This window comes from Rhizobium sp. SG2393 (assembly GCF_042610495.1).
GTDB lineage: Bacteria > Pseudomonadota > Alphaproteobacteria > Rhizobiales > Rhizobiaceae > RU20A.
In genome coordinates this window covers 508,209-565,324 of record NZ_JBHGAP010000001.1, presented here as the reverse complement: position 1 = coordinate 565,324, position 57,116 = coordinate 508,209, and the positions used below count along the sequence as shown (strand labels likewise).

Genomic DNA, 57,116 nt, shown 5'->3' with positions numbered 1-57,116 from the left:
TCTGGGCTTCTTCCAGCTTCTTGCGGGCGTCCTCGGCCTTCTTCTGCATTTCTTCCTGCAGGAGGCGCTGGCGCTCTTCGAGCTGCGACTGCTCGATCGGGTCGCCGTCGAAGGCGCCGGTGAAACCAGAAAGCGTGAACTTGATCGGGTTGGGCGCGCGCTGGAAGTTCACGGAGGTGAAGACCACCTCGTTGCCCTTCTTGAGCGAGGCGATCGTCGCGTCGTTCAGCGGCACTTCAGCCACGCACTTGTCGGGCATGCAGATGGCGTAGTCGAGCTTCAGAGCCTTGCCGCCATCGATCTGCATCTGGACGCCCGGCGGGATCAGGCGAGCGGAGGGAACCGAGACCTGCAGGGCCTTGCGGTTGACCTTGCCGGAAACGGTGATGAGGCCGACAGCCGTGATGAGCTGGCCATTGTTGGCCGTCATCAGGTTCTGGACGATGCAGACGTCGTTGTCTTCCTGCTTGGTGCAGACCTTGAACCAGCCCTGCGGCGGACGGCCGGCGGCCTGCTGGGCCGAAGCGACGGTCGGCAGCGAAGCGGCGGCAACTGCCAGAGAGAGCACCGGCAGGGCCACGCGCTTGGTGATGTTTTTCGTGAACGACATGGTTCGATCTGTCTCCTGAATTCCGTTCTGGAACGAAGCGATGGGCGCGCCAGGGGCGCGCCTCGCCCTCCCGTAGGCCGACAGTTTCCCTGTTGGCCAAATGAGGCAAATGCATGACCCCCGTTTCGCCAAACCTGTTACATCGCGGCGTGCCCATAATCCAGTCTTTCGTGACGAATTTCGTCCGGATGCGCGCGCCCGCCGCAGAAAGACCATGGGTGACTGATTGGAATTGCCCCGTCGCCGGATCGTGCTAACGTCGCGCGACTCAATTGCAATCCAGTCCACGGAGGATGACGTGCGCGCCCTTTTCCTCGGCCTCGCACTGGTCACGGCAAAGCTTCTTGTCGCTGCACCCGTCATGGCAGACCCCGTCCATGCCATCGCCATGCACGGCCAACCCGCCCTGCCCGCCGATTTCAAGGCCTTCCCCTACGTCAATCCGGCCGTCAAGAAGGGCGGCAAGATCGCTTATGGCGTCGTCGGCACCTTCGACAACCTCAACCCCTTCATCCTGAAAAGCATGCGCACCACGGCGCGCGGCATGCTGGATCCGGAATTCGGCAATCTCGTCTATGATTCGCTGATGCAGCGCTCGCGCGACGAGGCCTTCTCTCTGTACGGCCTTCTTGCCGAAACCGTCGAATGGGACGAGGACCGGACCTACATTCAGTTCAACCTGAACCCCAAGGCGAAGTGGGCCGATGGCCAGCCGGTGACGCCGGAAGACGTGATCTTCACCTTCGAACTCTTCCGCGACAAGGGCCGCGTGCCCTTCTCCAGCCGCCTCGACAAGGTGGCGAAGATGGAGAAAGTCGGCGAGCGCAGCGTGCGTTTCACCTTCAACGAAAAGGCTGACCGGGAATTTCCGCTGCTAATCGCGATGACGCCGATCCTGCCGAAGCACGCCATCGATCCCGCGACCTTCGACCAGACGACGCTGAAGTTCCCGGTGGGCTCAGGCCCCTACAAGGTGGCCTCGGTGACACCTGGCGAACGCATCGTCTATGAGCGCCGCGACGATTACTGGGCAAAGGACCTGCCGTCCAAGGTCGGCTTCGACAATTACGACCAGATCTCGGTCGAGTATTTCCTGCAGGACAGCACGCTTTTCGAAGCCTTCAAGAAGGGCGAAGTGGACGTTTATTCCGAAGGAAGCCCGGTGCGCTGGAAGCGCAGCTACGATTTTCCGGCCGTGATAAGCGGCGACGTGGTCAAGGATACGTTCACGCCGAAGACGCCCTCGGGCATGCTGGGCTTCGTCTTCAACCTGCGGCGGCCGATCTTCGACAATCTGAAACTGCGCCAGGGCCTGACGCTCGTCTTCGACTTCGAATGGGTCAACAAGAACCTTTTCGAAAACGCCTATACGCGCACCCAGAGCTATTGGCAGAACTCCAAGCTCTCTTATCTCGACGCGCCGGCGGACGACCGCGAACTGGCGCTGCTGGGTGATGCGAAGAACCGTATCCTGCCCGGCGTGCTCGACGGAACCTATCGCCTGCCCGTGACCGATGCGTCGGGGCGCGACCGCAATGTCCTGCGTGAGGCGATGACGCTGTTTCGCGAAGCCGGCTATACGGTGAAGGACGGCAAGATGGTGGATGCCAAGGGCACGCCGCTCGCCTTCGAGGTGATGACCCAGAACGAGGGGCAGGAGAAGATGGCGCTGGCCTACCAGCGGTCGCTCGCGGCACTCGGCATCAGCCTGTCTGTCCGCACCGTTGACGATGCGCAGTACCAGCAGCGCAGCCAGACCTTCGACTACGACATGATCATCAAGTCGTTCTCCTCGTCGCTCTCGCCCGGCGTGGAGCAGCAGCAGCGCTGGGGCTCGGCCTCGCGTGACCGTTCCGGCGTCGATTCCTTCGCCGGCGTTGCCGATCCGGACGTGGACAAGCTCGTCAACAATCTCCTCAACGCCCGCAGCGAAGACGATTTCGTCGCCGCCGTGCGTGCCCATGACCGGATGCTGGTCTCCAACTTTTACGTCGTGCCGCTCTACCACGTGGCCGAACAGTGGGTGGCGCGGCGCAAGTACATCGATCGCCCACAGGCCGTGCCGCTCTATGGCTACCAGCTTCAGACCTGGTGGGACGCGCGGGCGCAGAAGTAACGGCTGCGGCCGGCCCGGACGGGCCGCCCGCCTCATCGAAAGGAACAGCATGAAGCCGATCGTGACCGTGGACGTCGTGTCCGACGTCGTTTGCCCCTGGTGCTATCTCGGCAAGGCGCGTCTCGATCAGGCCGTTCGCGCTGTGGCTAACGATGTCGACGTCATCGTGCGCTGGCGTCCTTTCCAACTCAATCCTGATTTGCCGGCCGAAGGTGTCGACCACAAGAGCCATCTTGCCGCCAAGCTTGGCGGTCAGGCGGCTGTGGATCGGGCGCATGAGATGCTTCGGGGCCTCGGCCGCGAGGCCGGTATCGACTATCGGTTCGAGAAGGTCGCAATCGAGCCCAACACGCTCGATGCCCATCGCCTGCTACACTGGGCGGCGACAGGCGGGCCGGAGCAGCAAAACGCCGTGGCAACCGCTCTTTTCAAGGCGAATTTCGAAGAAGGACGCAATGTCGGCGACGAGGAGACGCTGCTCTCCATTGCCGAGGGTGCCGGCATGGAACGCATCGTCGTCAGCCGCCTTCTCGATAGCGACGCCGACAGCGAGACCGTCAAAGGCGAAATCGACGCCGCCCGCCAGATGGGCGTCAGCGGCGTCCCCTGCTTCATCCTGCAGGGCAAATATGCCGTGATGGGCGCACAGAGCGTCGAGACGCTGGAAGATGCGATCCGGCAGGTGGGTCAGGAAGTTGCGGCGGTGTGAAGGGTCGCTCGCGCCAACATTGTTTTGGCGAGAGGCTATCAGAATCCATCGTTCTCCCGGGAGACCGTCGGTAAAGCAAGAGTGTCTTCACGCGGGTATTTAGCCGGCTACGTCAATGTGCGATCATGTCGGCGGGTTGCCCTGATTTTCTTTGGCCTTGTTCAAATTGAACCCTGCGTTCCGATTTTTTGCGGGCAATCGATTTTTATTGGCTTCGCGAGGCTTCTCGCTCGGCCAGGAGAATCGACTGCGCCTGATCCTTCTTCTTCGAGCCGACAGACGAGCCGAAATGGAATGCGACGACGGTCGCGAAGGCGGTTGCAAGACTGCCAAGTGCAATGTTGAAGACCTGATTGTCTGCGCCAGGAGCATTCGGGCGGAACAGCAGAACGAAGACCAAAGCGATGAAGCTGACTGGGATGAGGATCGATAGAGCCGGGGCGACCCAGTCAAAGCGACCATTGCCAGTCACTGTTTTGATGTAGGCAGCCCGTGCTTCCGAAAGGTCACCTAAAGTCCCGCTATCACTTGCCGGCTCTTGCGATGTGTTTCCAGGAGCCGGTCCGGCTGCACTGCCCTCTGACTTGACGCTCGGCTGAGGAATCACCGTCTTCAACAGGATTCTTGTTCCGATTTCAGTTTTGACGGTGTCTCGCAGAAGAGGATCCGAGGCCAGTAGTTCTGTCGCTTTCTGGACGTCGCTGAGCCCTGTTGCGCTCATCAGATAGGCCACCAATTCCTTGGCAATGGCATCACCATCCGGGCGCTTGAGCGCGCCGTCCACATCAGGATGAATACTCTTCGCAAGTTCAAGCCACGGATCCATGCTGCGTCCCCCATCTGGATGCAGGCAGCATGGAATCACACCCTATAGGTTGTAAATCATAATTAATACAACCTTAATTCACTGCCCCACCAGCCCCGCCAGTTGCGTCATCACCACGGCCGCGCCCTGCAGGCGCTTTTCCGGGGTCGGGTAGTCGCGGGCAAAGAAGATGCTGTGGTCGGGGCGGATTTTCGCCAGCGTGCCCTGCTTGGCGATGTAGCCGACGAGGCCTGCGGGGTTCGGGAATTCGCGGTTGCGCAGCTGGATGACGATGCCCTTCGGGCCGGCGTCGAGCTTTTCGACATTGGCGGTGCGGCAGAGCGACTTGATGTAGACGATCTTGAGGAGATGCTGCACCTCGATCGGCAGCGGGCCGAAGCGGTCGATGAGTTCGGCGCCGAAGGCATCGATTTCCTTGAGGTCGGTGATTTCCCCAAGACGACGGTAAAGGGCGAGGCGCAGGTGGAGATCCGGCACGTATTCGTCCGGGATCATCACCGGCGTTCCGACCGAGATCTGCGGCGACCAGCCGCTGTCGCGCACCTCTTCGGTGCCCTTGAGTTCGGCGACCGCTTCTTCCAGCATCTGCTGATAAAGCTCGAAACCGACTTCCTTGATATGACCGGACTGTTCGTCGCCGAGCAGGTTGCCGGCGCCGCGAATGTCGAGGTCGTGGCTGGCGAGCTGGAAGCCGGCGCCGAGCGTATCCAGCGACTGCAAGACCTTGAGCCGGCGGTCGGCCGTCGTGGTCAGCGTGCGGTTGGCGGGCAGCGTGAAAAGCGCGAAGGCGCGCACCTTGGAGCGACCGACCCGGCCGCGTAGCTGGTAGAGCTGGGCCAGGCCGAACATATCGGCGCGGTGCACGATCAGCGTGTTGGCGGTGGGCACGTCGAGGCCCGATTCGACGATGGTGGTCGATAGCAGCACGTCGTACTGGCCCTCGTAGAAGGCGTTCATGATGTCTTCAAGCTCGGTCGCGGCCATCTGGCCGTGGGCGACGGCGACCTTCAGTTCCGGCGCGGTGGCGCGCAGGAAATCATGAATTTCCGAGAGATCGGCAAGACGCGGGCAGACATAGAAGCTCTGGCCGCCGCGATAATGTTCCCGCATCAACGTCTCGCGGATCACCAGCGGATCGAACGGCGAGATAAAGGTGCGCACCGCCATGCGATCGACCGGCGGGGTAGTGATGAGCGAGAGTTCGCGCACGCCCGTCAGCGCCAGTTGCAGCGTGCGGGGGATCGGCGTTGCCGAAAGCGTCAGCACATGCACGTCGGATTTCAGCTCCTTCAGCCGCTCCTTGTGCTTCACGCCGAAATGCTGCTCCTCGTCGATGATGAGCAGGCCGAGATTGGCGAATTTGACGGAGGCGCCGAGCAGGGCGTGGGTGCCGACGACGATGTCGGTCTTGCCCTCCTCCACCTCGCGCTTGACCAGCGACAGCTCCTTGCCGCCGACGAGGCGGGAGGCCTGCTGGACGCGGATGGGCAGGCCGCGGAAGCGCTCGGAGAAGGTCTTGAAATGCTGGCGCGCGAGCAGCGTGGTGGGCACCACCACGGCCACCTGCACGCCGTTCATGGCGGCGAGGAAGGCGGCGCGCAGCGCCACTTCCGTCTTGCCGAAGCCGACGTCGCCGCAGATCAGGCGGTCCATCGGCCGGCCGGCGCCGAGATCCTCGCGCACGGCCTCGATGGCGTTCATCTGGTCGTCCGTCTCGTCGTAGGGGAAGCGGGCGGCGAATTCGTCGTAGAGCCCGTCGGGCGCAACCAGCGCCGGGGCATGGCGCGTGGCGCGCTCGGCGGCGATGCGGATCAGGCCGCCGGCCATATCCAGGAGGCGCTTCTTGAGCTTGGCCTTGCGGGCCTGCCAGGCGACGCCGCCGAGCTTGTCCAGCACCGCATCGCTGCCCTCAGAGCCATAGCGCGACAGAAGCTCGATGTTCTCGACCGGCAGGAAGAGCTTGGCGTCGTCGGCATAGCGCAGTTCGAGACAGGCATGCGGGGCGCCCGCCGCCTCGATGGTGCGCAGTCCCACGAAGCGGCCGATGCCGTGCTCGGCATGCACGACGATGGAGCCTTCCTCAAGCCCGGCCACTTCCGCGATGAAATCCGACCCGCGGCGGCGGCGCTTGGAGCGGCGCACCATGCGGTCGCCGAGAATATCCTGTTCGCCGACGACGACGAGGTTGCCGGTCTCGAAGCCGGCTTCGAGGCTCAAGACGGCGGCTGCCGCTTCGCCCGGATTCAGGGTGTCGATCTCCTTCAGCGCCGTGATGGTGCGGACATTGCCAAGGCCGTGCTCGGCGAGCACCTGCAGCAGGCGATCCAGCGAGCCTTCGCTCCAGCCGGAAACCAGCACCTTGTCGCCCTTCGAGCGGCGGTCGGCGATATACTTGACCGCGAGTTCGAACACATTGGCGCGCTCGCCTTCCGCGACCGCTTCCGTCGTGCTCTTTGCCCAGCGCACGCCGATGCGCGCTTCGATCTCGACGACGGAGCGGTTGTCTGCCGCCTGTTCGAGGAAAGGCGACAGGCGGATGGCGTTGCGGGCGGCAAGTTCGCCGGCAAAGGCATCCGCATCGAGATAGAGCTGGTCCGGCGGCACCGGCTTGTAGGGCGTCGCCTGCGCGCTTTCGCCCTTGGTCGGCTTTGCGGCGTCGCGGCGTGCCTCGTAGTAGTCGGCGATCAGCTTGCCGCGCTCGCCGGCGGCCTCGCGCACCGTGTGGTCCGTAACGATGCGGAAACCGTCGAGATAATCAAAGACGGTTTCAAGTTCGCCGTAGAAGAGCGGCAGCCAGTGCTCCATGCCGGCGTAACGGCGGCCCTCGGAAACGGCCTGGTAAAGCGCGTCGTCGCGGGTCGCGGCGCCGAAAAGCGCAAGGTAATTGGTGCGGAAGCGGCTGATCGTTTCCTTGGTCAGCGACACCTCGCTGACCGGGTTGAGATCGATGCTCTTCAGCTGGCCCGTGGTGCGCTGCGTGGCGGAGTCGAAGGAGCGGATCGTCTCCAGCGTGTCGCCGAAGAAATCGAGGCGCACCGGCTCGGCCATGCCGGCGATAAAGACATCGAGAATGCCGCCACGCACGGCATATTCGCCGACATCGCGCACGGTCGCGACGCGTTCGAAGCCGTTATGCTCAAGGCGGGCGACGATATCGTCCATGCGCACGGTCTGGCCGGGCTTTGCCGAAAAGCCGAGGATTTTCATGATGCTGCGGGGCGGCATGCGCTGCAGCGCGGCATTGACGGTCACGAGCACGATCGCTGGATGGGGCCTTTCGGCGTGGGCGATGAGATTGCCGATGGCGGTCAGGCGGCGGGCGGAAGTATCGGCGCTCGGAGACACCCGGTCATAGGGCAGGCAGTCCCAGCCGGGCAGCGTCAGCACCGGAATATCGGGCGCGGCAAAGGCCAGCATCTGTTCCAGGTCCGCCACCCGCTGGCCGTCCGAGAGGACATAGGCGAGCGGTCCGGATGCACGCGCGAGATCCGCGATCAGCAGCGGCTCCAGCCCGGCCGGCGCCGGGCAGATGGTGACTTCGCGGGCGCTGGTCGCGACCTTGCGGGCGTCGAATCCGGGAATTTTCATAGATTATCGGTCTTCCGGCTGGCTTTCGACGGGATAGGGAAAATCGGGCTTGTAGGCGGCGATGCGCGCGAAGAGCGCGGTGTCGAAGACCTGCGGCAGCGGCTTTTCGCCGGTGATCCACTTGACGAGGTCGTTATCCTCCTCGGCCATGATCCGCTCCAGCTCATCAAGCTCGGCATCGTCCAGACCGGTCAGCTCTGTTTCGGCAAAGGTGCCGAGGATCAGGTCCATCTCGCGGATACCGCGATGCCAGGCGCGGAAGAGAATGCGGCGGCGGCGCGGATCGAGGTCGGCGCTGGTGCGGGTGATGCCGGTCATTGCTTGGTCCTTCATCCCTTGCCGTGCGGGCGGTGCGGCCGGAAAATGTCCCGCCTCGCCCGCCCGTCTTCTGTCGGGCTGGCCGGTCTATAAACGCTGGAAAGGCGGTTGTCAGCCATGCACGAGCCTTGCCAAAGCCCTATTCCTCGGTTCTTGTCGCGGCCATGCGCCCTGCCATCCTCGATCCCCTGTTTGCCGCGCTCGACAGCCTGCCGGGCATCGGTCCGAAGGTCGGTCCGCTCTATGCCAAACTGCTCGGCCGCGAATCGATTACGGACTGCCGCGTCATCGATCTTCTCTTCCACGCGCCGCACGGGCTGATCGACCGGCGCAAGCAGCCCGGCATTGCCGACGCGCCGCAGGGCTCGATCGTCACGATCACGGGCCGCGTCGATCGCCACCAGCCGCCGCCGCGCGGCAAGTCCTCGGTGCCCTACCGCGTCTTCCTGCACGACGAGACGGGGGAACTGGCGCTGACCTTCTTCCGGGTCAAGGGCGACTGGCTGTCTAAGGCCTTGCCGGTGGACGATGTGGTGACCGTCTCCGGCAAGGTGGACTGGTTCAACGGCCGCGCCTCCATGGTGCATCCCGATCACATGGTCAAAGCCTCCGAAGCGGCCTCCTTGCCGCTGGTGGAGCCGGTCTATGGCCTGACGGCGGGGCTCTCTCCGAAGACGCTGAAGAAGACCATCGACGCCGCCGTGGAACGCATTCCCGAGATCCCGGAATGGTTGGACGGGCCTCTGACGGCGCGAGAGGGCTTTCCCGCGCTGAAGGACAGTTTCGAGCGGCTGCACACGCCGCGCGACGAACTGGACATCGACCCGCGCTCGCCTTCCCGGCGACGGCTGGCCTATGACGAGTTCCTGGCCGGGCAATTGTCGCTGGCGCTGGTGCGGCAGAAGCTGCGCAAGGTGGCGGGCATGCCGGTGCGCGGCGACGGACGGTTGCGCCAGAAGGTGCTCTCCGCCCTGCCCTTTTCGCTGACCGGCAGCCAGACGACGGCCGTTGCCGAGATCCTGGCCGACATGGCGGGCGACCAGCGCATGCTGCGCCTCGTGCAGGGCGATGTCGGTTCCGGCAAGACGGTGGTGGCGCTGATGGCGATGCTGGCGGCGGTGGAGGCCGGCGGGCAGGCCGTGCTGATGGCGCCGACGGAAATCCTGGCGCGGCAGCACCACGCAACACTTTCCGGCATGGCGCGCGTGGCCGGCCTTGAGGTCGAGTTGCTTACGGGCCGGATGAAAGGCAAGGAGCGCGAGGCGGCGCTGGAGCGGATCGCCTCCGGCGACAGCGCCATCATCGTCGGCACCCATGCGCTGTTCCAGGATGCGGTCTCCTATCGCAATCTGGTGCTGGCGGTGGTGGACGAGCAGCATCGCTTCGGCGTGCACCAGCGCCTGAGGCTCACCTCGAAGGGCATCTCGCCGCACATGCTGGTGATGACCGCGACACCCATTCCCCGCACGCTGGTGCTCGCCGCCTTCGGCGACATGGATGTCTCCAAGCTCACGGAAAAGCCTGCCGGGCGCAAACCGATCAAGACCGTCATCGTGTCCAACGAGCGCACCGGCGAAATCGTCGACCGGTTGCGGGCGGCCCTTGCCGAGGGGCGCAAGGCCTACTGGATCTGCCCGCTGGTGGAGGAAACCGAGGAAAGCGACCTCATGTCGGTGGACGAGCGCTTCGCCACGCTGAAGCAGGTGTTCGGCGCCGATGTCGGCCTCGTCCACGGCCAGATGCCGGGGCCGGACAAGGATGCGGCAATGCTTGCCTTCAAATCCGGCGAGACGCGCATTCTGGTCGCGACCACCGTGGTCGAGGTGGGCGTGGACGTACCGGATGCGACGATCATGGTCATCGAGCACGCCGAACGCTTCGGCCTTGCCCAGCTTCACCAGTTGCGCGGACGCGTGGGGCGCGGCAGTGACGCCTCCACCTGCATCCTGCTCTACAAGGGGCCGCTCGGCGAAACCTCGCGGGCGCGGCTCAGCGTCATGCGCGATACGGAGGATGGTTTCGTGATCGCGGAGGAAGATCTGAAGCTGCGCGGCGAAGGGGAGCTTCTCGGCACCCGCCAGTCCGGGACGCCCGGCTTCCGCATCGCGAACCTTGAGGCGCATGGCGATCTTCTCGAGATCGCGCGCAAGGATGCGGCTTATGTGCTCGAAACCGATCCGGACCTGACGGGGCCGCGCGGCACGAACCTGCGCACGCTGCTCTATTTCCACCGGCGCGACGAGGCGATCCGGTTTCTCAGGGCTGGCTGAACCGGCGAAGGGCTGCCGGCCACGCAAACGTGATTTCCAGCCATTCCCGTTCGGCCGCATCCTCCTGGTGTTCGAGCAAACAGGAGGAATGGCATGAAGCAGATTCTCATCCTTGCCGCCGCGGTCGTCGGCCTGTCAGCGCCCGCGGCCCTTGCCGATTGCGCCGGCCATGTCAGCGCGAAACTGCCGGTCGATACGGAAACGAAAACGGCCAGCATCATCCTGCCGGAGACGGCGAAGGCGCCACAGAGCGCCATGACCGATCCAACGCGTCTGCCGCCGACGGGCGAGACGAAGACGGCGCAGTGATCTTTCGCGGGCCGCTGCGGCGGTCCGCCCTTTTCCAAGCCCCCGGCTCGACAGTGCTTGTTTTCAGGCGCCCGCCGCAGCCGGCTCTTGCGTGACGGCGGCCGGTGCGGGCCGCTTGTGTTCCGGCGTGACCAGACCGCCGGAGATCAGCAGCTTGGCGGCATCTTCCGCGCTCATGTCGAGCATGACGATCTTTTCCCGGGGAACGAACAACAGGAAGCCGGCGGTCGGCACCGGCGTCGGCGGCAGGAAGACCGTGACCATGTCCAGCCCGCGCTCGTCGAATTTTGCCTTGATCTCGCCCTTCACGTCTGTCGCGATGAAGACCAGCGTCCAGCTGCCAGGCATCGGATACTCGATCAGGCCCGCCTTCTTGAAAGAAGTGGACTGGTCCTGCAGCACCGTCTGGAAGATCTGCTTCAGGCCCTTGTAGATGGAGCGGACCAGCGGCGTGCGGTTCAGAAGCGATTCGCCGAGGCCGACGATCGAGCGTCCCACGATATTCGCCGTCAGGAAGCCGATCAGCGTGATGACGATGACGGCGACAACGAGGCCGAAGCCAGGAACGGCGACGGGCAGGTAGTTGTCGGGATTATAGAACGTCGGCAGGTACGGCTTCACCCAGCCATCGGCCCAGTCGATGAAGGAAATCACCAGCCAGGCGGTGATGGCGATCGGCGCGCAGATGATGAGGCCCGTGAAAAAGTAGTTCCTGAGCCGCGTTGCCAGAAAGCCGCGTACGCGATGTTCAGCCATGTTCGTGTGTCTCAGCGCCGCTTGGTTCGCGACACCCTCAAGAGGATGTCACCCGGCCAGGGGTCAATCTTCGGCTCCGCCCGTGAAGGCCGGATGATAGCCGACAATGCCGGAAGCCGGACGACCCGACAAGGTCAGGACCGAAAAATATTGCGGCGCAACACCGGGCATGCCGACGCCGGCATCGCTGACGAAACCGAAGCGCCCGTAATAGGCCGGGTCGCCCATGACGACGATGCCATCCGTGCCTCGCTGGCGGGCAAGGGCAAGCCCTGCCTCCACCAGACGACGACCGACGCCCTGACGCTGGTGCTCGATCGCTACCGCCAGCGGACCGAGGCCGAGATAGTCCCCATCCGCTTCCGACAGCGTCACGGGCGAGAAGGCGATATGGCCGGCGATCTCGCCGGCTGCGTCGATCGCCACGAGCGAAATTGTCAGCGCTCCTGCGGCACGCAAGCCGTCGACAATCGCCGGCTCGCTGCCATCGCTGTGCGGGTGCCCGTCGAAGGCCGCGGCAATCAACGAGCGGATGGCGGCCTCGTCTTGCGGCTCTTCCGGGCGGACGATCACTCGACCGTGACCGATTTCGCGAGGTTGCGCGGCTGGTCCACGTCGGTCCCCATGAAAACGGCGGTGTGGTAGGCGAGAAGCTGGATCGGCAGCGAGAAGATCATCGGCGCGACGATCTCGTCCACGTTCGGCAGCACGATCGTCGCCATGGTCGGCAGGGTCGAGGCGGCGGCACCCTTCTCGTCGGTGATGAAGATGATGCGCCCGCCGCGGGCGGCGACTTCCTGCATGTTCGAGACGGTCTTTTCGAAGAAGCGGTCATGCGGCGCGATGACGATGACCGGCATGTTCTCGTCGATCAACGCGATCGGCCCGTGCTTCAGCTCGCCGGCAGCATAGCCTTCGGCGTGGATGTAGGAGATTTCCTTGAGCTTCAGCGCCCCTTCCATGGCGAGCGGGAAGGAGGTGCCGCGGCCGAGATAGAGCACGTCGCTGCATTTGGAGAGATCGCGGGCGAGCGCCTCCATCTGCGGCTGGATGCGGTTCAGCACCTGCCCCATCAGGCGCGGCATTTCGCAGAGGTGACGCACCAGGTTGCGCTCGTCTTCGGCCGTGATCGTGCCGCGGGCGCGGCCGGCGCCAATGGCAAGCGCCGCCAGCACCGAAAGCTGGCAGGTGAAGGCCTTGGTGGAGGCAACGCCGATTTCCGGACCGGCGAGGATCGGGAAGATCGCGTCCGATTCCCGCGCAATGGTCGATTCGCGCACGTTGACGACGGCGCCGATCTTCAGGCCCAGATCCTTGCAGTAGCGCAGCGAGGCCAGCGTATCGGCGGTCTCGCCCGACTGGGAAATGAAGAGCGCTGCAGACGCCGGATTCAGCGGGATCTCGCGGTAGCGGAATTCCGAGGCGACATCGATTTCGACCGGCAGGCGGGCAAGACGCTCGAACCAGTATTTGCCGACGAGGCCGGCGAGATAGGCCGTGCCGCAGGCGGAGATCGCAAGGCTCGGGATCGCCTTGAAATCGATGGCGGCGGCGTTCGCCGTGATCGTGTTCTCGATGAAATCGACGTAGTGGCCGAGCGCGTGGGAGACGACTTCCGGCTGCTCGTAGATTTCCTTTTCCATGAAGTGGCGATGATTGCCCTTGTCCACCATGTAGGCGGCGGCAACCGTCGTCTGGCGGGGCCGGTGCACCGGCTGTCCGTCGAGGTCGAAGATGTGCGCGCCGTTCGGGCCGATCACCGCCCAGTCGCCATCGACGAGATAGCTGATCTCATTGGTGAAGGGGGCCAGCGCGATGGCATCCGAGCCCAGATAGCTTTCGCCCTCGCCGAAGCCGATGGCGAGCGGCGGGCCGTTGCGAGCCGCCATGATCGTGGACGGGTCGTCCTCGAAGATGACGGCGAGCGCGTAGGCACCGGTCACGCGGCGCAGCATCGCGTGCATCGCCTCGCGCCGGCCGAGCCCTTCGCGGCGGAGTTTTGCAAGAAGCTGGGCGACGACTTCCGTATCCGTCTGCGTCCGGAACTGCGCACCGCCGGCGATCAGCTCTTCCTTGATCACGGAGAAATTCTCGATGATGCCGTTGTGGACGACGGCCACGCCATCGGTGAAATGCGGATGCGCATTGTTTTCGGTCGGCGCGCCGTGGGTGGCCCAGCGGGTGTGGGCAATGCCGATCGAGCCGTCCAGCGGCTCGGCCTTCAGGCGCTTTTCCAGATTGACGAGCTTGCCTTCCGCGCGGCGGCGCTCCAGCTTGCCGCCGGTGACGGTCGCGACGCCGGCCGAATCATAGCCGCGATATTCGAGGCGCTTCAGCGCATCCACCAGACGTTCCGCGACGGGCTCCCTGCCCACGATGCCGACGATACCGCACATGCGATCTCTCCATTTCTTTCAGCGGGCGCCGGATCTGGCGGCCCAGGACGGACCTTAGTCCTTCGAACCTTTACGATTGGCCTTTGCGGCCTGATAGCGCGCCTTCAGCTCCACCGCGCGGCCGGGCTTTACCGTCTGGCGGGCGCGACCGAAGGCGAGCGCTTCGGCCGGTACATCGTCCGTAATAACGCTGCCGGAGGCGACAAGGGCCCGGTCGCCGATCGTGACGGGCGCCACAAGCGCCGAATTCGATCCGATGAAGGCATCCGCACCGATATGCGTCTCGTGCTTGTTCACGCCGTCGTAGTTGCAGGTGATGGTGCCGGCTCCGATATTGGTGCGCGCACCGATCGTCGCATCGCCGATATAGGTGAGGTGATTGATCTTGGCGCCCTCGCCGATCTCGGCCTTCTTGACCTCGCAGAAATTGCCAACCTTGGCGTCCGCGCCGAGATGCGCGCCGGGCCGCAGCCGCGCATAGGGCCCGACGGTCGCGCCGGGGCCGACGTGGGCGCCTTCCAGATGCGAGAAGGCATGGATGATCGCATCCGCCTCGACGGTGACGCCGGGGCCGAAGACGACGTTGGGCTCGATCAGCACATCCGGCGCAAGGACCGTGTCATGGGAAAGGAACACCGTTTCCGGTGCGATCATCGAAACGCCCGCCAGCATGAATTCGCGGCGGCGGCGCTCCTGCCAGAGCTTTTCGATGTAGGCGAGTTCGGCGCGGGTGTTGCAGCCTGTTAGTTCGGCCTCGGGTGCCACGACGACACTGGCACGGCCACCTGCCGCGCGGGCGACCTCGACGATGTCGGTCAGGTAATATTCGCTCTTGGCATTGCTGTTGCCGATACGGCCGAGCAGGTCGAGCGCCTTGCGGCCGTCGATTGCCATCAGGCCGCCATTGCAGAGCGTAATGGCACGCTCGGCCTCGGTCGCGTCCTTGTGCTCGCGGATGGCGACGAGCGCGCCATTCTCCACCAGCAGACGGCCGTAGCCCGTGGGGTCTGCCGTCTCAAAGCCGATGACGACGACGTCGTTGCCGTCCTGAAGACCGGAACGAGCGGACGTCAGCGGCGCTTCGGTGATCAGCGGCGTATCGCCATAGACGACCAGGACATCGTCGTAGCCTTTCGCGATCGCATCGCGGGCGGCGAGCACGGCGTGGGCGGTGCCGAGACGTTCCGTCTGGATGAAGGAGGCCAGCGAAAGGCCCGGACGCGCGGCGGCCTTTTCCACCTGGTCGGCATCCCGGCCGAGCACCAGCGCGACCTCTGCGATACCGGCGGCCTGCAAGGCGTCGATCACATGGGCGATCATCGGCTTGCCGGCGACGGGATGCAGGACTTTGGAGCGCGACGATTTCATTCTGGTGCTGTCGCCGGCGGCGAGAACGATGGCCAGGCAGGAACGCGTCATGAAACCCCCGAAGATCGTAAGCGCAGTCGCCGTGTCACCCGGCAACCGATTCCGGCGTTCCTTATCAGCAAGTTGTTTCAAGAAACATAATCACTTCCGATTACGCGCGTTAACCGCCCTCAAAGACCCGCATGCGATAAAGCCAGCCGGCATTGAAGCGCGGGGATGCACGATGACGATCAGCCTTTTTCCGGAAACCCAGACGGTGTCGCGCGCCCGCACGCCGCTCCCCGTGCCGCAGCATCTGCCGCTCGCCATCCTCGCGCTCGCTGTCGTGGTGCTCGCAGGCCTTCTCCTCGTCACCATTCGCCAGCCGATCGGTCCCATGTACTGGGATCATTTCATCTATCTGGACGCTGCCGAACGCATCACCAATGGACAGATTCCGTCCGTCGATTTCTTCGCGCCCGTCGGGCCGCTCGGCTACTATCTTTTCTGGCTGACCTCTTTTCTCTTCCCGCACGGCCAGCCGCTGCTGATCGCCAGCTGGTCCATGATGATCGTCACCGCGCCGCTAATGGCGCTGGTGACCATCGATGTGAGCCGCCGCTCGCCCGGGCTGGCGCTCGCTTTCGTCCTTCCCTTCCTGCTGTTTTCCGCCCTTCCCTTCACCACCGGCGATTTCTATCCTTTTCCCGGCTCCGACGGCTTCGGCATCTACAACCGGCAGGTCTGCCAGTTGCTCTATGTTCTGGCCGCAGCCCTCGTGGCGGTCCGAAGCACGCCGGTGCTGGGCGTCGTCATGGGCGTCGCCATGCTCGCGCTGTTCGAGACCAAGGTAACCGGTGCGGTCGGTGGCGCCGTGCTCTGCCTCCAGGCCCTGCTGGCCGGACGGCTGCCGCTGCGCATTGCACTGGTGGCAGGTGCGCTCGTCATTGCAGCGCTTGGCCTGATCGAGATCCCGACGGGCATGACGGCAGCCTATCTGCACGACATCATGGCGCTTGTATCAATGAACGAAGGTGCGCTCCTGCCGCGCCTCGTGCAGGCGGCATCGCTCAACTTTGGCCTCGTGCTGGCAACGGCGCTTGCCGGTCTCGTGCTTCTTGCGACACGCATCGAAGGGCTGACCGAGACCGTTGCGGAGCCCGGCCTGATCCGATGGCTCTTCGACAGGCCGACCGTGTGGCTCGCAGCCTTCATTCTCGCCGGCCTGCTCTTCGAAAGCCAGAACACCGGCAGCCAGGCCTTCATCTTCGTCTGGCCCCTCGTTGCAGTCATTCTTGCGGCCATTGCCGTGGAACGCCTCTCCATACCGACGGTCGGCGCCGGTATTCTTCTTTTGGCTGTCGCGCTGCCCCCGGCCGTTACCATTACGGAAAAGGCCGCACGCGCCTGGGCAGGCGCCCTGCTGAACGCGCCGCTCGAAACCGCTCACCTCGGGACGCTCGATGCGGTGTCGGTCAGGCCCGATTTCCAACGCCAGGCCGCCATCATGCGGGACCGCTACATCGCGGACCGCGCCACCTACCAGCGCATCGCCGAGGACAATGTGCTGCCGTCCTATCTGCTCTACAGCGATTTCGACTTCCAGGTGCTGCTGATGAAGGAACTCGACGCGACGGCCGGTGCCATCGTCGCGTTCGAAAAGGCCAATGGCGTGCGCTTCGAGACGATTTTCACCCTCGATTTCACCAATCCGATGCCCTGGATCCTGAAGCGTGATGCCCCGCGGCTCGTGGCGATCGGCGCAGACCCCTATCGCGCCGTGCCCCAGCCGAGCGCAGCCGTTATTCAGTCCGTCAAGGCGACAGACCTCGTGCTCCTGCCAACCTGCCCGATCACCAATGCGCGGCTGAGGCTGCTCGACCTCTATCGCGACGGCCTCACCGATCACCGGCGGATCACCCTGACGCCGTGCGCGGACGCCTTCATCCGCAATGGAATGATGCCGGCAGCCACGACAAGCGGCGGCTGAGCGCAACGGTCATAGCGCGCGCAAGCGGCTTTCCGACAGAAGCCCGCCTTCGTCCAGAATGGGATGCGCGACGGAGACCAGATGCGCATTGACGCGCTTCAGATCCCTGAGCATGTCCAGATGGAGCGAGCTGGTCTGGAGGCTTTCGACACGGCCGTCTCGCAGGCGTCCGAGGTGGCGCTCGGACGAAGCTTTTTCCCGTCGCCGGATTTCCACCTTGATTTCCATGAGTTGGCGGGCAAGCGCTGTGTCGCGGGTAATGAAAATGGTCTGGGCGATGCGCAGATTGTCGATCGTCAGCGCAAAAAGTGACTTCAACTCCTCGAACCCTTCGTCGGAGAAATATAGCCCATTGCCGATTTTCTTGCGCACCTGCTCACTCAATCCCTTCTCGATGATGTCTCCGACATGTTCGAGATTGATCGCATAGTCGATGATGACGATGGAGCGGCGCGACTGTTCTTCCGACAGGCCGTTGCGGCCCAGACGCGACAGAAACAGCTTCACATCCTGCTGCAGCCGATCGACCTGCCGCTCGATGCTCGGGATGGCCGCAAGTTCGGCAACGTCATTTCGATTGAAGGCATGCATGACGTGCACGAGCATCTGCTCGATTGCGTCACCGACGCGCAGCACCTCCCGTGACGCGCCGGACAGGGCCATCAGCGGCACGTTCAACGTCATCTCGTCCAGATGGCGCGGACCTCGATCGTCCTGCTCGCGCTCGGGAACGAGGTGCGTCGTCAGCCTCGCCAAGGGACCCGACAGCGGCAGGGCAAAGACGGCCATGGCGATATTGAAGGCAAGATGGATATCGACGGGTAGCGCTGCCGGCTGGATCGGCAACGTGCCGAGGGGACCAACGAAGAGCCCGGCAAGCGGAAGCGCGACGACGACCCCGACACTTCTGACGATGAGATTGCCAAGGGTAACCCGCCGCGCCGCCGGCGCCTGCGCGAGCGTGGCAACGACAGGCGGGATCGCACCGCCGAGATTGGCGCCCAGCACCAGCGCAACCGTGAGCCCCGGCGTCAGGACGCCCGAGACCGACAGCGACAGGATCAACACGACGATCGCCAGGCTGGAAGACGAGAGAAAGGCCAGCACGGCGGCAAAGATCATGGCAACGGGCCAGGCACCGTCGAGCATGGCCAGAAAGGATCGCAGCGCCACCGATTCCCGGAATGGATCGGTGGCTGCCGACAGGACATGCAGCGACAGCAACATGAGGCCGACGCCGATCAGCGCGCCACCCATGCCTTGCCTTGCCCCCGAGGCAGAGCCGCGCTTCAGCGCCACGCCCGCCAGGATCAGAAGCGGTGAAAGCCAGTGAATGCCGGTCGAGACGAGCCAGGCGGTCACGGCAGTCCCGATGTTGGCGCCGAGAAGAACGATCTGCGCCATTCGCGGCTTCATCAGCCCCCTCTCCGTAAAGGAGGCGACCATGAGGGAAGTTGCCGTCGAGCTTTGCAGCGCGATCGTCGCCAGGAATCCGCTCGCAAGGGAGTGAAGCGGGCCACGCGTTCCCGTGGCGAGCGCCGATCGCAGGCGCATGCCGAACGCAATCGTCACGCCTTCCTTCACCTGCGACAGGCCGAAGAGGAGAAGGGCGACTGCGCCAAACAAATTGACCATCACGATCAGCGATTCCATCGTCACCCTCCTCGCTGTTGGAGCGGCAAATGCGCGACGACCACTTCCGTCGTCGACGCATCAAATCCGGACTATGACAGTTTTATGACAACACTCATCGGGATTTCCGACGCGCAACAGTCCATCCGCGCCACGAAGCCGCATCGAGCGCCTTCTTCGGCTGCCGGCCGGTCTCCCGAATTTGAAAGGCGCGCCCTTCAATTCCCACGGGCTTTGCTCTAAGGAAACTCATTCGCTCGGCAGCCTAGAGGTTGCCGGGCGCATTCGACATTGCCGACGGAGACTTCCGAACCATGCTTGAAATGCTGCGCGCCTTTGCCCGAACCTGGGTCATGAAGGGTCTGATGATCGTTCTGGTCGTTTCCTTCGGTGTCTGGGGCATCTCCTCGTCGCTTCATACCGGTGTCTCCGATTCTGTCGTCACCGTAGGCGATGTGAAGGTCAAGCCGCTCGATTTCCGCCTGGCCTACGAGCGTCAGGTCGCACAGTTGTCGCGCCAGTTCGGTCAGCGGCTGACGCCGGACCAGGCACGGGCCTTCGGCGTGGAAGCGCAGGTGTTTTCGCAGGTGATCGCCGGCGCCACCCTTGACCAGCTCGCGGAAAAGATGAGCCTCGGCCTTTCCAAGGACCGCCTTGCGCAGTTGATCAGCGAGGACCCGACGTTCCACGGCGTCAATGGCCAGTTCGACCGCGTCGCCTTTGCCTCCATCCTGCGCAATGCCGGCCTGCGCGAGCAGGACTACATCGACAACCGCAGCCAGGTCGCGGTCCGCTCGCAGATCGTCGATGCCGTCTCGGATGGCTACCAGCCGCCGAAGGTGCTCGTCGATGCGATCCGGCAGTACCGGCAGGAAAGCCGCACGGTCGATTACCTCATGCTGTCGAATGCCAATATCGACCCGGTCAAGGCCCCTGCCGACGACGTGCTGGCACCCTGGTTCGAAAAGAACAAGGCCAACTACAAGGCTCCGGAATTCCGCAAAGTCGGCTACCTCAAGCTTGAGCCGGCCGATATTGCCGACGAGAGCGCGGTGACCGAAGAAGACCTCAAGACAGAATATGAGCGCCGCAAGGCGACCTTCAGCGCGCCGGAAACCCGCACCATCGAGCAACTGACCTTCCCGTCGCGCGAGGCTGCCGATGCGGCCGCTGCCAAGCTTGCCGCCGGAACGACCTTCGACCAGCTGGTGAGCGAGCAGGGCAAGACGGCGACCGACGTGCTTCTCGGCGATTTCACCAAGGACAGCCTGCCGGACCAGAAGATTGCTGCAGCCGCCTTTGCGGTCGCGACCGATGGCGGCACGACGCCTGTCGTGGACGGCGCCTTCGCCCCCGTCATCGTCCGCGTCACCAACATCAAGCCGGCGACGGTCAAGAGCTTCGACGAGGTGAAGGATACGCTGCGCAAGGACATTGCGCTTGACAACGCGTCGAACGAGCTCGTCGGCATCCATGACCGTATCGAGGATCTGCGTTCGCAGGGCACGCCGATCAAGGAAGCGGCCCAGCAGATGAAGCTGAACTATGTTGAAGTGCCCGCCATTGATGCGCGTGGCAACGACAAGGACGGGGAGCCTGTGACGACGCTGCCGCAGGCGCAGGATCTCCTGTCGGAAATCTTCAAGAGCGACGTGAACGGCGAAACGCAGGCCGTGACGCTCGGCCGTGACGGCTACGTCTGGTTCGACGTGCTCGACATCGAGCCGGCGCGCGACCGCACGCTCGCAGAAGCGCGCGACCGCGTTATCGCCGACTGGACAGCCGAACAGCAGCGCGCTGCGCTCGCCGCCCGCGCCAAGGAACTGGAAGAGCGCGTCAAGAAGGGCGAAACGCTGCAGGCCATTGCGACCGAACTCGGCCTCGTGGTCGAGACCAAGTCCGGCCTTCACCGCAATGCCCAGGACGCGGCACTCAGCCCTGCTGCCGTCGCCGCCGCCTTCAGCGGCCCGAACGGCGAGGTTGCCACCGCGCCCGGCGTCGGTGGCGAAGGCCAGATCCTCCTCAAGGTCACCGACGTGCAGGACGTGCCCGGCGACGTGCTCGACAATGACGCGCGTGGCATCGAGGCTGTCGCCCGCGCCAGCGGCGACGACATTCTCGACCAGATGGTGAGCACGCTGCAGACCGCCTATGGCGTGCAGATCAACCAGGCGCTGGCCGACCAGACCATCGCTTCGACGCGCTGAGGGATTTCGCGACCATGAGTGACCTCAAGCCCTTCATCGCCAAGGTCGCGACCGGCAAGCCGCTCGACCGTACCGAGGCCGATCAGGCCTTCGACGTGATCATGTCGGGTGGCGCCACGCCCTCGCAGATCGGCGGGTTCCTGATGGCGCTGCGGGTGCGCGGCGAGACCGTGGACGAGATCGCCGGCGCCGTTGGCGCCATGCGTGCCCGCATGCTGACGGTCGAGGCGCCCGCCGACGCCGTCGATATCGTCGGCACGGGCGGCGATGGTGCCGGTACCTACAATATCTCGACACTGACCGCGCTGATCGTGGCCGGGGCCGGCGTGCCGGTCGCCAAGCACGGAAACCGGGCGCTGAGCTCCAAGTCGGGCACGGCGGACGCGCTCTCCTGCCTCGGCGTCAAGCTCGACATCGGTCCCGACGAAATCAGCCGGTGCATCCGCGAGGCCGGGCTCGGCTTCATGTTCGCGCAGCAGCACCATTCGGCCATGCGGCATGTGGGCCCGACCCGCGTCGAACTCGGCACGCGCACCATCTTCAACCTTCTCGGGCCGCTTTCCAACCCGGCCGGCGTGCGCCGCCAGTTGCTTGGCGTCTTCGCACCGCAATGGGTCGTGCCGCTTGCCGAAGTCCTGCGGGATCTGGGTTCGGAAACGGCCTGGGTCGTGCATGGCGACGGGCTGGACGAAATCACCACCACCGGGACGACGGAGGTCGCGGCACTCGAAGGCGGCAAGATCCGCACCTTCCAGCTGACACCAGCGGATTTCGGACTGGAGCGGGTCGATCTTCAGGCGCTGAAGGGTGGCGACGGGGCGGTGAATGCCGCCGCGCTGAAGGATGTGCTATCGGGTGTGCGCAATGCCTATCGCGATATCTGCCTTGCCAATGCGGCCGCGGCGCTCATCATTGCCGGAAAGGCCGGGGATCTCGGCGAAGGCATGACGATGGCACGGGCATCACTCGATAGCGGTGCTGCGGGCCGCGTGCTCGACAAGCTTGTCGAAACCTCAAACGCAGCCTGACGGAGACAGATCCGATGACCGACATCCTGCGCAAGATCGAAGCCTACAAGCGCGAGGAAATCGCCGCGGCCAAATCGGCCGTGCCCCTTGCAGAGCTCAAGGCGCGGGCCGCCGACCAGCCGGCGCCGCGCGGCTTCCTGAAGGCGCTGCAGGCGCGAAAGGCGAAGGGCCGCTTCGGCCTGATCGCCGAAATCAAGAAGGCGAGCCCGTCCAAAGGCCTGATCCGCCCGGATTTCGATCCGCCGCGGCTTGCCGAGGCCTATGAGGCTGGCGGCGCGGCCTGTCTTTCCGTTCTCACGGATGCGCCGAGCTTCCAGGGGGCGCCTGAATTCCTGACGCAGGCGCGTGACGCCTGCAGCCTCCCGGCGCTGCGCAAGGATTTCATGTTCGACACCTATCAGGTGCAGGAAGCCCGCGCCTGGGGTGCCGACTGCATCCTTCTCATCATGGCGTCCCTGTCCGACGACGATGCACGCCGCCTTGAGGATGAGGCCTTCGGGCTTGGCATGGACGTGCTTGTGGAAGTCCACGATGCCGAGGAGATGGATCGGGCTCTGAAGCTTGCGTCGCCCCTCGTCGGCATCAACAATCGCAACCTGCGCACCTTCGAGGTCAGCCTGACCGTCAGCGAAAACCTTGCCGCCATGGTGCCGGAAGACCGGCTGCTGGTCGGCGAAAGCGGGGTCTTCACCCACATCGACTGCATGCGCCTCGACAAGGTCGGCATCACCACCTTCCTGGTCGGCGAAAGCCTGATGCGCCAGCAGGATGTGGCGCGTGCCACGCGCCTGCTTCTCGATGGTGACGGCGACAGGGCCGCGGCGGAATAATGACAGAGCAGCGCCTCTCCCACATTGCCGCCGACGGCACGGCCAACATGGTCGATGTCTCCGGCAAGGCCGAGACGCTGCGCACGGCGGTGGCGGAAGGCCATGTCCGCATGCTGCCGGAAACGCTGGCGCTCATTCTCGCTGGCAATGCGCTGAAGGGCGACGTGATCGGCACGGCGCGGCTTGCGGGCATCATGGCGGCCAAGCAGACTGCCAGCCTGATCCCGCTCTGCCATCCGCTGATGCTGACGAAGGTTGCTGTCGATATCGAACCCGACGAGACGCTGCCCGGCCTTCGCGTCACCGCCATGGCGCGGTTGACGGGCAAGACGGGTGTGGAAATGGAGGCGCTGACAGCCGCCAGCGTTGCCTGTCTCACCATCTACGACATGGCAAAGGCCGTCGATCGCGGCATGGAGATCGGCGGCATCCGTCTTCTGGAGAAAAGCGGCGGGCGCTCGGGTGATTTCCGCGCACCGGACCCGGAGGCCCGCGCATGAGCCTGCTGCCGGTCGAGGAGGCGCTTGACCGTCTGCTCTCGGCCGCGCGGCCGCCGGCGGAAACGGAAACCGTTGCGCTCGACGCCGCTCTCGGGCGCGTGCTGGCAGCCGACCTTGGTGCCCGGCTGACGCATCCCGCCTTCGACAATTCCGCCATGGACGGCTATGCGCTGCGCCACGCCGACATTTCCGCCGGCGACGGGACGGTGCTGACGGTGATCGGGCGCTCGGCGGCGGGCCTTCGCTTCGGCGGCGCGATCGGTCCGGGCGAGGCCGTGCGCATCTTCACGGGCGCACCGATGCCGGAAGGCGCCGATACGGTGCTGCTGCAGGAGGATGCAGATGTGCTGGAGGGCGGGCGCATCCGCACGACCTTCTCACCCGTGCGTGGCCGACACGTTCGCCCGAAGGGGCAGGATTTTTACGAGGGCGAGACGGTGCTGGCTGCCGGTGCGATGCTCGACGCGGGACGGCTGACGCTGGCCGCGTCCTGCAATCATCCGCAGCTTGCCGTCTTCCGGCGCCCGCGCGTGGCGATCCTTGCGACCGGTGACGAGCTTGTGCCCCCCGGCGGGGAACCGGGTCCGGACCAGATCGTCGCCTCGAACGGCGCGGGGATCGGCGCCATAGCGCGGGACAACGGCGCCGATGTCATCGATCTCGGCATTGTCAGGGATGACGAGGCGGCCATTGCCGCCGCCGTTCGGAACGCCGTGGCCGCCGGTGCAGATGTTCTGGTCACGCTTGGTGGCGCGTCGGTCGGCGATCACGATCTCGTCCAGCCGACGCTTTTGTCGCTCGGGATGACGCTGGATTTCTGGAAGATCGCCATGCGGCCCGGAAAGCCTCTGATGGTCGGGCGGCTTGGCGACATGCAGGTCATCGGCCTGCCGGGCAACCCCGTCTCCAGCCTCGTTTGCGGTCTGCTCTTTCTGGAGCCCCTGGTGCGCCGGCTTGCCCGTCTTCCGGCACGCGGACGCGCGATGACCGTGCGGATTGCCGCTGAGCTTCCGGCAAACGACAAGCGGCAGGACTATGTCCGGGCTCGCTTCACGAACGAGGACACGCCACCCGGCGCCCTGCCCTTTTCCCGGCAGGACTCGTCCATGGTCAGCGTCTTTGCCAATGCGGACTGCCTGATCGTGCGCCCGCCGCAGGCTGGCCCTGCCCGTGCTGGCGATCTGCTGCCCGCGCTGCGGCTGCGATAGACATCATCGGTTGCCGTCTTTAAAAAAACTGACGCAAGCCCTTCATGCGGCCGTCACGTTAACCCGTTATTTACCATCGCATTGGATCATTCGATCAGCAGGCAAGACCACGGATGTACTGGCGCGCCTCTGAACGATGCGAGAAGGTCGGGTTCCCCCCGGCCTTTTTTGCTTTCACGTGCCTTTCCGGCCAAGCCATCTGCCGCGGGTGAAACACGAAAACAGCCTGCCCCGCTCGCGTTGCGAGGCCGTTCATCTTCCGCCGCGCAATTTTACTCAGATCGAGACTTCGTCCTCGACCAGGCGCGTGACAAGGATCTTGTCGATACGGCGGCTATCCATGTCGATCACTTCGAAACGATAGCCATGGGCCTCGGCGATATCGCCTTCCTCGGGGGTCTTCTTGAGCTGGTGGACCAGAAAACCCGCGACCGTCTCGAAATCGCCGTCGCTGCGGATCTCGTCCATGCCGAAGGTCAGCTGGATCTCATCCACGGGCGTGCGGCCATCGACCAGCCACGAGCCGTCCTCGCGGCGGCGGATCAGCATGTGCTCCACATCGTCGTAGTTGGACGGCAGCATGCCGATGATGGCTTCGAGGATGTCGGCAATCGTGACGATGCCTTCCGTGCTGCCATACTCATCAACGATCAGCGCCATATTGATGCTGGAACCTTTGAAGGTGTCGAGCGCCTTGAGGCACGATGTCGTCTCCGGCAGCGCGTGGATCTCCCGCACGAAGGGCATGATGGAGAAATCAGGCGATGATGGCGCGTTGAGGATTTCCTTGATCAGCACGGCGCCCAGCACATCGCCACTGACGGGGTCGATGACGGGATAGCGCGAATGGGCGGCCTCGCGCACCTTGGCGCGGATCATGTCGAGATCATCGTTTATACCGATAAACTCGACCTCGGTCCGGTGCGTCATGATCGACTTCACGTTGCGATCGCCGAGGCGGATGATCCGGCGAAGCATCTCATGCTCGGATTTCTCGATGGCGCCGCTCTCGACACCCTCGGCGATGATGGCCTGCACCTCTTCTTCCGTGACCTGATCGGCCTCGTTCTTCATGCCGAGAAGCCGCATGACGACAGCGGCGGACCCCTCGAACAGCATGACAATCGGCGCCACGATGCGCGACAGCAGCAGCATGGGCGGCGAAACGAACATGGCGATCGCTTCGGAGTTTTTCAGTGCCAGCTGCTTCGGAATGAGTTCGCCGACGACCACCGAGAGATAGGTGATGAAGGAGACGACAACGGCGACGGCGACGGTGGAGCCATAGGGGGCAATCAGCGGAAACTGGTCGAGGACCGGCGCAAGCTTGTCGGCAATGGTCGCACCACCATAGGCGCCGGCGATGATGCCGACCAGCGTAATGCCCACTTGCACGGTAGACAGGAAGCGGCCCGGATCTTCCGCGAGCTTCAGCGCCGTCTCGGCCCGCCCATTCTTCTTCGCCATCTGGCGCAGCAGCGGCTTGCTGGCGGACACGATCGCCATTTCGGACATGGCAAAGAACGCGTTGACCAGCAACAGCGCGAAGATGACGAGCAATTCGTACATAGGAAAAGGCGGCCCTCTACCGCGGCAAGGCGTCTGATTGAACCTCACCAGATAGGGGTACACGCCGGCCGGAGCAAGGGAAAGCACATTTTTTGCAGTGCACCGCGTCTTCACGCAACCGGGAACGGCATTCTACGTGCAATTGCCGCATCCGGCGTCCGCGGGAAAAGACCCTACCCCCGCGCGAGCGTTGCCTTGACTCGGTCGCGCCCGACGCGAATGACGCGTTCCATGGCGACGCGTGCACCTGCCTCGTCGCGCCGCGCGATCTCATCGACGATGGCGATGTGGTTGCGGGAAATCTCGTCCAGGCCATTCTTGCTTTCAAGCGGAGAGGACAGCTTGAAGATGCCCACCAGCGCCGCCTCGATCAGGCCTGCGACCGTGCGCATGAAGGGATTACCGGAGGCCTCGACCACGGCAAGGTGAAACTTCAGGTCCGCATGGGCAAGCGTTTCGGCCGTGTGGCCGACCTCCCCCATGGCGACGGCCAGCCGCATCATGTTGCTGATTTCCTGCTCGGTGGCGATCCGGGCGGCAAGTGCAGCCGCGTGCGGCTCGAAGGCCAGGCGAATTTCGCTCAGATGGAAAAGGAACTCCTCCTCGACACCCTTGTCGAAGTGCCAGGCAAGCACTTCGCTGTCGAAGAGGTTCCAGTGGGTCTTTGGCGTGACACGGGTGCCGATGCGGGCGCGCGGGATGATCAGGCCCTTTGCAGCGAGCGTCTTCATGGCTTCGCGAAGGACCGTGCGCGACACCTTGAAGCGCAGGGCCAGTTCCGGGTCGCCCGGAAGAATGGACCCGACGGCGAATTCCCCGCCCACGATCGCCTTGCCGAGTTCATGCACCACCTGGGCATGGCTGGTGCGCGTGGATGGACCGGTCATCACCGACTCGAATAGTCCCTGGCGCACGTCCTTTACTCCCCTCATGCCCGTCCCCTCTCCCCGCTCCGGGACAGCGCAAGGATTCCTTTTTGCATTAGAATGAACAGGAATAACAAGAGGCCAATGAGGATCTTCGTCCACCAGCTGGACAGTGTCCCGTCGAAAGTGATGTAGGTCTGGATCAATCCCTGGATCATGACGCCGAAGAAGGTACCGGCCACGAAGCCCGCGCCACCCGTCAGCAGCGTGCCGCCGATGACGACGGCGGCGATGGCGTCGAGCTCAACGCCCACCGTCGCCAGCGAGTAGCCGGCCGAGGTGTAGAGCGAATAGACGATACCGGAGAGGCCGGCGAGGAAGCCCGAGAGCGCGTAGATGCCGATCGTCGTGCGGCCGACATTGACGCCCATGAGGGCCGCGGTCGGCGCGCCGCCGCCGAGCGCATAGACGTTTGCGCCGAACCGGGTGCGCTGGGCAATCAGAATGCCAAGGAGGAAGACAAGCAGCATCAGTCCGCCGATGAGCGTGATGCGTCCGCCGCCGGGAAGTTTGAGGTAGAACGTCTTCAGCGTCGCGTAGAAGGGGTGCTTGATCGGGATCGAGTCGATCGACAGGACGAAGGCCATGCCGCGTGCGAGAAACATGCCGGCCAGCGTGACGATGAAGGCCGGCATTTCCAGGTAATGGATGATCGCCCCCATCAAGGCACCGAAAGCCGTGGTGATGATCAGCGCCAGCGCGAAGGCGGCGAGCGGATGAATGCTCGTGGTCTCGAAAAGGACCGCCAGAAAAATGCCGGTGAAGGCAATGACGGAGCCGATCGACAGATCGATGCCGCCCGAGAGGATGACAAACGTCATGCCCACGGCAGCGATGCCGAGGAAGGCGTTGTCCGTCAGGAGGTTACCGAGGACGCGCGTCGAAAGGATGTTCGGATACTGCATCCAGCAGACGGCATAGGCGACGACGAAGATGACGATCGTTGCGAAGAGAGGAAGCGTGCGCTGGTTGATCATCGGGCGGCCCGGGACTTTTCGGCCGAGGGCTGCTTGCGGGCAAAGAAGCCCATGGCAACCGAGATTTTCGGCGACTGGATGACGAGAATGACGACAACGATCGCCGCCTTGATGATCAGGTTGAACTCCGGCGGAAAGCCCGAGAGCAGAATGCCGGTGTTGACCGCCTGGATGATCATCGCGCCGAGCAGCGAGGCGATGATGGAGAATCGCCCGCCGAGAAGGGAATTGCCGCCGACGACGACCGCGAGGATGGCGTCGAGTTCCAGCCAGAGGCCGGCATTGTTGGCGTCCGCGCCCTTGATGTCAGCGGTGACGATGAGGCCGGCCATGGCGGCGCAGAGCCCCGAGAGCATGTAGGCGGCCATGAGCAGGACACCTGCCTGAACGCCCGAGAGCGTGCTGGCGCGGCGGTTGATGCCGGTTGCCTCGATCAGCAGGCCCAGCGCCGTGCGGCGCACGAGCACCGCGACCGCGATGCCGAAGAGAAGCCAGATGACCACCGGCATGGGAAGCCCGGCGAAGGAGCCGCTGCCGACGAAGATCAGATTTGGGTCATTGAAGGTGAGGATCGCCCCTTCGGTGATGAGCTGCGCGATGCCGCGTCCCGCGACCATCAGCACCAGCGTCGCGATGATCGGCTGGATGTTGAGAACCGAGACGAGAAAGCCGTTCCAGAGCCCGCAGGCAAGACCGGTTCCGATCGCGAGCGCGAAGGTGACGAGGAGCGGATCGCCGCGCACGCTGGAGGCGGCCGCGACCGCGCCGCAGATCGCCATGACGGCGCCGACCGAAAGATCGATGCCGCGCGTGGCGATGACGACCGTCATGCCGACCGCCAGGAGCGCGACAGGTGCGCCGCGGTTCATGACGTCAATGAGGCTGCCGTAGAGACGGCCGTTCTGGACCGTCAGGGTGAAGAAGGCGGGGAAGACCGACCAGATGAGGAGAAGAATGACGGCGAGCGCCACCAATTGCGGGGTCAGGCGCCTTAGAAGGGCGGATGCCTGGGTCATGCGGTCTCCTTCGCCGTTCCGGCGGCGGCAATGGCATCGACGATGCGGCTCGTGGTCACCTCTTCGCCGACCAGCTCGGCGACATGGCGCCGATCGCGAAGGACCAGCACGCGGGAGGAATAGGCAACGAGTTCATCGAGTTCGGACGAAATGACGAGGAGCGACAGGCCCTCGGCACACAGGCCTTCGATCAGCCGGATGATTTCGGCATGGGCGCCGACATCAATGCCGCGTGTCGGCTCGTCGAGGATGAGGAAGGACGGGTTCGTTGCAAGCCAGCGCGCCAGTATGACCTTCTGCTGGTTGCCGCCCGACAGGAGCCTGATCGGCTTTTCGCGATCGGTGGTGCGGATATCCAACGCCTTGATATATTTGTCGGCCAAAGCCACCTGCTCGGCACGCGACAGCGGCCGTGCCCAGCCGCGCCGGGCCTGGAGCGCCAGCACGATGTTCTCCCGGATCGAGAGATCGCCGACGATGCCGTCCGTCTTGCGGTCCTCGGGGCAGAAGCCGAAACGTTCGGCGATGGCGGCGCGTGGCGACGAGAGCTGTACGTCGCGGCCCTCGATGACCGCCCTGCCCTTGTCGGCGGTGCGCACGCCGAACAAGAGCTCTGCGGTTTCGGTGCGACCGGAGCCGAGCAGCCCGGCGACGCCGACGACCTCGCCTGCGCCGATCTCCAGCTTGAAGGGCTCGATGACGCCGGCCTTGCCGAGACCGTCGAAGACATAGCGGGGTGCGGCGCGCTCGCCGGCCGGAGCATGGGCGGGCTTTGCCGCCTCCAGCAGCTCATGGCCCAGCATCAGCGTCACGAGGTCCATGCGCGGCAGGGTCGCGGTGTCACGCGTGGCAATCAGACGGCCGTTGCGCAGCACGGTGATGCGGTCGGACAGCGCGTAGACCTGCTCCATGAAATGCGTGATGAAAACGATGCCGAGGCCGCGGGCCTTTAGGCCACGCACGATCTCGAACAGCATTTCGACCTCGCGGGCGTCGAGGCTCGCGGTCGGTTCGTCGAGGATCAGCACCTTGCCGGAGAGATCGACGGCGCGGGCGATGGCGATGACCTGCTGAACGGCCACCGAATAGCGGTCGAGGCTGGCGGTCACATCGATGTCGAGACCATAGCCTGCCAGCAGCGTGCGCGCGCGCCGGTTCATCTCGCCGGTGGCGACAAGGCCGAAGCGGCGCGGCTGGCGGCCGAGGTAAAGGTTTTCGGCGACCGTCAAGTTCGGCAGGAGATTGACCTCCTGATAGACGGTTCCGATACCGAGGCGCTGCGCGTCGAGCGGATCGCGCGGATCGATCTCATCACCTGACAGGCGGATGACGCCGCCATCCCGGCGATAGGCGCCGGTCAGGCATTTGATGAGGGTGGACTTGCCGGCGCCATTTTCGCCAAGCAGAGCATGAACTTCGCCGCTTCTGAGAGTGAAGTCCACGTGATCGAGCGCGACAGCGCCCGGAAAGGTCTTCAAAATGCCGGTTGCCGAAAGGATCGGCTGCACGCTGCGGTGCTCTGGCTGGTCTTGCATGCGGGGTCACTCCGTGGGCACGGGGCCGGCGCATCGCGGCGCCGCTCTGATATCGACGGGTCCGCAGCGACACCCTGACGAGATGCCGACCTGCGGACCCGGTGCGCCACTCCGAACGAGGACCGGCCGGTCTCGACTGCCTGACAGTCGGGAATGGCCGTTCCACTGGACGCTCCAGCGTCCCAGGGGCTCAGGAAGAAGAAAGCCCCGGGAGCACTGTCAGGATCAGTAACCGAGACCCTTCTTTTCTTCGTAGACCTTCTTCGGATCGTCAGCCTGGGTGTAGAGCTTCGATTCCGTCTGGATCCACTTCGGCGGCTCCTTGCCGTCCTTGATGTAGGCATCCAGGGCGTCGAAGGCCGGGCCGGCCATGTTCGGCGTCAGCTCGACGGTCGCATTGGCTTCGCCGGCGGCGAGCGCCTGGAAGATATCCGGAACGGCGTCGATGGAGACGACGAGGATATCAGTGCCCGGCTTCAGGCCGGCTTCCTTGATGGCCTGGATGGCGCCGACGGCCATGTCGTCATTGTGGGCGTAGAGCGCGCAGATGTTCTTGCCGCCATTCTCCGCCTTCAGGAAGCTTTCCATGACTTCCTTGCCCTTGGTGCGGGTGAAGTCGCCTGTCTGGCTGCGCACGATCTTCAGATTGTCGTGGCCCTTCAGCGCTTCCTCGAAGCCCTTCTTGCGGTCGATGGCCGGCGACGAGCCGGTCGTGCCCTGGAGTTCGACGACGTTGCAGGGCTTGTCGCCCACCGTCTTCACCAGCCACTCGCCGGCGACCTTGCCTTCATGGACGAGGTCGGACGTGACGGCGGTGAGATAGAGATCCTTCGGCGCATCGACGGTACGGTCGAGAAGCACGACGGGGATGTTGGCATCCTTGGCTTCCGTCAGCACTTCATCCCAGCCGGTCGCAACAACCGGAGCGAGAAGAATGGCATTGACGCCCTGGGCGATGAAGGAGCGGATCGCCTTGATCTGGTTTTCCTGCTTCTGCTGCGCATCGGCGAATTTCAGGTCGATGCCGCGCTTTTCGGCCTGCTGCTTGGTCAGCGTGGTTTCTGCCGCGCGCCAGCCCGATTCCGAGCCGATCTGCGAAAAACCGACGGTCATATCGGCCGCATGGGCCGAACCAAACATGCAGGCAGCCAGAATCGTGGCACTTGCGAGTGCGGTTTTGATTTTCATGATTTCCTCCAAAAGACGACTGCCCTCCAGCAGTGATCTCAAAAAATCATACAATATGATTTATGTAAACGTCCTCTTTCCGAAATTCGTTGCTGCAGCGACAAAAAAAGAGGGTGCAGCGCAGCACCCTCTTAAAGTTGTATCGAATATAGATTTGGAAGCAGTGACTTGGCCGCCCCGGAGCCCGAAGCCGGGCCGGAACCTGCCCTGCCCCTTACTGCGGCAGCTTGTCGTCCACGCCTTCGACGTAGAAGTTCAGACCGAGCAGCGTGCCGTCGTCGGCGCTTTCGCCGGCCTTCAGCCACTCGCTGCCGTCCTGCTTCTTCAGCGGGCCGGTGAAGGGCTTCAGCTCGCCCGACTTGATCTTGGCTTCGGTCTCCTCGGCGAGTTTCTTCACGTCGTCGGGCATGTTGGTGTAGGGCGCCATCTGCAGGATGCCGTCCTTGAGGCCATCCCAGCTGGAGGCGGTTTCCCACTTGCCGTCGAGGAAGAGCTGGGTGCGCTTGATGTAATAGGGGCCCCAGGTGTCCTTGATGGCCGTCAGCTGCGTCTGCGGGCCGGCGGCAATCATGTCGGAAGCCTGGCCGAAGGCCTTGATGCCACGCTCGGCTGCAACCTGCATCGGCGCGGTCGTGTCGGTATGCTGGGTCAGCACATCCACGCCCTGGTCGATCAGCGCCTTGGCGGCATCGGCTTCCTTGCCGGGGTCAAACCAGGTGTTGGCCCAGACGACCTTGATCTTGAAGTCCGGATTGACCGAGCGGGCGCCGATCAGGAAGGAGTTGATGCCCTGCACGACTTCGGGAATCGGGAAGGAGGCGATATAGCCGGCAACGCCCTTGGTGGAGATCTTGGCGGCGATGACGCCCTGGATGTAGCGTCCCTCGTAGAAACGGCTGTTGTAGGTCGCGACGTTCGGGGCGTTCTTGTAGCCGGTGGCATGCTCGAACTTCACGTCCGGAAACTTGGCGGCGACCTTTACGGTTGCGTCCATGAAGCCGAAGGACGTCGTATAGATCAGGCCGCAGCCGGAGCGGGCCAGACGCTCGATGGCACGCTCGGCATCCGGGCCTTCCGGAACGTTTTCGAGAAACTGCGTCTCGATCTTGTCACCGAGCGCCTTTTCCAGCTCCTGACGGCCGAGGTCATGGGCCTGCGTCCAGCCGCCATCGGTCTTCGAACCGACATAGACGAAGCAGATCTTCGCCTTTTCGGCCGCGCTGGCGCCGGCGGCGAAGCCGAGCACGGCCGTCGTGGCGGCGAGTGCGAGGAGAAGTTTCTTCATGATGTGACCTCCGTTGTTGTCTGAAGAGTGCAGTTGCCCGCGCCCGCCTCAGCGGTCCGGGACAAAGGATTTGCCGAGGGATGCCGGCGTGTTGATGAGCGTGGTGCGGCGGTTGCGCGAAATCAGCACGAGAACGATGACCGTCGCGGCATAGGGCAGCGCCGACAGGAACTGCGAGGGAATGCCGATACCGAAGGCCTGGGCGTGCAGCTGGCTGATCGACACGGCGCCGAACAGATAGCCGCCGGCCACCACCCGCCAGGGACGCCAGGAGGCGAAGACGACGAGCGCCAGCGCGATCCAGCCGCGCCCGGCCGTCATGTTCTCCACCCATTGCGGCGTGTAGACGAGCGAGAGCTGCGCGCCGGCAAGACCTGCACAGGCGCCGCCGAAGATCACCGCGAGATAGCGCGTGCGGATGACGCCGACGCCGAGCGCATGGGCAGACGAATGGCTGTCGCCAACGGCGCGCAGCTTCAGGCCGGCACGGCTCTTGAACAGGAACCAGTTGACGCCGATCACCAGCGCCACCGACAGGTAGAAGATCAGGTCCTGCCGGAACAGCAGAGGCCCGATCACGGGGATGTCGGCGAGCAGCGGAATGTCGATCGGCGGCAGCTTGATGCCGGGCTGGCCGACGGAGGCTTCGCCGAGCATGCCGGAGACGCCGAGACCGAGAATGGTCAGCGCAAGACCGGTCGCGACCTGGTTGGCGACGAGCGTCAGCGTCAGGAAGCCGAAGAGCAGCGAGAAGAGCGCCCCGCCGGCAATGCCCGCAAGAATGCCGAGATAGGGCGAGCCCGTGGCGGTGGTGGCCATGAAGGCGATGACGGCGCCCATGACCATCATGCCCTCGACGCCGAGGTTGAGCACGCCGGACCGCTCGGTGACGAGTTCGCCGCAGGCAGCGATCACCAGCGGCGTGGAAGCCGTGATGACGCTGAGCAGGATGGCTTCGACGATACCCATCAGCGGCTCCCTTCGGCGGCGCCCGGCATGATCAGCCGGATCTTGTAATGAATGAGCGTGTCGCAGGAGAGCACGAAGAAGAGCAGCAGCCCCTGGAAGACGCGCACGACCTTGTCGGAAATGCCGAGCGAGACCTGCACCGCCTCGCCACCGAGATAGGTCAGCCCCAGCACGAGGCCGGAGATGATGACGCCGAGCGGATTGAGGCGGCCGAGAAAGGCAACGATGATGGCCGTGAAGCCATAGCCGGGCGAGATGACCGGCTGCAGCTTGCCGATCGCACCGGAGACTTCGGAAATGCCGGCAAGACCGGCGAGCGCGCCCGACAGCAGCAACGAGAACCAGATCATCTTGCGCGAGGAGAAGCCTGCAAAGCGCCCTGCCCGTTCCGACTGGCCGAGCACGGCGATCTCGAAGCCCTTCAGCGTGTAGCGCATCAGGAACCAGAGCGCCACGGCCGCGACGATGGCGAAGACGAAGCCGTAATTGGCGCGGCCGGATGAGGAGATCACCTCCGGCAGGATGGCGTTTGCACCGAACTCGCGGGTGACGGGAAAGTTGAAGCCGGCCGGATCGCGCCAAGGGCCGCGCACCAGCCAGTCAAGGAAGAGCTGGGCGATGTAGACCAGCATGAGGCTCGTCAGGATCTCGTTGGTGTTGAAGCGCGTCTTCAACAGCGCGGGAATGCCGGCATAGAGCGCGCCGCCCGCCATGCCCATCAGCAGCATCAGCGGCAGGACGACCGGCGAAGTCCATTCGGGAAACAGGACGGGAAGGATCGAGCCGGCGATGGCGCCGACGATGAACTGGCCTTCCGCGCCGATGTTCCAGTTGTTGGAGCGATAGCAGATCGTCAGGCCCGCGCCGATGAGGATGAGCGGGGCGGCCTTGATGGCGAGTTCGTGCAGCGACCAGACTTCGAGAAGCGGCTCGATGAAGAACGAATAGAGCGCGCTGGCCGGATCCTTGCCGAGCATGGCGAACATGACGGCGCCGAAGATGACGGTCAGCACCAGGGCGATGACCGGCGACAGGATCGAAAACAGCGGAGAGACGCCGCCGCGCCGTTCGAGTTCAATGCGCATGGGCGCTCTCCGTCTTGCCGTAGAGGCCGCCCATCAGCAGGCCGATCTTCTCGCGCGACAGCTCCTGTGCCGGATAGGAATCGGACAGGCGGCCTTCGTTGATGACAGCAATTTCGGTCGCGACCTCGAAGATCTCGTCCAGATCCTGGCTGATGACGAGGACCGCCGAGCCGGATTTCGCAAGATCGACCAGCGCCTGGCGGATGCGGCTTGCCGCCCCCGCATCGACACCCCAGGTCGGCTGGTTGACGATCAGGACGGAGAGTTCTCGGTCAAGCTCGCGCCCGACGATGAACTTCTGCAGGTTGCCGCCCGACAGCGAGCCTGCGGCGGGATCCGCACCGCTCTTGCGCACGTCCATGGCCTCGCAGATGCGCCGCGCCGCCGCCTTCACGGCGCCGGTTCTGACCAGCCCGAGCGGGCCTGCGAGAAATGTCCTGCGATCCGAATGATAGCGCGCCAGCACCAGATTGTCCGAAAGCGGCAGCGCCGAGACGGCGGCGTGGCCGTGGCGCTCCTCGGGCACGAAGCCGGCGCCCAGCAGGCGGCGCGCATTGATGCCGCTGCGGCCGACGGGCTTGCCGCGGATCTGCACGGTGTCGTCGATATCGACGGGATATTCGCCCGAAAGCGCATCGAAGAGCTCGCCCTGCCCGTTGCCGGCGACACCGGCGATCGCCAGAACCTCGCCGGCGCGGACCTTGAGACAGATGTTCTTCAGCGACACCGCAAAGGGTGTGCGGGCCGCCGCCGACAGGTGGCGTGCCTCGAGCAGCACATCGCCGCGCGCGGTGTTGCCGGCGCCCGAGACATGCGCCACCTCCCCGCCCACCATCATGCGCGCAAGAGAGGCCGGCGTTTCCTGTTTGGGGTCGCAGGCGCCCGTCACCTTGCCGTGGCGCAGCACGGTGGCGCGATCGCAGATGCGCTGCACCTCTTCCAGCCGGTGGCTGATGTAGAGGACGGAGCGGCCCTCGGCGCGCAGCTTGAAGAGCGTTTCGAAGAGACGGTCGGCCTCCTGCGGCGTCAGCACCGAAGTCGGCTCGTCGAGGATGATGAGCCTGGGGTTCTGCAGGAGGGCGCGGACGATCTCGATGCGCTGGCGCTCGCCGACCGAGAGATCGGCGACATGGGCATTGGGGTCGAGCGGCAGGCCGTAGGCATGGGAAAGTTCGGAAGCGCGGGCCGCGACATCGGAGAGCGGCACGGTGTCGTCCAGCGACAGCGCTATGTTTTCGGCGACCGTCAACGCCTCGAACAGGGAAAAGTGCTGGAAGACCATGCCGATGCCGAGCTTGCGCGCAGCGCCCGGACTTGCGATCCGCACCGGCTGGCCCTGCCAGCGGATCTCGCCGCTCGTCGGCGACAGAACGCCGAACAGCATCTTGACGAGGGTCGACTTGCCCGCACCGTTTTCGCCCAGCAGGGCGTGGATTTCACCGGGGCGGATATCGAGATTGATGCCGTTGCAGGCGGCGAATGAACCAAACAGCTTGGTGACGTTTGCGACGGCCAGCAGAGGGCCGGCGCCAGCCTCAGCGCTTGAAGGCACGATGCCTCTCTTTCCCCTTTTCCCTGCCGCCTGCCGCGCCTTGGGCGTCTATCAGGGGATCAGCAGGGTTGTTCCACTCGTTTTTCTTGATTCCAGATCCGCCTGCGCACGGCCTGCGTCCGAAAGCGGATAGGTCTGGTTGATATTGATACGCACTTTGTTGCTGCGCACAATATCAAAGAGCGAATTTGCACATGCCTCCAGCGTGGCGCGCGTGGACACGTAGCTGTAGAGCGTCGGACGGGTGGCAAACAGCGAGCCCTTCTGGGCGAGAATGCCGATGCCGAAATTCTCCACCGGGCCGGAGGCATTGCCGAAGGAGACCCACAGCCCGCGTGGCCTGATGCAGTCGAGCGTTGCCGGGAACGTGTCGCGGCCGACGCTGTCATAGGCGACATCGACGCCCTTTCCGCCTGTCAATTGCTTGACGCGGCTGACGAAATTCTCGCTGTTGTAATTGATCACGTGGTCGTAGCCGTGGGCCAGCGCCAGATCGATCTTCGCCTGCGAACCGGCCGTGCCGATGACGGTGGCGCCGAGAGCCTTGGCCCACTGGCCGGCAATGAGCCCGACGCCGCCGGCAGCGGCATGGAAGAGGATCGTCGTTCCCGGCCCGACCTCGTAGGTCTGATTAAGGAGATACTGCGCCGTCATGCCCTTCAGCATCATGGCGGCTGCGGTTTCGAGCGGGATCTCGTCCGGCACCTTGAGAAGCTGGTGCGCGTCGATGTTGCGCTCGCTGGCATAGGCGCCGTCCGAGGTTCCATAGGCGACGCGGTCGCCCACCGCAAAGCCGGCCACGTTGTCGCCGACAGCCGTGATGATGCCCGCGCCTTCCTTGCCGGGAATGAAGGGCAGGCTCTCGCTCTTGTAGAGGCCGGTGCGGAAATAGACGTCGATGAAATTGAGACCGATCGCCACCTGGCGGATCTGCACTTCGCCTGGCCCCGGTGGATCGAGGCTCACGCCTTCATATTTCAGGACCTCGGGGCCACCGAGTTCACGAATGACGATTGCCTGTGCCATGGTCCCTCCTTCGGGAGCGCCGCGGGTCCGTCCGGACGCTCCGATATGGTCGATCAACGCCTCAGGCGCCGCGGCCCAGCGTCGGGAAAATCTGCAACACGAAACCGATTACGTAAAGATAGAGGCCCGTCGCCACCACGCCCCAGACAACCCAGGCCGGGCTGTCGAAATGGGCGAGCAGCGCATAGCCGCCCAAGACCGCCCAGAGCAGGAAGACCGCCATGTTGAGCGGGCGAAGGCGCCTGACACGCACGGGGTGAAGGAAATTGATGGGCAGGAAGGTGAGGATGACCGACACGAAGACGACGATGGAGGCAGCCACTTCGCTCGCCTTCACCACGAAGAGCGTGAAGATCACCATGTTCCACACCACGGGGAAGCCCGAGAAGAAATACTCATCCGTCTTCATGCCCATGTCGGCGTAATAGATGGCGCTCGACATGACGATGGCGCCGGCGGCAAAGAACGACCAGGGCTCGCCGATCATGCCGCTCTGGTAGAGCGCAAAGGCCGGCAGAAGCACATAGGTGACGTAGTCGATGACATTGTCCAGCGTATCGCCGGACCAGTTGGGCAGGACTTCCTTGACGCGCACCTTCCGGGCAATCGGGCCATCGATTCCATCGACGAGAAGCGCAAGGCCCAGCCACCAGAACATATCGACAAAGCGGTGTTCGGCCGCTGCCACGACACCGAGAAAGGCCAGAAAGGAGCCGGATGCCGTCAGGATATGGACGGAAAACGCCCGGATTTCCGCATAGGGCACGCGCTTGTAGTTGAAGAATTTCATTGGTGGCGGAGGTCCCGTTTCTCAAGTTTCCCCGTCGGCTGGCCGGTCCGCGGACAGCCGCGCGTCCGTCATCATCGCGGTCTAACGCCGCACTATGCATCCTTTGCGCGTCACTGCCAGTGGAAATGCTGGCATGCTGTGGATGACCGCTTACGGATGGTCCTTCGCGCCTGCGCCGATTCATCCCATTTGCGCGCCGGCTCGTCGGCGCTACATAGAATGTCGACCAGAGAATTGCGGAGCACGAGCATGAGCGAGACATCCTTACCCGAATTCGACAGCCATGACGTGGCCGTTGTCGGCGCGGGTCTTGCGGGCGCGCTGTGTGCGCTTTCACTGGCGCGTGAGGGTCTTTCCGTGGCGCTGATCGGCCGGTCGCCGCAAGCCGACGGGCGCACGACGGCGCTGGTGGATCCCTCCATCACCGTTCTCGAAGCACTCGGCCTTTGGGAGAAGATCGCGCCGAAAAGCGCGCAACTCGCCGCCATCCGAATCATCGACGGCACGCGGCGTCTGTTGCGAGCCCCGACCGTCACCTTCCGGTCCATTGATGTCGGACTTCCCGCCTTCGGCTACAATATTCCGAACGCCCATCTTCATGCCGTGCTCACCGAAGCCGTCGCGGCGCAGCCGGCGATCACGCGCATCGAGGCAATGCTGGAATCGACGGTCGAGGACGACAAGGGCGTGCGCCTGACGCTCGACGACGGCACGACGGTGTCGGCGCGCCTCGTTGTCGCCGCCGATGGACGCAAGTCCGTGGCGCGCGCGGCGGCCGGGATCGAGGTGAAGCGCTGGGCCTATCCGCAGACGGCGCTGGTCGTGAACTTCGCGCACCATCTGCCGCACGAATCGATCTCCAACGAATTTCACACCGAGGCCGGCCCGTTCACGCAGGTGCCCCTGCCCGGCAACCGGTCGAGCCTCGTCTGGGTGCAGCAGCCGGCGGATGCGGAGGCCCGCGCGGCGCTTCAGCCGGACGCCCTGTCGCGGGCGGTCGAGGAGCGGATGCAGTCCATGCTCGGCACCGTGACGGTGGAGCCCGGCGTGCAGCGTTTCGACCTCTCCGGCATGCGTGCGCAGCGTTTCGGCGCGGGGCGCACGGTGCTGATCGGCGAGGCCGGCCACGCCTTTCCGCCGATCGGCGCGCAGGGGCTGAACCTCAGCCTGCGCGACGTCTCCGTCCTTGCCGATCTCATTCGCGACGGCGGCATCGGCCAGTCCGGGCTTGCCGCACGTTACGACCGCCGCCGCCGGCTCGACGTCGCCAGCCGGACGGCGAGCGTCGATCTCTTGAACCGCTCGCTTCTGTCTGATTTCCTGCCGGTGCAGATGCTGCGCGCGGCCGGTCTCCACCTTCTTTCCGTCGCCGGCCCGCTGCGCGGCGCGGTGATGCGCGAGGGCATCGAGCCCGGCAGCGCGCTGAAGGCTGCAGGCCAGATGTTATGGGAAAAGATCGGCCGCAAGCGCGCCTGAGCGGATCAGCACGAGAAGCCCGGTGATCGTGACGACGGAGCAGGCAGTGGTCAAAAGCACGGTCGCCGAGGCACGTTCCGGCCAGACGCCGTATTGCTGGCCGATGACAAAGACATTGGTGGCCGTCGGCAGGCTGGCAAGCAGCACGGCCGACCAGACCCAGACCGGATCGAAGCCACCGACGAGGCTGAGACCTAAGTACATCAGGGCCGGATGGACGATCAGCTTCAGGGGCACGATATAGCCGATTTCGGCCGGAACGCGCTTCAACGGCCGGAGCGCCAGCGTGACCCCCATGGCAAACAGCGCGCAGGGCGCGGCCGCCTGCGCGAGATAATCGACGAGCCGCTGCGCGGCTTCCGGCACCTTGACCCCGAAGCCGGCAAAGGCAAAGCCGGCCACCATGGCGAGGATGAAGGGGTGAAAGGCGATGCGTTTGGCGATCGTGCCGACAAGCGCCAGGCCGCCACCGGGCTTGCCCGAGCCTCGCGCCGCAATCGCCATGGCCGTCGGCGCCACCGCGAAATGCAGCGCGTTTTCGAAGCAGACGATCAGCGCCACCGGCACGGCAGCCTTTTCGCCGAAGGCCAGAAGCGCCAGCCCCGGCCCCATATAGCCGATATTGCCATAGGCGGCGGCAAGCCCCTGCATCGTTGCCTCGGCGACCGAAGCGCGACGCAACACACGCCCCAACAGGAAGGCGATGGCGAAGATCGTATAGGTGACGGCAAGCGTCGAGAGGATGAAGTCGAAGCGGGTCAGTTCGTCAAACGGCGTGCGTGCAACCAGCTTGAAGAACAGGGCGGGAAGCGCGAGGTAGATGATGAAGATGTTCAGCCAGCCCATGGCCTCGGCCGGCTGCTTCACGCGCTTTCCCGCGACCCAGCCGAGCAGGATCAGACCGAAGAAGGGCAGGACGAGGCCCAGAATATCTGCCATGTGACCGGCTCTCCCGTTGCGGCGGCAGACGGAAGATGCTGCCGCACGTCCTGATAGTCACGGGAGCCGGCTCTGTGAACCCCGCGATCAGCCAATCTGCATCAGGATCGGGAAGGTCTGCTGAAACCAGATGGCGACGCGGCTGACGAGGCCGAAGAGGAAGGCAAGGCCCGTGAGCACGAGCAGCAGGCCCATGGCCTTTTCCACAAGCCCCAGATGCCGGCGGAAGCGGGCGAGAAACCGCATGAAGGCGCCCGAAAAGCCGGCCGCGATCCAGAAGGGCACGGCAAGACCGAGCGAATAGACGGCCAGCAGCATCGCGCCATCGCCAACCGTCTCGCGGGACGCCGCCACGCCGAGGATGGCCCCGAGCACCGGACCGATGCAGGGCGTCCAGCCGAAGGCGAAGGCAAGGCCCATGACATAGGCTCCCGTCAACGTCGCCGGCTTGCCCCCGCCTTGAAAGCGCGCCTCGCGTGACAGAAACGGGATGCGGATCACGCCGAGGAAATTCAGCCCCATGAGGATGATGATGACGCCGCCGATCTGCGCCAGCAGGTCGATGTTCTGTCGCAGCACCATGCCGATCGTCGATGCCCCTGCCCCGAGCGCCACAAAAACCGTGGAAAAGCCGAGCGTGAAGGCGAGCGCTGAGACGAAAACCGCCCGACGCCGCGGCGCCCCGGCCGCTGCCGCGCCCTCGGCCCGGAAATCCTCGATGGACACGCCTGCCATATAGCAGAGATAGGGCGGCACCAGCGGGAGCACACAGGGCGACAGGAAGGAGAGCGCGCCGGCAATCAGGGCCGTGAGGATGGAAATATCGGCAATGGACACGGCGCGCGGCACTCCGGGGTCAATCGGCTCTCATCCCGTTCAAGCCTTCATTCTCGATGCCGGTCAGGCATTGTTTTGGCGACCCCTGCAGGACTCGAACCTGCGACCTGCTGCTTAGAAGGCAGCTGCTCTATCCAGTTGAGCTAAGGGGCCGGTCGGGGCATTCGGCGCGTCTGTGGGTGACGGCGCCGAAGGCCAGAATCATCGCCGCAGCGGTCGTGGGTGCGTCAGTGCGTCCAGGGCTGGAGGCGATTGAAGCGGAAGTTGTCGGTGTAGGAGACGGCCTTGCGGGTGGCTTCCTTCGGCGCGATGACGCGGTATTCGATGCCGTTCTTCTCGGCATAGGCGATCGCCTGTTCGGCGGTCTCGAAAGTCAGCTTCACCTGCTGGCGCGTGTCGCGCGAGCTCGTATAGCCCATGATGGGATCGATGGTGCGCGGCTTTTCCTGGTCGAATTCCAGTACCCACAGATGCGTCTTGGCCTTGCCCGACTGCATGGCGGTCTTGGCCGGACGATAGATCTTGGCGGACATGTCTCACCTGCTCCGAATTGGTCATCAGCGTGCGCACCGGTCGGCGCCCCGCTTTTGCCTTCCTTTACCGCAGAAAGAATGAAAACGGAATGACCCCGGCGCGATAGGCCTGCACTTTCAGCGTTTTCGCCACGCCCCATTTGCCGCAGCGATGCCTTACGCCGTCCATTCCGTGATGTCGTCGCGCTGGCCGATGAGCGCGAGGCCGTGGGCAATCGAGAGCAGCTCGCCGCCGCTTTCGATTCGCGACGTTTCGAAACGGTTTTCGAAAAGGCGGCGCACGGCCGGGACGAAGGAGGTGCCGCCCGTGAGGAAGACCTTATCGATGGCACCGGCCGGCGTGTTCGTTTTCGTCAGCACGTCGTCCAGCGCCTCTTCGATCCGGGCGAGTTCCGGCGCGATCCAGCCCTCGAAATCGGCACGCCTGACGCTGACGCGACCGGCGGGACCGAGCGGCGCGAAATCGAAGGTCGCCTCTTCTTCCGAAGAGAGCGCCATCTTCAGCTTCGACACCGCCTGGTAAAGCGGGAAGCCTTCGTCATGATCGACGAGATCGATGAAGAGCTCGAGCTTTTCCGGCTCGTCGGCGGCGCGCACGAGGCCCTTCAGCTCCTGGAACTCGCGCGTCGTCTTGAAGATCGACAGCTGGTTCCAGCGTCCAAAGTTTGCGTAGTAACCACTCGGAATTTCCAGCCGCTTGTCGAAGCTTCGGAAGGTGCCACCTTTGCCAATGGCGGGCGAGACGATGTTGTCGATGATGCGGAAGTCGAAATGATCACCGGCCACGCCGACGCCGGAATGGCCGATCGGCGTCGCCTTCAGCCGGCCGGCCGATGTCTCGAAGCGGATCAGCGAATAATCCGTCGTGCCACCGCCGAAATCGGCAACGAGAACCGTTGCATCCTGCGTCAGCTTGCGAGCGAAGAAGAAGGCAGCGGCGACCGGCTCGTAGACATAGTGGATTTCGGGAAAGCCGAAGCGCGCCAGCGCCTCGTCGTATCGGCGGATCGCCAGCGCCTCGTCCGGGGTCGCCCCGGCAAACGCGACGGGTCGGCCGACGACGATGCGGCCGGGCTCCTCCGGCCATTCGGGGCCGGCATAGGTCTTCAGCTTGTCCACGAAGGTCGCCATCAGGTCTTCGAAGCTTGCACGGTGCGCGAAGATCTGCGTCGCCTGGAACAGCGGGCTTGCCGCAAAGGTCTTGATGGACTGCAGGAAGCGGCAATCGCCGGGATTGTCGATGAACTGGCGGATGGCCGCCTGCCCGGCCTCGACGGAAAGGCCGAGATTGCCGTTGCGCATATAGGAGAGCGCGGTGCGCATCGTATCGGCACGGCCAGCCGCACTTTCGAACACCATGGAGCGCGTCTCGTCGCCGGTCGCTTCCGCGATCAGCGAATTCGTCGTGCCAAAATCAAACCCCAAGGCCCGCCGCATGGCGCCCTCCTGACTGTCATCGATGCCGGGAATTCAGGGCAACGCACCGGGGCGCCCCAGAAGAGCGGGCCTGATGCCATGGGCCGCGGCGCATGGCAAGCGAAGCTTTTGTGAAGGAGGGAATTGGGTTGCGCGGCCGGCATACCGGGTCAGTGCGCCGTCATCGGACATCAGCACGGATCGTTGCGTGTCGCGGATGTCACCTTGTGTCCCCTTGCGTGCGACGTAAGGTTGAAGGATACCAGCGAATCGGAAGCGTGCCACGGAGGTCGCCAATGCGCGAAGACATTGTGACGATCAGACGGGCGCTGCCCGACGACGCAGACGCCTTCCGCGCCATTCGGCTGGAGGCGCTCCGCTGCGAGCCATCGTTCTTCGCCAGCAGCTACGATGACTGGGCGTGCCTGTCCGAGCCGGATTGGAAGCAACGCCTTGCAGACCCTGTTTTCATTGCCTTCCAGCGCGACGAACCAGTCGGGATCATGGGCGTCCTGCTCCAGCGCGCGAAGAAGATGGCGCATCGGGCAACGATCATCATGGTCTATGTCCGCAAGGCGCTGAGGGGAACGGATGTTGCCCGAGACATCCTGTCTGCGGTCGTCGCCCACGCCCGCCAAGACGGCGTCCGGCAGCTCGAATTGACAGTCAGCGCGGAAAATCCGGCTGCCATCCGATTCTATACGCGGGAAGGCTTCATGACCGTGGGGCGAATACCGGGCGGCTTTCTAGAGGATGGCCAAGAAATCGACGACATCATCATGGTGCGCAGGCTTACCGCCTGAAGCGCGGTGGTCGGAGTGGAGAGATTCGAACTCCCGACCCTCTGGTCCCAAACCAGATGCGCTACCAGACTGCGCTACACTCCGATGACAGGCGGCATACACAAGTCGGTGGATGGCCGCAACTTAAAATGCGGGAAGCGCACAGGCTGCGGCGTGATGCGATCAGCCGCTGCCTTCCCCTCCCGCCGACCAGCCAACCAAAAAAAGCGGGCCGGCGGTCTTCGGGGACCGGCCGGCCCGTCCGCTCAAGTGTCGGATCAGGGGACACCACTGGCCGCGCTGCATCGTCCTCGTGGTGATTGGCAAGGGAAGTCTGCGCGCTTTGCGGGCGGATGATTTGACATTAGGCGCGCAAAACTTGACACTTTGCGCATGAGCAGCCGCCCCCGCCCGAAAGCCCCGATCGAGGTCTCCGTCGTCATCCTGCCGGAATCATCGATCATGTCGCTCGCCTCCGTGCTCGATCCGATGCGCGCGGCAAACCGGGTTGCAGGACGGGCGGTCTTTCGCTGGCGGCTTCTGTCGCCGGACGGCAAGGCGGTGACGCTGACCTGCGGCCTGCCGATCCCGGTCGATGGCGCCTTTGCGGAACCTTTCTTCGGCGAAGTGCTGATCGTGATCGCCGGCTTTCATCTCGAGCGACACGCCGGCCGGCGGTTTATCCGGCGGCTGCAGGCGGCGGCGCGGCTCGGCGGTGTTGTCGCCGGGGTCGAATCGGGCTGCTTCCTGTTGGCGGGGTCCGGCCTCATCGACGGGCGGCGGGCGACGGCGCATTGGGAGGAACTGGAGGATTTTGCGAGCCGCTTTCCCTCGCTCAGCGTCATGGCGGACCGATTCGTGATCGACGGGCGCTTCTGGACCTCGGGCGGTGCATCGCCCACGCTCGACATGATGCTGCATCTGATCCGCGAGCGGGTGGGATCGGCCACCGCGCTCGATGTGGCGAGCGTCTTCGTCTATGACGAGACCCATGCGGCAGACGATGCGCAGCCACTCGTTTCGCTCGGGCGCATGGCAGCCGCCGATCCGCAGCTCGCTCGCGCCATCCAACTGATGGAACGCACGATCGAGCATCCGCTGGCCGTGAGCGCCATTGCCCGGCGGCTCGGCGTTTCCGAGCGCAAGCTCGACACGCTCTTTGCCCGCGGCATGGAGACGAGCCCCGGCGCCTATTATCTAAGGCTACGCCTTCAGGCGGCGCAACGGCTGGTCCGCGACACGCGCGCGCCGATCAGCGAAATCGCGCTGCGCACCGGCTTCGACAGCCTCTCGGCCTTCAGCCGTGCCTTCAAGCGCAGTTTCGGCGAAAGCCCCCTGACCTGGCGTCGCCAGGGACAAGCGGATGCCGATGTCGCTATGGCTTGAGCGCCGGCCATGATGATGCATTGAAAATTCAGTGACATGTGGTGAGCGCGCAGGGATTCGAACCCTGGACCTACTGATTAAAAGTCAGTTGCTCTACCGACTGAGCTACGCGCTCCCGAAAGCGTCGTCAAACGCTTTGAAAGTGGGCGGAGATATGCACAGGGTTTCCGGGCCGGTCAACCGAAAAATCGGGTCGCGGGCGAATTGCCCCGGATGCCCGTCGCCGGCCTGTGGATCGCCTGGCGCTTTGCCGGTGATCCGCCCCTAGCGTTGCGGGATGCGGTTGTTTTCGATGCGATCGCCGGTGCGAATACCGAGATCGGTGGTGATGCCGGCATTGAGTTCCAGCACGAAGGCGGCAGGTCTGCCGCTGTCGATGATCGTCTCGGAGAAGGGTTCGGCGTCCTTGTGGATGCCGATCACCGTGCCCTTCGGATCGATGAAGACCATGTCGAGCGGCAGAATGGTGTTGCGCATCCACATGGTGATGCGCCGCTCGGTACCGAAATCGAAGAGCATGCCTTCGTTGGCCGCCATCTGTTCCCGATACATGAGGCCGTGTTCGCGCTGGGCGCTGGTCAGGGCCAGTTCGACCGTGAAGGCGTGGCGCGTGCCATCCTGCTTTACGATGGTCAGAGGCGCCCTGTCGAAACGGACGGGTTTTGGATCAGCTGCGTGGCCGCTCACCGAAAACAGAAAGAGCGCCATGAAGGCGCTCAGGATACTGAAGATCGCGGTGCGGGCCATCAGCGCTGCTTGCTCAGTGCGAGCGGGCGGCCGGAGCCGGGCCGTCCGGGTGAATCTCAGCCGCCATCAGGCCCTTGTCGCCATCACCGAACCGCACAAGAACGACCTGGCCCGGGCGCAGTTCGGTCAGGCCGAAGCGGCGGAGAGTTTCCATGTGGACGAAAATGTCTTCGGTGCCCTCGCCCCGCGTCAGGAAGCCGAAGCCCTTGGTGCGGTTGAACCACTTGACGATGGCGCGCTCCAGCCCGCTCGACGGCGTGACCTGCACATGGGTGCGCACCGGCGGAAGCTGCGACGGGTGGACTGCGGTCGACTGGTCCATGGAGAGAATGCGGAAGGCCTGGTAGCCGCGGTCACGGCGCTGGATGAGGGCCACGACACGCGCGCCTTCCAGGACGGTCTGGTAACCGTCGCGGCGCAGGCAGGTCACATGCAGCAGCACATCCTGCATGCCATTGTCGGGAATGATGAAGCCGAAACCCTTGGCGACATCGAACCACTTGATCACGCCGGTGATCTCGATCAGGTCGAGCGCATCCGAGCCGAAGCCTTCGCTGCCGCTGACGTCCTTCGAAGAAAACCTGTCCGCCATACCTGCCAGCCCCTCGCCTACGCGACACATTCACACGGTTCACTGATTCCTGAAAATCAGATTAACATTGTCTGAATGCTTCAGCGCAAGCCCTTCACGTTAACTTTTGACGTCACCAGCGCTACCGCGCACAGCTTGTGCCGGGCTGGCCGGCTGCCGCTGCGCCACCGCGCCGGCTGTATAGACTGTGCCGAAACGAAACAGGGGATGGAAGAGAAAATTCTGCCTTGCAGCGCGATTGCACTCCCGCTTGCGCCTGGGACGCCCTACGTTCTGCCGGTGCCGCGCGCGCCATGCGCGGCGCAGCCGCAAGGCTTCCGAAAGGTTCAATTCTGCCGCATGGTCCGGCGTCGGAGCGATCCAGCTTCCCCGGACAGGCTTACTGGAGATTTCAATGCGCTATCTGCACACCATGGTCCGCGTGAAGGACCTCGATGCGTCCCTGCACTTCTATTCCACGCTCTTTGGCCTGAAGGAGACGCGTCGCTACGAAAACGAGCGCGGCCGTTTCACCCTGGTGTTTCTGGCCGCCGACGAGGACGTGCCGTCGGCGCATGCCGGGCAGTCGCCCTGCCTGGAACTCACCTATAACTGGGATCCTGAAGACTATACGGGCGGGCGCAATTTCGGCCATCTCGCCTATGAGGTGGACGACATCTACCGCTTCTGCCAGCACCTGATGGACAATGGCGTGACGATCAACCGCCCGCCGCGCGACGGGCACATGGCCTTCGTCCGCTCGCCGGACGGGATTTCCATCGAGATCCTGCAGAAGGGCGAAAGCCTGCCGCAGCAGGAGCCCTGGGCCTCCATGGCCAATACGGGCAGCTGGTAAAGCAGCCCCTCGCCTGCCTTTCGACCTTGCCCGAAGCTGGCGAAAGCGAAAGCCACAGGCAACCTTCCTCGGGCAGCATGGGTCATTGCTGGCCCGATTCCCGGCTGTCGCGCACCGCTTTCCGGTGGATGCGCGGCACAACCTTCGCGCTGTCTGTTCAGCGGCCATTAACCATGTCATCCTTAGGGGCACGGTGATCGAGGGGGGAAGACGGACAACGTCCGGACAGTCAGGCGGAGCATGTGTGTTCCGCCGACACGATAGGCGGCCATGATGGCGCGGCGAATCGGGTCCGTAATGGAGGACAGTGAACGTGTCATCGACGGAAGGAGCGCGCCGCAATCGCGCGCTCGAAACCACCACGGTGCTGATGAAGGGGCTGGCGTTTGCCGGCCTCGTCTTCACGGCCGGATGCTCGGCGACGCAGGGCGATCTTCTCGCCGGTGCGGCCACCAGTGCGGCGCCGGCGCAGCAGACGACCGCGACGGCTGCCGCCGCACCGGCCACCGAGCCGAACCAGCAGACAGCAGCAACTCCCGGTTACCGCGATCCTTCCGTTGCCGCACTCGGCAACCCGGCGGGAGCGACAGGAGCCGCAAACGGGCAGATGGCCGGGGTAGCGCCGGGAACGGTTCCCCTGCAGGCGGCAGCCGCCGCAGGCCAGCCGCTCGCCCTGCAGGCAACGGGCGTCAACGCCATGGCAAGCCCGATCTATTCCACCCAGGCCCGCAGCGGCGCTCTCGTCAGCACAGCAGATGGCCAGCAGACGCAGGTTTCGCCTGTCTCCAACAGTCTCTACCGCGCCCAGGTCACGGCCCCCGTGACCGGCACGGTGCCGCAGCAGGTGGCGCCGCAGGCGCTCCCGCAGCAAGGCGCCGAAGCAGTCCTGCCACCGGCGACCGCCGCGGCTACGGCAGAACTCGCGGCCGCCGATCCGAAGACAATGCCAACGCCGGTCAGTGGCAGTGACGAGACCGGCGGCACGCCCGCCTCCACCCCGGATGCGCTCGCACTTGCAGCCCTTGCCGCCGCCAAGCGAAAGCAGCGCGCCGGCGAGGCAACCGAAGTGGCAGCCTTGGGCTTTGCCCCGCAGCAGGCCGACCCCGCGCAAACGGCGGCATCGAGCGGCAAGCATGCCCGCATGCTGTATGACGATTATGACGACGGTGCAGCCGAAGAGCCGGCCGCGACGGAGGTGGCCATGTTGCCCGGACTGGCGCGATTGGCGCCGAACGGGCTCTGGCTTCAAACGCAGACGGTGGAGACCGGCTGCTTCAAGCCCGACCTTCTGAACGTGCTGCACAAGATCGAGGCGCATTACGGCAAGAAGCTCGTCGTGACATCCGGCTTCCGGGATCCCCGTCGACCGATCGGGGCGCGACATTCCCTGCATGCGACCTGCGAGGCCGCCGACATCCAGCTTCCCGGCGTCGGCAAATGGGAGCTTGCGGCGTATCTGCGCAGCATGCCTGGCCGCGGCGGCGTCGGCACCTACTGCCATACGGAATCGGTGCATATCGACACGGGCGAGCAGCGCGACTGGAACTGGCGATGCCGCCGGCGCACGCCGTAACGGCGCGCCGAGCCGGTCGCGCGCCGTCCGCCATGTTCACCCAACCAAGCCGTCCGCGTGTTTGCGCGGGCGGTTTTTCGTTTCGGATAGGCAAATCCTATCAATGTCTTAACGGATTTTTCCACAGGCCGGACAGGACTGTCATTTTTTTGAGAAAAATCGCTTTTTCGCGCTTGCGGTCTGAAAAGAGCCTGACTATAAGACGCCCACAAGCGAAGCGCAGGCGCCCTTCGTCTATCGGTTAGGACACCAGATTTTCATTCTGGGAAGAGGGGTTCGACTCCCCTAGGGCGTGCCACTTCTCTTCTTTCATCCAGGCAGTTTCATGAAATATTTCTTCGCGCAAACGTGAAGAACGTCTTCTATCGCCTTGTGCCTGCACGATAAAATTCCTTCGGGCAGCGTCATTTTTCGCTTGCGCATCAAGGCCGCGCCGACTATATGTCCGCTCACCACCGGACGCGCCCTTCGTCTATCGGTTAGGACACCAGATTTTCATTCTGGGAAGAGGGGTTCGACTCCCCTAGGGCGTGCCACGGTGTTTTCCCCGACTTGAACTGCAGACGAACGAACGTGATGCGCACAGCGCAGACACGTCTTTGCGTGGCGCATCCATATCCTTCGATGCCTTCGATGCAGTCGCCTAACGCGTTTTCGCCGCGTCGAGGACGCGCAGCTGCACGCGGCGGCTGCCCTGCCAGAGATCGGCAGACAGCGAGCCGGCGACATGGATGCTCTGGCCGCGCTGGGCAAACAAAAAGGGGCCGAGATCGGTGCCGAGCGCCCGAAAGGCGATGGCATCGAGCCGAGCGCCATCCATGCCCGACAGCGTCAGCTTGACGTGCTCGGCACCCACCTGCCTGACATCCACGACCTGATGGGCCGGCAGGGCAAAGACGGGCTGCGGATGGGCCGAGCCGTAGGGACCAGCCTTTTCCAGCTGATCGACAAGCTCAACCGTTGCGGCGCGGGCGCCGAGAGCGCCGTCGATCTTCAGCGTCTTGACGGCCACGAGCTGTGGCACCGTCTGGGCGGCGCGTTCGTCGAAGAAGGTGCGCAGGCGCCCGAGCTGGGCGCGCTCCACTGTCAGGCCCGCCGCCATGGCATGGCCGCCGCCCTTGACGAGCAACCCGTCGCCGACGGCAGCGCGGACCATCTTGCCCATGTCGAAGCCGGCAATGGAGCGGCCGGACCCGGTACCACGGCCATTGGCGTCGAAGGCAATGGCAAAGGCCGGGCGGTTGAACTTGTCCTTGAGGCGGGAGGCCAGCAGGCCGACAATGCCGGGATGCCAGCCCTCGCGGGCGGTGATGATGACGGACGCGCCCTCGCCCGTGCCGTATTCGGCGATCGCCTCGGCCTCGGCTTCCGCCAGCATCTCGGCTTCCATCGCCTGACGCTCGCGGTTCAGCTCATCGAGCTTGCGCGCGATCGTTTCGGCTTCGGCGGCATCCTCCAGCGTCAGCAGGCGGGCGCCGAGCGCCGCATCGCCGATTCGCCCGCCCGCATTGATGCGCGGCCCGATCAGGAAACCGAAATGGTAGGGCGTCACCGGCCCGCCGAGCCCGGCGACGCGGAAGAGTGCTGCAAGGCCGGGGTTCTGCTGGTGGCGGGCGGCGATCAGGCCCTTCACCACATATGCGCGGTTCAACCCCTTCAGCGGCACCACATCGCAGATCGTGGCAAGTGCGACGAGATCGAGCAATGCCAGCGGATCGAAGTCGCCGACTCGGCGGTCGCCGCGCTCGCGCAGACAGCGGAGCGTGTTGATGATGACGAGATAGGTGACGCCGGCCGCGCACAGATGCCCCTGCCCCGACAGATCGTCCTCGCGATTCGGATTGACCAGTGCGTGGCAGGCCGGAAGCGTCGCGCCCACCTGATGGTGGTCGATAACGATGACGTCGATGCCGGCACCGGCTGCGACCGCCAGCGATTCGTGGCTGGTGGAGCCGCAGTCGACGGTGACGATGAGGCGCGCGCCGCGCTCGATCAGTTGTCCGATGGCGGCGGGGTTCGGGCCATAGCCCTCGAAAATCCGGTCGGGGATGTAGATTTCGGCGTCGATGCCGAAATGGGCGAGAAAGCGCCAGAGCAGCGCGGAAGATGCCGCGCCATCAACGTCGTAGTCGCCGAAGATCGCGACCTTTTCACGCCGCACGATGGCTTCGGCAAGGCGCATGGACAGGCGGCGGCAGTCGGTCAGCGTGTCCGGATCGGGCATCAGGGCGCGCAGGGTCGGATCGAGGAAGGCGACGGCATCGTCGAGCGCAACGCCGCGCCCGGCGAGAACGCGGGAAATCAGTTCCGGCAGACCGTGGATCTGGGCGATCGCCAGCGCGCGGTTTTCGCCGGCCTGGTCGAGGCGCGCCATCCAACGATTGCCGCGCGCGGAAAGTTCCACACCGAGAAAGGGACGCTGGATCGGGTCGGCTGGTTCTTCCATGTCGCCTTTTCCCTCAGCGCCCCGAAAAGGGCATCACGGCTCTAACGGGAGCCTCAGGCCGCCTTCGGCCGCTCGATACGGATCACCTGCGGTTCGCCGACCAGATAGCCCTCGGCCTTGATCTTCTCGACGGCCGCGCGCACTGCATTTTCGCTGGTGGCGTGGGTGACGAGGATGATCGTCTGCGGCTCGACGCCTTCGGTATGCTGCTTGGAGCGCTGCACGATCGATTCGAGCGAGATCTTCTGCTCGGCCATGCGCGTCGCGATGCTCGCGAAAACGCCGGCGCGATCGACCACCGTGAGGCGGATGAAATAGCCACCCTCGTGATTCTGGATCTGGGCGCGCTGGTAGGGGATCAGCGCCTCGACCGGGCGGCCGAAGGCCGGCACGTTCTGGGCGCCGGGACGGCTCTTGGCGATGTCGGCGATATCGCCGAGCACGGCAGACGCCGTCGCATTGCCGCCGGCACCGGGGCCGACCATCAGCAGCTCGCCGAGAATGTCGCTTTCGATCGCCACCGCATTGGTCACGCCATCGACCTGCGCGATGACGCTGTCGACGGGCACCATGGTCGGGTGCACGCGCTGCTCGATGCCGCTGTCGGTCTTCTGGGCAACGCCGAGCAGCTTGATGCGGTAGCCGAGATCGGCGGCTGCGCGGATATCCTCGATCGAGATGTTGGTGATACCTTCGAGATAGATGTCGTCGGCCGCGATCGCCGTGCCGAAGGCAAGGCTCGTCAGGATCGACAGCTTGTGGGCGGTATCGTTGCCCTCGATATCGAAGGCCGGATCGGCTTCGGCATAACCGAGACGCTGGGCCTCCTTCAGGCAGGCCTCGAAGGTCAGGCCTTCGCGTTCCATGCGCGTCAGGATGTAATTGCACGTGCCGTTCATGATCCCGTAGACGCGGGAAATCGTGTTGCCGGTCATGGATTCGCGCAGCGCCTTGATAACCGGGATGCCGCCGGCCACGGCCGCTTCGTAGTTGAGCAGCGCGCCGGTCTTTTCGGCGATGGTCGCAAGCTCGATGCCATGGGCGGCGAGCAGCGCCTTGTTGGCGGTCACCACATGGATGCCGCGCGCAAGGGCCGCCTTGACGGCGCTGTAGGCGGGATCACCGGCACCGCCCATCAGTTCCACGAACACATCGAGTTCGGCATTGGAGGCGAGCGACAGCGCATCCGCATGCCACTCGACGCCGGAAAGATCCACGCCGCGGTCACGGTTGCGGTCACGCGCGGTGACGCCGGCAATGGTGATCGGACGTCCGCAGCTCGTCGTCAGCATCTCGGCCTTCTCGGTGAGGATGCGTGCCAGCGAGGCACCCACGGTGCCGAGGCCTGCGATGCCGATGCGGAGAGCTTGCGTCATGTCGGTTCGTCCTGTTGTCGCTCAAGCCCGTCAGGCTCATCCTGATCCCGGCGGGCTCTCTATTCCTTATTGTCGTTTGTCTCTTCGGGATAACCGAAAACCACTTATCCCTGACAAAGTCCAAAGCTCCGCCCGAAGGCGGAGCGTCAGTCCTAGTCTGGTAAGGGATAGCAGGCGTGCGATCAACGGTGGGCGTTGAGCGAAATCACGTTGTGCATCGTCTCGTCGGCCGAGGAGAGGAACTTCTTGATGTTGCGCGCGGCCTGGCGGATGCGGTGCTCGTTTTCGACGAGCGCCAGACGCACGTAATCATCCCCCATTTCGCCGAAGCCGATACCGGGCGCGACGGCGACATCCGCCTTCTCGACCAGCAACTTGGAGAACTCCAGCGAGCCGAGGTGGCGGAACTTTTCCGGGATCTTCGCCCAGGCGAACATGGTCGCGTCCGGCGGCGGGACCTCGAAGCCGGCCTTGCCGAAGCTCTCGACCATCACGTCGCGGCGGCGCTTGTAGACATTGCGGACTTCCGCGATGTCGGAGCCGTCACCGTTCAGCGCATGGGTCGCAGCCACCTGGATCGGCGTGAAAGCGCCGTAATCGAGATAGGACTTGACCCGCGTCAGCGCCGCGATCAGCCGTTCGTTGCCGACCGCAAAGCCCATGCGCCAGCCGGGCATGGAGAAAGTCTTCGACATGGAGGTGAATTCCACCGTGACGTCGATTGCGCCGGGGACCTGCAGCACGGACGGCGGCGGATCGTCGTTGAAGTAGATTTCCGAATAGGCGAGGTCGGAGAGCACGATGATGTCGTGCTTCTTCGCGAAGGCCACGACGTCCTTGTAGAAATCGAGCGTCGCGACCTTGGCCGTCGGGTTGGACGGATAGTTGAGGATCAGCGCGAGCGGCTTGGGAATCGAGTGCTTCACGGCGCGTTCCAGCGGCGGGAAGAAGGTCTCGTCCGGATCGACGGTGATCGAGCGGATCACGCCGCCGGCCATCAGGAAGCCGAAGGCGTGGATCGGATAGGTCGGGTTCGGGCAGAGGATCACGTCGCCGGGCGCGGTGATCGCCTGCGCCATGTTGGCGAAGCCTTCCTTCGAACCGAGGGTGGCGACCACCTGCGTATCCGGGTTGAGCTTCACGCCGAACCGGCGGGCATAATAGGCGGCCTGGGCGCGGCGCAGGCCCGGAATGCCCTTGGAAGACGAATAACGGTGCGTGCGCGGATCCTTGACCACTTCGCACAGCTTGTCGACGATGGCCTGCGGGGTCGGAAGATCGGGGTTGCCCATGCCGAGATCGATGATATCGGCGCCCGCCGCTCGCGCGCTCGCCTTCAAACGGTTGACCTGTTCGAAAACGTAGGGCGGCAAACGCCGGACTTTGTGAAACTCTTCCATCTTCTGACCTCGGTTTGCGCGAGATCCGGCAAGGGCCATCGGGCGCGTCGCCGGCGCGCGGGTTCAACGGGCCTTTCAGCCCCTCTCAAGGATACGCGCAGGCTCTGCACACGCGGCATCCGGATGCCACAGAAACACATTCTGCGGCCGAATTGCGGACATGGCTCGAATCCGAACCGCTCCGCCCTTCGACTCCAAGGCTTTGCGGCCAATCGACCGCAAAGGCAAGTGTTAATTGTTCATCTGCTTGAGGGTGTCGGCGCCGTGATTCGCGCCCAGCGCCCGCATCTCGGCAACGCGGCGGCGATACTCGGCTTCCGAGATCGAACCGGAGGCGCGGCGGGCTGCAAGACCGGAGAGTGCGCGCTGCTGGCCCTCGGCCTCCTCCGTCGTCATCTGGGTCGTGGCGGCATAGAGCGGGCGGTAGACGGAGGGAAAGCCTTCCGCATCCAGCGCCGGATCGGCGGAGGGCGGGGTCTTGCTGCAGGCGGCAAGGCAGAAGGTCGCGGCCAGCAGGGCGGCAAGGAAGCCCTGGCGGGCGAAGGCAGATGTCATGGTCCCGTGTCCGTCTGATACGTCTGATACGAAGGAGGCGCTGGCACTTGTAGTCGTTTTCGGGCAGGATGTAAAAACAAGAAAAACAAACGGGAATCGGGAGGTTCTGGGTTGGCGGAGCACAAAGGCCCTCACATCGGGCACTCGGAGACCGGTGGACACGCGAAGACCGAGGGGGGCGCATTTCCCGGTTTCGACGCCGCTTCGATCGAGCCCTATGTGCTGAAAGACCCAGAGACCTTTACCGTCAACCTCGCACGCGCGGTTGAAAATCTCGGCAAGGCTGCATCCGCCTGGCTCGCGCCGCGCGAGACCGGGGAAAAGACCGATATCGTCGCCGAGCCGCTGGTGGAGATGGTCAAGACGCTCTCGAAGGTCTGCGAATACTGGCTGGCCGATCCAAAGCGGGCGCTGGAAGCGCAAACGCATCTCTTCGGCAGCTATTTCGCCATCTGGTCGCGTAGCCTGATGAAGATGAATGGCGAGGCGCCGCCGGCCGATCCCGCCATCAAGCCGGACAAGCGCTTTGCGGATGCCGACTGGGAAAAGAACCCCTTCTTCGATTTCCTGCGGCAGGCCTATATTGTCACCGCCGACTGGGCGGACCGCATGGTGCGGGACGCGGAGGGGCTGGACGAACACACGCGCCACAAGGCGGCGTTCTATGTGCGCCAGATCACCAGCGCGCTGTCGCCGGCCAATTTCGTCACGACCAATCCGCAGCTCTACCGGGAGACCGTCGCGTCCAGCGGCGCCAACCTCGTCAAGGGCATGAAGATGTTTGCCGAGGATATCGCCGCCGGCGGCGGGGATCTCAGGATGCGGCAGACGGATACGAGCCAGTTCGCCATCGGCGTGAACATCGCGATCACACCGGGCAAGGTGGTGGCGCAGAGCGATGTCTGCCAGATCATCCAGTATGAGCCGACCACCGAGACGGTGCTGAAGCGGCCGCTGCTGATCTGCCCGCCATGGATCAACAAATACTACGTCCTCGACCTCAACCCGGCGAAATCCTTCATCAAATGGGCGGTCGACCAAGGGCATACCGTCTTCGTGATCTCCTGGGTCAATCCCGATGAGCGGCATGCCGACAAGGACTGGGAATCCTATGCGCGCGAGGGCATCGGCTTTGCGCTCGACACCATCACGCAGGCGACCGGCGAAACGGATGTGAACGCCATCGGCTACTGCGTCGGCGGCACGCTTCTGTCGGCAACGCTGGCGCTGCATGCGCGCGAGGGCGACAAGCGTATCCGCACGGCGACGCTCTTTACCACGCAGGTCGATTTCACCCATGCGGGCGATCTCAAGGTCTTCGTGGATGAGGAGCAGATCCAGATGATCGAGGCCGGCATGAAGGCGTCCGGCTATCTCGATGGATCGAAGATGGCCACCGCCTTCAACATGCTGCGCGCCTCCGAGCTCATCTGGCCCTATTTCGTCAACAACTACCTGAAGGGCCAGGATCCGATGCCCTTCGACCTGCTCTACTGGAATTCCGATTCCACCCGGATGCCGGCTGCCAACCACTCGTTCTACCTGCGCAACTGCTATCTCGACAACAAGCTGTCGCGCGGCGAGATGGTGCTGGCGGGCGACAAGATCTCGCTGAAGGACGTCAAGATCCCGATCTACAATCTCGCCACGCGCGAGGATCATATC

The 57,116-nt window shown here is 64.3% G+C and carries 47 protein-coding genes and 5 tRNA genes (2 of these 52 cut by a window edge); 18 read left to right on the top strand and 34 right to left on the bottom strand.

The features are described 5' to 3' along the window. Nucleotides 1-610, bottom strand: the 5' portion of a protein-coding gene (locus tag ACED18_RS02700) for an invasion associated locus B family protein (protein ID WP_377288741.1). 20 nt of this gene lie to the left of the window's left edge; the window shows 610 of its 630 coding nt (coding positions 1-610); the start codon lies at nucleotides 608-610; its stop codon lies off the left edge, out of view. A 361-nt stretch (nucleotides 611-971) separates the two neighbouring features. Between ACED18_RS02700 and ACED18_RS02695 the strand changes: the two genes are divergently transcribed. Together ACED18_RS02695 and ACED18_RS02690 are read left to right on the top strand one after the other, a co-directional pair. Beyond that, entirely contained in the window at nucleotides 972-2,726 is a 1,755-nt protein-coding gene (locus ACED18_RS02695; protein ID WP_377290993.1) for an extracellular solute-binding protein, read from the top strand. 49 nt (nucleotides 2,727-2,775) lie between these two features. Then, entirely contained in the window at nucleotides 2,776-3,435 is a 660-nt protein-coding gene (locus tag ACED18_RS02690) for a DsbA family oxidoreductase (protein ID WP_377288739.1), read from the top strand. 205 nt (nucleotides 3,436-3,640) lie between these two features. Here ACED18_RS02690 and ACED18_RS02685 read toward each other — a convergent pair whose 3' ends face one another. The 3 genes from ACED18_RS02685 to ACED18_RS02675 all read right to left on the bottom strand — a co-directional run bounded on the left by ACED18_RS02685 (nucleotide 3,641) and on the right by ACED18_RS02675 (nucleotide 8,167). Further along, a complete protein-coding gene (locus ACED18_RS02685; RefSeq protein WP_377288737.1) occupies nucleotides 3,641-4,261 on the bottom strand; it encodes a hypothetical protein in 621 nt (206 codons plus the stop codon). A 78-nt stretch (nucleotides 4,262-4,339) separates the two neighbouring features. After that, the gene (gene mfd / locus ACED18_RS02680; RefSeq protein WP_377288735.1) at nucleotides 4,340-7,849 is read right to left on the bottom strand and encodes a transcription-repair coupling factor; all 3,510 of its coding nucleotides are present in this window, start codon (nucleotides 7,847-7,849) and stop codon (nucleotides 4,340-4,342) included. A 3-nt stretch (nucleotides 7,850-7,852) separates the two neighbouring features. Continuing rightward, nucleotides 7,853-8,167, bottom strand: a complete 315-nt coding sequence (locus ACED18_RS02675; RefSeq protein ID WP_377288733.1) for a succinate dehydrogenase assembly factor 2 — start codon at nucleotides 8,165-8,167, stop codon at nucleotides 7,853-7,855. Nucleotides 8,168-8,331: 164 nt separating this feature from the next. Here ACED18_RS02675 and recG point away from each other — a divergent pair, with 164 nt between their 5' ends. Both recG and ACED18_RS02665 read left to right on the top strand, forming a co-directional pair. Beyond that, the gene (gene recG / locus ACED18_RS02670; protein WP_377288731.1) at nucleotides 8,332-10,437 is read left to right on the top strand and encodes an ATP-dependent DNA helicase RecG; all 2,106 of its coding nucleotides are present in this window, start codon (nucleotides 8,332-8,334) and stop codon (nucleotides 10,435-10,437) included. 93 nt (nucleotides 10,438-10,530) lie between these two features. Then, on the top strand, nucleotides 10,531-10,746 hold the full coding sequence (locus ACED18_RS02665; RefSeq protein WP_377288729.1) for a hypothetical protein: 216 nt from the start codon (nucleotides 10,531-10,533) through the stop codon (nucleotides 10,744-10,746). Nucleotides 10,747-10,809: 63 nt separating this feature from the next. Here ACED18_RS02665 and ACED18_RS02660 read toward each other — a convergent pair whose 3' ends face one another. From ACED18_RS02660 to glmU, 4 genes are all read right to left on the bottom strand, one after another. After that, the gene (locus tag ACED18_RS02660; protein ID WP_377288727.1) at nucleotides 10,810-11,502 is read right to left on the bottom strand and encodes a DUF502 domain-containing protein; all 693 of its coding nucleotides are present in this window, start codon (nucleotides 11,500-11,502) and stop codon (nucleotides 10,810-10,812) included. Between the two features lie 63 nt (nucleotides 11,503-11,565). After that, nucleotides 11,566-12,075 carry a GNAT family N-acetyltransferase gene (locus ACED18_RS02655; RefSeq protein WP_377288725.1) on the bottom strand — a complete coding sequence of 170 codons (510 nt, stop codon included), beginning with the start codon at nucleotides 12,073-12,075 and terminating at the stop codon, nucleotides 11,566-11,568. Next, nucleotides 12,072-13,898, bottom strand: coding sequence for a glutamine--fructose-6-phosphate transaminase (isomerizing) (gene glmS / locus ACED18_RS02650; protein ID WP_377288723.1), 1,827 nt, complete (start codon nucleotides 13,896-13,898; stop codon nucleotides 12,072-12,074). The genes ACED18_RS02655 and glmS overlap by 4 nt, the downstream gene beginning before the upstream one ends. 54 nt (nucleotides 13,899-13,952) lie before the next feature. After that, nucleotides 13,953-15,317, bottom strand: coding sequence for a bifunctional UDP-N-acetylglucosamine diphosphorylase/glucosamine-1-phosphate N-acetyltransferase GlmU (gene glmU, locus ACED18_RS02645; protein WP_377288721.1), 1,365 nt, complete (start codon nucleotides 15,315-15,317; stop codon nucleotides 13,953-13,955). Nucleotides 15,318-15,489: 172 nt separating this feature from the next. Here glmU and ACED18_RS02640 point away from each other — a divergent pair, with 172 nt between their 5' ends. Next, nucleotides 15,490-17,235 (top strand): hypothetical protein, encoded by a 1,746-nt coding sequence (locus tag ACED18_RS02640; RefSeq protein ID WP_377288719.1) that lies wholly within the window; start codon nucleotides 15,490-15,492, stop codon nucleotides 17,233-17,235. Between the two features lie 9 nt (nucleotides 17,236-17,244). Here the strand turns inward: ACED18_RS02640 and ACED18_RS02635 are convergent, their stop codons facing one another. Then, on the bottom strand, nucleotides 17,245-18,888 hold the full coding sequence (locus ACED18_RS02635) for a Na/Pi cotransporter family protein (protein WP_377288717.1): 1,644 nt from the start codon (nucleotides 18,886-18,888) through the stop codon (nucleotides 17,245-17,247). Between the two features lie 293 nt (nucleotides 18,889-19,181). Between ACED18_RS02635 and ACED18_RS02630 the strand changes: the two genes are divergently transcribed. The 5 genes from ACED18_RS02630 to glp are packed head-to-tail and all read left to right on the top strand — an operon-like array spanning nucleotide 19,182 to nucleotide 24,640. Then, nucleotides 19,182-21,074, top strand: coding sequence for a peptidyl-prolyl cis-trans isomerase (locus ACED18_RS02630; RefSeq protein WP_377288715.1), 1,893 nt, complete (start codon nucleotides 19,182-19,184; stop codon nucleotides 21,072-21,074). Nucleotides 21,075-21,088: 14 nt separating this feature from the next. Continuing rightward, nucleotides 21,089-22,102, top strand: a complete 1,014-nt coding sequence (gene trpD / locus ACED18_RS02625) for an anthranilate phosphoribosyltransferase (RefSeq protein ID WP_377288713.1) — start codon at nucleotides 21,089-21,091, stop codon at nucleotides 22,100-22,102. Between the two features lie 14 nt (nucleotides 22,103-22,116). Further along, complete coding sequence (gene trpC / locus ACED18_RS02620; protein ID WP_377288711.1) at nucleotides 22,117-22,932, top strand: indole-3-glycerol phosphate synthase TrpC; 816 nt, start codon at nucleotides 22,117-22,119, stop codon at nucleotides 22,930-22,932. Next, complete coding sequence (moaC, locus tag ACED18_RS02615) at nucleotides 22,932-23,432, top strand: cyclic pyranopterin monophosphate synthase MoaC (RefSeq protein ID WP_377288709.1); 501 nt, start codon at nucleotides 22,932-22,934, stop codon at nucleotides 23,430-23,432. The genes trpC and moaC overlap by 1 nt, the downstream gene beginning before the upstream one ends. Then, complete coding sequence (gene glp / locus ACED18_RS02610; protein ID WP_377288707.1) at nucleotides 23,429-24,640, top strand: gephyrin-like molybdotransferase Glp; 1,212 nt, start codon at nucleotides 23,429-23,431, stop codon at nucleotides 24,638-24,640. Before moaC ends, glp begins: the two co-directional genes overlap by 4 nt. 276 nt (nucleotides 24,641-24,916) lie before the next feature. Here the strand turns inward: glp and ACED18_RS02605 are convergent, their stop codons facing one another. The 12 genes from ACED18_RS02605 to pcsA form a co-directional block, all read right to left on the bottom strand. Next, the gene (locus ACED18_RS02605) at nucleotides 24,917-26,209 is read right to left on the bottom strand and encodes a hemolysin family protein (RefSeq protein ID WP_377288705.1); all 1,293 of its coding nucleotides are present in this window, start codon (nucleotides 26,207-26,209) and stop codon (nucleotides 24,917-24,919) included. 173 nt (nucleotides 26,210-26,382) lie between these two features. Next, a complete protein-coding gene (locus ACED18_RS02600) occupies nucleotides 26,383-27,096 on the bottom strand; it encodes a FadR/GntR family transcriptional regulator (protein ID WP_377290991.1) in 714 nt (237 codons plus the stop codon). 41 nt (nucleotides 27,097-27,137) lie between these two features. Next, complete coding sequence (yjfF, locus tag ACED18_RS02595; protein WP_377290989.1) at nucleotides 27,138-28,109, bottom strand: galactofuranose ABC transporter, permease protein YjfF; 972 nt, start codon at nucleotides 28,107-28,109, stop codon at nucleotides 27,138-27,140. Beyond that, on the bottom strand, nucleotides 28,109-29,128 hold the full coding sequence (locus ACED18_RS02590) for an ABC transporter permease (protein ID WP_377288703.1): 1,020 nt from the start codon (nucleotides 29,126-29,128) through the stop codon (nucleotides 28,109-28,111). The genes yjfF and ACED18_RS02590 overlap by 1 nt, the downstream gene beginning before the upstream one ends. Continuing rightward, on the bottom strand, nucleotides 29,125-30,663 hold the full coding sequence (ytfR, locus tag ACED18_RS02585) for a galactofuranose ABC transporter, ATP-binding protein YtfR (RefSeq protein WP_377288701.1): 1,539 nt from the start codon (nucleotides 30,661-30,663) through the stop codon (nucleotides 29,125-29,127). Before ytfR ends, ACED18_RS02590 begins: the two co-directional genes overlap by 4 nt. 225 nt (nucleotides 30,664-30,888) lie before the next feature. Further along, nucleotides 30,889-31,851 carry a galactofuranose ABC transporter, galactofuranose-binding protein YtfQ gene (gene ytfQ, locus ACED18_RS02580; protein WP_377288699.1) on the bottom strand — a complete coding sequence of 321 codons (963 nt, stop codon included), beginning with the start codon at nucleotides 31,849-31,851 and terminating at the stop codon, nucleotides 30,889-30,891. 214 nt (nucleotides 31,852-32,065) lie between these two features. Further along, nucleotides 32,066-33,136 carry a BMP family ABC transporter substrate-binding protein gene (locus ACED18_RS02575; protein ID WP_377288697.1) on the bottom strand — a complete coding sequence of 357 codons (1,071 nt, stop codon included), beginning with the start codon at nucleotides 33,134-33,136 and terminating at the stop codon, nucleotides 32,066-32,068. 48 nt (nucleotides 33,137-33,184) lie between these two features. Beyond that, nucleotides 33,185-34,105 (bottom strand): ABC transporter permease, encoded by a 921-nt coding sequence (locus ACED18_RS02570; RefSeq protein ID WP_377288695.1) that lies wholly within the window; start codon nucleotides 34,103-34,105, stop codon nucleotides 33,185-33,187. After that, entirely contained in the window at nucleotides 34,105-35,190 is a 1,086-nt protein-coding gene (locus tag ACED18_RS02565; protein WP_377288693.1) for an ABC transporter permease, read from the bottom strand. Before ACED18_RS02565 ends, ACED18_RS02570 begins: the two co-directional genes overlap by 1 nt. Further along, nucleotides 35,180-36,742: an ABC transporter ATP-binding protein gene (locus tag ACED18_RS02560; protein ID WP_377288691.1), complete on the bottom strand. Its 1,563-nt coding sequence runs from the start codon at nucleotides 36,740-36,742 to the stop codon at nucleotides 35,180-35,182. The genes ACED18_RS02565 and ACED18_RS02560 overlap by 11 nt, the downstream gene beginning before the upstream one ends. 51 nt (nucleotides 36,743-36,793) lie before the next feature. Further along, a complete protein-coding gene (locus ACED18_RS02555) occupies nucleotides 36,794-37,768 on the bottom strand; it encodes a quinone oxidoreductase family protein (protein WP_377288689.1) in 975 nt (324 codons plus the stop codon). Between the two features lie 61 nt (nucleotides 37,769-37,829). Beyond that, a complete protein-coding gene (gene pcsA, locus ACED18_RS02550; RefSeq protein ID WP_377288687.1) occupies nucleotides 37,830-38,558 on the bottom strand; it encodes a phosphatidylcholine synthase in 729 nt (242 codons plus the stop codon). Nucleotides 38,559-38,807: 249 nt separating this feature from the next. Here pcsA and ACED18_RS02545 point away from each other — a divergent pair, with 249 nt between their 5' ends. Further along, the gene (locus ACED18_RS02545; RefSeq protein ID WP_377288685.1) at nucleotides 38,808-40,034 is read left to right on the top strand and encodes a UbiH/UbiF family hydroxylase; all 1,227 of its coding nucleotides are present in this window, start codon (nucleotides 38,808-38,810) and stop codon (nucleotides 40,032-40,034) included. On the opposite strand, the gene ACED18_RS02540 is transcribed toward ACED18_RS02545, so the two are convergent. From ACED18_RS02540 to ACED18_RS02520, 5 genes are all read right to left on the bottom strand, one after another. Further along, entirely contained in the window at nucleotides 40,002-40,973 is a 972-nt protein-coding gene (locus ACED18_RS02540; protein ID WP_377288683.1) for an AEC family transporter, read from the bottom strand. The two genes, ACED18_RS02545 and ACED18_RS02540, sit on opposite strands and share 33 nt — an antisense overlap. Nucleotides 40,974-41,060: 87 nt before the next feature. Continuing rightward, nucleotides 41,061-41,810 carry a cytochrome c biogenesis CcdA family protein gene (locus ACED18_RS02535; RefSeq protein ID WP_377288681.1) on the bottom strand — a complete coding sequence of 250 codons (750 nt, stop codon included), beginning with the start codon at nucleotides 41,808-41,810 and terminating at the stop codon, nucleotides 41,061-41,063. 76 nt (nucleotides 41,811-41,886) lie between these two features. Next, nucleotides 41,887-41,963: transfer RNA gene (locus ACED18_RS02530), tRNA-Arg, on the bottom strand. Nucleotides 41,964-42,037: 74 nt separating this feature from the next. Next, nucleotides 42,038-42,343 carry an ETC complex I subunit gene (locus ACED18_RS02525; protein ID WP_377288679.1) on the bottom strand — a complete coding sequence of 102 codons (306 nt, stop codon included), beginning with the start codon at nucleotides 42,341-42,343 and terminating at the stop codon, nucleotides 42,038-42,040. Nucleotides 42,344-42,499: 156 nt separating this feature from the next. Then, a complete protein-coding gene (locus tag ACED18_RS02520; RefSeq protein WP_377288677.1) occupies nucleotides 42,500-43,780 on the bottom strand; it encodes an Hsp70 family protein in 1,281 nt (426 codons plus the stop codon). Between the two features lie 275 nt (nucleotides 43,781-44,055). Between ACED18_RS02520 and ACED18_RS02515 the strand changes: the two genes are divergently transcribed. Next, nucleotides 44,056-44,562: a GNAT family N-acetyltransferase gene (locus ACED18_RS02515; protein WP_377288675.1), complete on the top strand. Its 507-nt coding sequence runs from the start codon at nucleotides 44,056-44,058 to the stop codon at nucleotides 44,560-44,562. A gap of 7 nt (nucleotides 44,563-44,569) precedes the next feature. Here the strand turns inward: ACED18_RS02515 and ACED18_RS02510 are convergent. After that, nucleotides 44,570-44,646: transfer RNA gene (locus ACED18_RS02510), tRNA-Pro, on the bottom strand. A 282-nt stretch (nucleotides 44,647-44,928) separates the two neighbouring features. Between ACED18_RS02510 and ACED18_RS02505 the strand changes: the two genes are divergently transcribed. Then, nucleotides 44,929-45,927, top strand: a complete 999-nt coding sequence (locus tag ACED18_RS02505; protein ID WP_377288672.1) for a GlxA family transcriptional regulator — start codon at nucleotides 44,929-44,931, stop codon at nucleotides 45,925-45,927. A gap of 39 nt (nucleotides 45,928-45,966) precedes the next feature. Here ACED18_RS02505 and ACED18_RS02500 read toward each other — a convergent pair. From ACED18_RS02500 to ACED18_RS02490, 3 genes are all read right to left on the bottom strand, one after another. Then, nucleotides 45,967-46,042: transfer RNA gene (locus ACED18_RS02500), tRNA-Lys, on the bottom strand. A gap of 149 nt (nucleotides 46,043-46,191) precedes the next feature. Then, nucleotides 46,192-46,674, bottom strand: coding sequence for a DUF192 domain-containing protein (locus ACED18_RS02495; protein WP_377288670.1), 483 nt, complete (start codon nucleotides 46,672-46,674; stop codon nucleotides 46,192-46,194). A 13-nt stretch (nucleotides 46,675-46,687) separates the two neighbouring features. After that, the gene (locus ACED18_RS02490) at nucleotides 46,688-47,266 is read right to left on the bottom strand and encodes a cold-shock protein (RefSeq protein ID WP_377288668.1); all 579 of its coding nucleotides are present in this window, start codon (nucleotides 47,264-47,266) and stop codon (nucleotides 46,688-46,690) included. A 394-nt stretch (nucleotides 47,267-47,660) separates the two neighbouring features. Here ACED18_RS02490 and ACED18_RS02485 point away from each other — a divergent pair, with 394 nt between their 5' ends. The 4 genes from ACED18_RS02485 (at nucleotide 47,661) to ACED18_RS02470 (ending at nucleotide 50,210) form a co-directional block, all read left to right on the top strand. Continuing rightward, nucleotides 47,661-48,101, top strand: a complete 441-nt coding sequence (locus ACED18_RS02485; protein ID WP_377288666.1) for a VOC family protein — start codon at nucleotides 47,661-47,663, stop codon at nucleotides 48,099-48,101. Nucleotides 48,102-48,414: 313 nt separating this feature from the next. Then, nucleotides 48,415-49,674, top strand: coding sequence for a YcbK family protein (locus tag ACED18_RS02480; RefSeq protein ID WP_377288664.1), 1,260 nt, complete (start codon nucleotides 48,415-48,417; stop codon nucleotides 49,672-49,674). A gap of 223 nt (nucleotides 49,675-49,897) precedes the next feature. Beyond that, nucleotides 49,898-49,972, top strand: a tRNA-Glu gene (locus ACED18_RS02475). Nucleotides 49,973-50,135: 163 nt separating this feature from the next. Further along, a tRNA-Glu gene (locus tag ACED18_RS02470) sits at nucleotides 50,136-50,210 on the top strand. Nucleotides 50,211-50,317: 107 nt separating this feature from the next. Here ACED18_RS02470 and recJ read toward each other — a convergent pair. The 4 genes from recJ to ACED18_RS02450 form a co-directional block, all read right to left on the bottom strand. Continuing rightward, complete coding sequence (recJ, locus tag ACED18_RS02465) at nucleotides 50,318-52,120, bottom strand: single-stranded-DNA-specific exonuclease RecJ (protein WP_377288662.1); 1,803 nt, start codon at nucleotides 52,118-52,120, stop codon at nucleotides 50,318-50,320. Nucleotides 52,121-52,173: 53 nt separating this feature from the next. Next, nucleotides 52,174-53,496, bottom strand: coding sequence for a homoserine dehydrogenase (locus tag ACED18_RS02460; RefSeq protein ID WP_377288660.1), 1,323 nt, complete (start codon nucleotides 53,494-53,496; stop codon nucleotides 52,174-52,176). 182 nt (nucleotides 53,497-53,678) lie between these two features. Further along, nucleotides 53,679-54,896: an LL-diaminopimelate aminotransferase gene (locus ACED18_RS02455; protein WP_377288658.1), complete on the bottom strand. Its 1,218-nt coding sequence runs from the start codon at nucleotides 54,894-54,896 to the stop codon at nucleotides 53,679-53,681. A gap of 231 nt (nucleotides 54,897-55,127) precedes the next feature. Further along, nucleotides 55,128-55,451: an SHOCT domain-containing protein gene (locus ACED18_RS02450; protein ID WP_377288656.1), complete on the bottom strand. Its 324-nt coding sequence runs from the start codon at nucleotides 55,449-55,451 to the stop codon at nucleotides 55,128-55,130. A 135-nt stretch (nucleotides 55,452-55,586) separates the two neighbouring features. Between ACED18_RS02450 and ACED18_RS02445 the strand changes: the two genes are divergently transcribed. Further along, nucleotides 55,587-57,116: the 5' portion of a PHA/PHB synthase family protein gene (locus ACED18_RS02445; RefSeq protein ID WP_377290987.1), read on the top strand. It continues 318 nt past the right edge of the window; 1,530 of the gene's 1,848 nt are visible here — the first part of the coding sequence; it begins with the start codon at nucleotides 55,587-55,589; its stop codon lies off the right edge, out of view.

Excerpts from the sequence above, each read along its gene's own strand:
- ACED18_RS02675 (WP_377288733.1), bottom strand. The coding sequence starts at position 8,167 with ATGACCGGCATCACCCGCACCAGCGCCGACCTCGATCCGCGCCGCCGC.
- ACED18_RS02660 (WP_377288727.1), bottom strand. The coding sequence starts at position 11,502 with ATGGCTGAACATCGCGTACGCGGCTTTCTGGCAACGCGGCTCAGGAAC.
- trpD (WP_377288713.1), top strand. The coding sequence starts at position 21,089 with ATGAGTGACCTCAAGCCCTTCATCGCCAAGGTCGCGACCGGCAAGCCG.
- ACED18_RS02630 (WP_377288715.1), top strand. The coding sequence starts at position 19,182 with ATGCTTGAAATGCTGCGCGCCTTTGCCCGAACCTGGGTCATGAAGGGT.
- moaC (WP_377288709.1), top strand. The coding sequence starts at position 22,932 with ATGACAGAGCAGCGCCTCTCCCACATTGCCGCCGACGGCACGGCCAAC.
- ACED18_RS02450 (WP_377288656.1), bottom strand. The coding sequence starts at position 55,451 with ATGACATCTGCCTTCGCCCGCCAGGGCTTCCTTGCCGCCCTGCTGGCC.
- ACED18_RS02540 (WP_377288683.1), bottom strand. The coding sequence starts at position 40,973 with ATGGCAGATATTCTGGGCCTCGTCCTGCCCTTCTTCGGTCTGATCCTG.
- pcsA (WP_377288687.1), bottom strand. The coding sequence starts at position 38,558 with ATGAAATTCTTCAACTACAAGCGCGTGCCCTATGCGGAAATCCGGGCG.
- ytfQ (WP_377288699.1), bottom strand. The coding sequence starts at position 31,851 with ATGAAAATCAAAACCGCACTCGCAAGTGCCACGATTCTGGCTGCCTGC.
- recG (WP_377288731.1), top strand. The coding sequence starts at position 8,332 with ATGCGCCCTGCCATCCTCGATCCCCTGTTTGCCGCGCTCGACAGCCTG.
- ACED18_RS02485 (WP_377288666.1), top strand. The coding sequence starts at position 47,661 with ATGCGCTATCTGCACACCATGGTCCGCGTGAAGGACCTCGATGCGTCC.
- ACED18_RS02495 (WP_377288670.1), bottom strand. The coding sequence starts at position 46,674 with ATGGCCCGCACCGCGATCTTCAGTATCCTGAGCGCCTTCATGGCGCTC.
- glmU (WP_377288721.1), bottom strand. The coding sequence starts at position 15,317 with ATGACGCGTTCCTGCCTGGCCATCGTTCTCGCCGCCGGCGACAGCACC.
- ACED18_RS02695 (WP_377290993.1), top strand. The coding sequence starts at position 972 with ATGGCAGACCCCGTCCATGCCATCGCCATGCACGGCCAACCCGCCCTG.
- ACED18_RS02570 (WP_377288695.1), bottom strand. The coding sequence starts at position 34,105 with ATGGGTATCGTCGAAGCCATCCTGCTCAGCGTCATCACGGCTTCCACG.
- ACED18_RS02525 (WP_377288679.1), bottom strand. The coding sequence starts at position 42,343 with ATGTCCGCCAAGATCTATCGTCCGGCCAAGACCGCCATGCAGTCGGGC.
- ACED18_RS02515 (WP_377288675.1), top strand. The coding sequence starts at position 44,056 with ATGCGCGAAGACATTGTGACGATCAGACGGGCGCTGCCCGACGACGCA.
- ACED18_RS02635 (WP_377288717.1), bottom strand. The coding sequence starts at position 18,888 with ATGGAATCGCTGATCGTGATGGTCAATTTGTTTGGCGCAGTCGCCCTT.
- ACED18_RS02690 (WP_377288739.1), top strand. The coding sequence starts at position 2,776 with ATGAAGCCGATCGTGACCGTGGACGTCGTGTCCGACGTCGTTTGCCCC.
- glp (WP_377288707.1), top strand. The coding sequence starts at position 23,429 with ATGAGCCTGCTGCCGGTCGAGGAGGCGCTTGACCGTCTGCTCTCGGCC.
- trpC (WP_377288711.1), top strand. The coding sequence starts at position 22,117 with ATGACCGACATCCTGCGCAAGATCGAAGCCTACAAGCGCGAGGAAATC.
- ytfR (WP_377288701.1), bottom strand. The coding sequence starts at position 30,663 with ATGCAAGACCAGCCAGAGCACCGCAGCGTGCAGCCGATCCTTTCGGCA.
- ACED18_RS02545 (WP_377288685.1), top strand. The coding sequence starts at position 38,808 with ATGAGCGAGACATCCTTACCCGAATTCGACAGCCATGACGTGGCCGTT.
- ACED18_RS02460 (WP_377288660.1), bottom strand. The coding sequence starts at position 53,496 with ATGACGCAAGCTCTCCGCATCGGCATCGCAGGCCTCGGCACCGTGGGT.
- ACED18_RS02665 (WP_377288729.1), top strand. The coding sequence starts at position 10,531 with ATGAAGCAGATTCTCATCCTTGCCGCCGCGGTCGTCGGCCTGTCAGCG.
- ACED18_RS02520 (WP_377288677.1), bottom strand. The coding sequence starts at position 43,780 with ATGCGGCGGGCCTTGGGGTTTGATTTTGGCACGACGAATTCGCTGATC.
- mfd (WP_377288735.1), bottom strand. The coding sequence starts at position 7,849 with ATGAAAATTCCCGGATTCGACGCCCGCAAGGTCGCGACCAGCGCCCGC.
- ACED18_RS02640 (WP_377288719.1), top strand. The coding sequence starts at position 15,490 with ATGACGATCAGCCTTTTTCCGGAAACCCAGACGGTGTCGCGCGCCCGC.
- ACED18_RS02685 (WP_377288737.1), bottom strand. The coding sequence starts at position 4,261 with ATGGATCCGTGGCTTGAACTTGCGAAGAGTATTCATCCTGATGTGGAC.
- ACED18_RS02590 (WP_377288703.1), bottom strand. The coding sequence starts at position 29,128 with ATGACCCAGGCATCCGCCCTTCTAAGGCGCCTGACCCCGCAATTGGTG.
- ACED18_RS02455 (WP_377288658.1), bottom strand. The coding sequence starts at position 54,896 with ATGGAAGAGTTTCACAAAGTCCGGCGTTTGCCGCCCTACGTTTTCGAA.
- ACED18_RS02555 (WP_377288689.1), bottom strand. The coding sequence starts at position 37,768 with ATGGCACAGGCAATCGTCATTCGTGAACTCGGTGGCCCCGAGGTCCTG.
- ACED18_RS02605 (WP_377288705.1), bottom strand. The coding sequence starts at position 26,209 with ATGTACGAATTGCTCGTCATCTTCGCGCTGTTGCTGGTCAACGCGTTC.
- recJ (WP_377288662.1), bottom strand. The coding sequence starts at position 52,120 with ATGGAAGAACCAGCCGACCCGATCCAGCGTCCCTTTCTCGGTGTGGAA.
- ACED18_RS02575 (WP_377288697.1), bottom strand. The coding sequence starts at position 33,136 with ATGAAGAAACTTCTCCTCGCACTCGCCGCCACGACGGCCGTGCTCGGC.
- ACED18_RS02565 (WP_377288693.1), bottom strand. The coding sequence starts at position 35,190 with ATGCGCATTGAACTCGAACGGCGCGGCGGCGTCTCTCCGCTGTTTTCG.
- glmS (WP_377288723.1), bottom strand. The coding sequence starts at position 13,898 with ATGTGCGGTATCGTCGGCATCGTGGGCAGGGAGCCCGTCGCGGAACGT.
- ACED18_RS02600 (WP_377290991.1), bottom strand. The coding sequence starts at position 27,096 with ATGACCGGTCCATCCACGCGCACCAGCCATGCCCAGGTGGTGCATGAA.
- ACED18_RS02490 (WP_377288668.1), bottom strand. The coding sequence starts at position 47,266 with ATGGCGGACAGGTTTTCTTCGAAGGACGTCAGCGGCAGCGAAGGCTTC.